Here is a 57671-nt window from a genome sequence, read left to right as displayed (position 1 = left end):
CGCTCTCGGCCTCTGCTTCCAGCGGCGGCGGCAGTACTTCCGCTCCCCCTATATAATGGACATCTTTTGCATTCTGAAAAATCAGATTCTGCAGAGTAGGTACAATCCGAAACTGAAACCGTCCCGGTACTGAGACTTTAATATACATTTTATTTCACCATATCAACGCTGTGTTGTTCCCTTTCCCATTTCATTATTTTCTGAAAGCAGCGCTCCATTTAAAATGAGCTGCACATTTCCCTGCCCCATCAGACCACTTTCTTTTAGTCCGATGACGGGTTTTTCTACTTCCAGTTTCTTCCCGGGTAAATAAATATACATTTTATCAATAGTCAGTACTTTTAATAATCCATGTTCCATTCCCAGTGTACGGTAAGGGATATATCGTATCTTGACATCCTCATTTGGAAAATCCGGCCCGAAAACGCAAAAATCTGCAATGCTGACCGGTTTGGCTGTAAAAGGATCTTTTAACAGATTTCCAGTATCACAGAATGCTTTCAGCAATACTTGTCTTTTTCCATAAATCAGCTTTGCCTCACACAGGTTCTGACTGTAATTTCTGCGGCACTTTATGTAACAGATTATGACAGCTGCCGCTGCAGCCAGAATCACATACCAGATATTCTGACGGGAACGGATAGGAACATACTGCATAAAGCAGGTCTGAACGCCTCCAATAAACAATATTACCCCGCAGACAGTCAGGTAGCCTTTTAGAAACTCTTTCCATCTTCCGGGTTTCATCAAAATAAAAAGCAGCAGAGGATTTATCACTGCCATAACCGTAATCCGATACAGAAAATAATCTGACATCAGCAGAAAACATGCCGTCTCTGCGCTGGCTCCCAAAAGGGCCGCCAGTATGCATCTAAAAGCTCTGACCTGCTTTCCCATTACCAGGACGGCCGTCAGAAAAGCTATGCTGTCTATGAAAAAAGAGGTCAGCCAGAAAGCATCTATATACCATTCATATTGCACATTCCACCCCCTGCCTGTTTTTTTAATTCTTACACAAAACAAATCGGGCTGACAAATTCTTTCCTTGTACATTATAAAAAAAGAACCGTGATTTTTTTGTCAAAATCTCGGTTCTTTTCAACTTTTTTTCTTTGAATTTATAGTCTTTCCAGGCAATATCAAGAAGAAACAGCACGAATTATGTCAAATTGTGCTGCTGCTATCTTTTTTCCGTCTTTTGCTATCTTTTAGAATTTTTCAGAAAATCCGGAATCTTAATATCCTTCTGAGGCACACTGCTCACCGGAGGCTTTGGAGTCTTAATTCCAGCAGGCGCACTGCCAACGACCCCGGCCTGTCCCGATGATGTACGGTTTAAGCCAAGTCCGCCTGTCTGAGGCGCTCCTGCAATTTTCAGTCCCGGCATAATTTTGGAGGCTGCTGATGCTGCAGGACTCTCAAGACCTGTTGCAATTACCGTAATAGTAGCAGAATCCTGGCAATTTTCATCATACTTAGCTCCAAAAATAATATTTGCGTCATCTCCGGCAAGATCCTGAACATAGCTTGCGGCATCATTTGCATCCATCAGAGAAATGTCTCCGGAAATATTAATAATTACGTGAGACGCACCTGCAATATTCGTTTCCAGAAGCGGACTGGCAACAGCAATTTTAACTGCTTCAATAGCTTTATCATCTCCGGTAGCCGCTCCGATACCGATATGAGCCATGCCTTTGTCCTTCATAACAGTCTGAACATCCGCAAAATCCAGATTAATCAGTGCAGGAACATTGATCAGATCCGTAATACCCTGAACTGCCTGCTGCAATACTTCATCTGCTTTTTTCAATGCATCCGGCATTGTAGTTCTTCTGTCAACGATCTCAAGAAGCTTGTCATTTGGAATTACAATTAAGGTATCCACACTCTCCCTTAGGTTGTCGATTCCGGTTACCGCATTTACCATACGCGTTTTTGCCTCAAACTTGAAAGGCTTTGTAACAACACCAACGGTAAGGATACCCATATCCTTTGCCAGCTTTGCCACAACAGGGGCTGCTCCGGTCCCGGTTCCTCCGCCCATACCGCAGGTGACAAATACCATATCAGCGCCTTCAATGGCTGCCGCCAGCTCCTCAGAGCTTTCCTCTGCAGCTTTCTGGCCGATCTCAGGCTTTGCTCCGGCTCCAAGTCCTTTGGTAAGTTTCTCTCCAATCTGAATCAGAGTAGGCGCTTTACAGAGTACTAATGCCTGCTTGTCCGTATTAATACCTATAAATTCTACCCCTCCAATATTTTCATCTATCATTCGGTTAACAGCGTTATTTCCAGCGCCACCTACACCAATTACAATAATTTTTGCGCTGGACTCAGCTTCTGTTGACATAATTTCAAGCACGACAGTTCCTCCTTCTATCCCTCATCTGATTTTATATACAAATCATACTGCCATTTTTCGCAGCAGGATTCAATTTTGCCAATATAGTTATAATAATATAATTTTTTCAATAAATAATCAACCTATATTTTTTTAATTTGCAGTATCTTTTTTATCGCTGCTCTGATCGTCCTTTTTGCTGTCAGACGCCTTCTGTCCGGAGTCCTTTTGTGCAGAATCCTCTGCATTGGAATTTTCTTCCTTTTTACTGTTTTCTTCCGTACTGCCGGACTTTGGAACCTGCTGTACATCCTTGGGAATCTCAGTCAGTTCATTCTTCTCAAAATAAATATCTGTATTCGTTTCGCTCCAGTCTTCTAAATGCAGTGTGCCTTTCATTTTGGCAACCTCCGGCATAATCTTCTGAAGCCGAACAATCTTTTCATTTAAGTTTACGTTTCCGCCGACATTTACCTGTATATTTCCGTAACTTAACAGTACCTGATCCTCAGGTGTCACATATATAATCTCAGGTTCCAGCTCATACTTTTTTAGAAGCTGCGATACATTCAGCAGTGTTTTTAAAATAGATTCATTTTCCAGGGGGAGCTTTTTATAAAGCTGCGCCGTTTCCACAGAAATCCCGCTGATTTTTGTAGTGCCTTCGATGATATCGGAAGACAGCTCCACTACAAATCCATCTTTATCAAAATATGCATTTTTCCCAAGAGAGGGCACATACAGATACCCCAGCACACCTTTTTCATAAACATTTATTTTAACAGTATGAGGTGATTTCAGGGAAATATCCATAGAATCTACAAAAGGGAGCTCTTTGGTTTCTTTCAGTTTATATTTAAAGTATACATAAAGGGAATTCCAGGAATGTTCATCATTGAGGACCCAGTCTTCAATCTGCTGATTTGTATATAGCTCATTTCCGGTAATTTCAACCTTTTCAACGGTAAACACTTTAAACACAATCAGTGCAGCCAGAGCAGCAATGACCAGAATCGTCAGTATAATGCGCAGTATTCTTTTTCTCTTTCGCCGTCTCCTTCGTTTTTCTCTTATCATTTATCCGCTCCTATTTCATGAACCTTACTCTATCTGTTTATTTTCATCAAAACGTATCCCCCTAGAAACACTTAAGGCAACTCCCATTTCCGTAAGAAGAATGGCCACTGACGTCCCTCCGTAACTGATAAAGGGCAGCGTAATACCGGTATTTGGAATCGTATTGGTAACTACAGAAATATTCAAAAGCACCTGCAGGGAAATATGAGCCATAATTCCGATTACCAGCAAAGACCCGTACAAATCAGCGGCATTATTTGCAATTACCATAAACCGCCAGATCATTAATATAAATAACAAAATGACACAGATGGCACCAAATAATCCCAGCTCTTCACAAATAATTGTAAAAATCATATCATTCTGCGCTTCCGGAACATAGCCAAGCTTTTGCATACTGGCTCCTAAGCCTTTGCCAAACAGTCCACCTGAACCTATGGCATAAAGCCCCTGCAGCGTCTGATAAGCATCGTCCGGATACTGCTCCGGATGAAGCCAGGCGGTAATACGCACCGCACGATACGACCCCTGCATAATGGTAACCCCCACAACTCCCACCGCGGCGATGACAATCATGCCGATAAAATGAGAATACTTGGGACTTACTACAAAAACCATAATAAAGGCAATTCCCGCAACAATAATAGCTGTACTTAAGTTGTTAATGGCGATAACCAGAATAATCGGGGCTGCAAAGCAGAAAACTTTAATCACATTTTTTAATTTTGATACCTGTTTCACTGTTTTGCACAGCACAGCCGCCACAAAAATAATAATTCCAATCTTAGCAAGCTCCGAAGGCTGCAGGGAAACGCCCCCAACCCGAAGCCACCGTTTGGACCCGTTGATATCCTCGCCTACAAAAATAACCGCAAGGCATAAAAGAAGGGCAATGGCATAAAACAGCAGACTGAACCGCTGCCAGAAATGGTATTCAATTCTTGAAACAATAAACATGGCGATCAGTCCAAGTACCACAGAACCCAGCTGTTTTTTTAGATAATAAGCAGAATTGCCGAAGGTGCTCTGTGCCTCATAGGAACTGACACTGTACAACATCACCAATCCAAATCCCACCAGAAAAATAATGATGAACAATAAGCTATAATCAAAATATTTAATTTTTTCTGGTTTTCCGGTCCGACTGTTTCTGCCCATATTTCACTACTCCTTTAATGCATACACAATATCTTTAAACATCTTTCCTCTAACTTCATAGTTGGGAAACATTCCCCAGCTTGCACAGGCAGGAGACAAAAGCACCGCGTCTCCGCTGACTGCATGTTCATAACAAATCTGCACCGCTTCCTCCAGACTTTTGGCAAAGACACAATTCTTAAAACCGTGCTCTTTTGCTGTCCGGGCTATTTTCTCCTTTGTCTGTCCGATTAATACCAGCTTTTTTACTTTTCCGTCAAAACTGTCGATCCATCCGCCGTACTCTGACTGCTTATCATAACCGCCTCCGATCAGCAGCGTGGGCCGGTTCATAGCCTGAATCCCTTTGATGGCCGCATCCGGATTTGTTCCTTTGGAATCATTGTAAAATTTAACTCCTCTTTTTTCTGTTACATATTCTATTCTATGCTCCACCGCCTGAAAACTTTTCAGCACTTCACGGATTTTTTCCAGCGGCACACCAAAGCTTAAAGCCATTCCCGATGCAGCCATAACATTTTCGTAATTGTGAAGCCCCAGTATCTTAAGCTCATCTACAGGGATGACTTCCTGTACCTTAGTGCCGTCAGAGTAATAAATACTTCCACCGTTTAAATACAGCCCCCCCTTAAGAACTCTTCTGCTGCTGAAAAATAATACGTTTACTCCCGCAGTCCCTGCAAATTTTCTCAATACTTCATCTTCATAATTCAACACGCAGGTCTGTTCTTTTGTCTGATTTTTCGTAATATCCAGTTTCGCTGCTATGTAATTTTCCATGGTATGATGACGGTTTAAATGATCCGGTGTTATATTCAGCACCGCCGAAACATCAGGTCTGAACTTATCAATGGTCTCCAGCTGAAAACTGCTGATTTCAGCAACCGTTACTGTTTCTTCTGTGGTTTCATCTGCCACGCTTGTATATGGAATCCCGATATTTCCAACTACTTTTACATCTTTGCACCAGTTTTTCATAATCTCACCCAGCAGAGCTGTGGTGGTGGTCTTTCCGTTTGTACCGGTAACTGCCAGAACCCTTCCCCGGCTTAACTCATATGCCAGCTCTATTTCACCCCAGATCTTCACTCCCTGGTTTTTCAGTTCTGCCACAACCGGAAGCTCCACAGGGACACCGGGACTTAAAACAGCCAGATCCAGTTCCTTGATTATGTCTTTCGGAAGGTTTCCAAGATAAACCCTTACATCAACCGGCTTTTTCAGCTGATGGGTTACTGCTTTTACATCTGCATTTTCATTTCCGTCAAAAAGAATCACCTTTGCATGATGTTTTAAAAGAAGTTCTGCCGCCGCCGCGCCGCTTTTACCGGCTCCAAATACAAGCACATTTTTGTCTTTCAGTTCCATATATTCCGTCCACCTTTCTACATCCCGATAAATGCTACCAGACACAGAATCGCCGTAATAATAGAAAATACCGCCACAACTCTTGTCTCTGACCAGCCGCCCAGTTCAAAATGATGATGAATAGGCGCCATCCGGAAAAATCTTTTCCCTCCGGTCTTTTTAAAATAGAGCACCTGGATAATAACAGAAAAGATTTCAATCCAGTAAATCAGCCCTACAATCAGTATGAAGATCGGCATCTGCAGTACATAGGCGGTAGAAGCCACAAAACCGCCCAGCGCTAAGGAACCGGTATCCCCCATAAATACACTGGCAGGATATACATTAAACAAAAGGAAACCAAGCAGCGCGCCTACTACCGCACAGGTGATTGGCTCTACTCCTGCCGAGGTACCGATGGCAACCACAGAAAAGAACGTGGCCACCAGAATGGTGACGCTAGAAGCCAGACCATCAAGGCCGTCCGTAAAGTTTACGCCATTTACTGTTCCGATCACTGCCAGGAACATCACCGGCAGCGCCAGCCATCCCAGTTCCAGATACTTCCCTCCGGAAAAAGGAATCAGCATGGACATTGGTATATGCGTTTTCACAAGATATACGGCAAACACCGCCGTTACAATAATTTCACAGATCATTTTCTGCCAGGCAAGCAGCCCGTCAGACCGCCTGAGAACCACTTTTAGATAATCATCCAGAAATCCGATAATTCCAAATCCTACTGTAACAAAGAGAATCGGGATCAGCTTTGGATAGTCCTTAACATAAATCAACGCCGTCACAGTTATGGCAATCAAAATCATGATACCGCCCATTGTGGGGGTCCCGTTCTTCTTCTGATGGGATTCTAATTCCTTTCTCTCTGTATTTCCTACCTTCAATCTCCGCAGCACCGGAATCATCACCGGGCCTAATACAGCACTGACTGCAAATGCGATCAATACTGGAAGAATTACCTGTATTGTCATTTTTCACACCTCTTCTATAACCAGCGGACAGAGTATCCCACTGTATTGTATTTTTCACTAACTTAAGTAGTATACGTCTTTTTTTATTACTTGACAACTGCTATCATTTATTTTTTACTGCTCATTTTCCGTATCCTTTGTCTCCTCTGCCGGCTGCTCTTCGATTCCAAGGTAAGGAAGAACATCCTCAAACACTTCCTGCATAACAGGAGCCGCAATGGTCCCTCCATAATAAATCCCCTGGGGATCATAGATCACCACAAGCCCGATGACTTTCGGATCATCCGCCGGAGCAAATCCAAGGAAGGATGAGATATATTTATGTTCGCTTCTTGGCAGTGTCTGGGAAGTTGCCGTCTTTCCTCCCACTGAGAATCCTTCTACACCGCCCTTTCTTCCGGTTCCTTCTGAAACAACCTTCTCGAGAAGTGACCGCAGCGTTTTAGAGGTCTCTTCACTGACAATATCTTCTGTCTGGTCATATTGAAATGTCTCTAGAACCTGCTCATTGGAATCCTGGACCTGTACTCCAAAATGCGGGGTAATTCTTGTTCCTCCGTTAATCAGAGAAGATACCGTTGTTACCAGCTGAACCGGGGTAATCTGAAATGACTGGCCAAAAGCTACCGTTGCCAGCTCCACCTGCCCCATATTTTTCGGGTCATGCATAATTGTGGACGCTTCACCGGGCAGATCAATATTAGTCTTTTGAAGCAGTCCAAACTGTTTAAAATATTTATAAAAATTATCTACTCCAAGGCGAAGGCCCAGTTCTATAAACACCGGGTTACAGCTGTTCATAATTCCTTCTGTAAACGTCTCCGCTCCGTGTCCGGTTGTTTTATGGCATCGGATTCTTCTATCTTCCACCATTTTATAACCAGGGCAGTAAAACTGTGATTCTGTGGTCACAACACCTTCTTCTAAGGCTGCTGATGTTGTTATAATTTTAAATGTGGAACCCGGCTCATAAGTATCGTTAATACACATGTTTCTCCACATCTGGTTTAACAATTCCTGTTTCTGTTTGGAATTATTTTCCGGATCAAATGTTTCTTCTTTTTTCTCCTCCTTGTCTTCAGTGGAAGTATCCTGACTGTCTTCTTTTTCTTTGGCCTCCTGTTCCTTTTTCTTCTTCTCCTGAAATGCCTCTTCCCCCTGACTGATCACCTCATCGGTGAGTGTAAATGGTTCATTCAAATTAAATTCAGGTACATTTACCATGGCATAGATTTCCCCGTTCTGAGGATTCATCAGTATCATTCCAACGGCATCCGCCTTCTTTTCTTCCATTACTTTTTCCGCCGCCTGCTGACAATATTCCTGAATATTGTGATCTAAACTCACAACCACATCATTTCCGTCTTTTGGCTCCTGACGGCGTTCTCCTGCCGCTTCCACTTCTATGCCTCTTGCGTCTGTAAGGGTCAGTATTTTTCCATTAGTTCCTGAAAGCCACTGGTCATATTTTACCTCCAGACCTACAATGCCCTGATTATCACTTCCGGTAAAGCCAAGTACCCTGGACGCAAGCTCATCATAAGGATAATACCGCTTATAATCCGCATCCACTTTAACGCCTGCCATTCCGTATTCCAGTATTTTATCACCGGTTTCTTTATCTACATTTGTTTTGATGCGCTCAATGGAACTGACTTTCTCCACTCGTTTGCGCACATCTTTTTCTTCCAGTCCAAGTTCTTTTACAAGCATATCAATGACTGCTTCCTCATCTTCGATCTGATTATGTATTACTGAAATCGTGCAGACAGATTTATTGGAGGCTAATACCGTTCCGTTTCTGTCTAGTATTTTTCCTCTGGCCGCTTTGATGCTTCGTTCTCTTTCATGGAGATTTTCCGCCTTTTCCCCGTAAAATTCAGATTTAAAAATCATTAAATAAACTAATTTTCCGGATACGGCACAAAGTCCAAGAACAATTAAAAGCAGAAACACCAGCATTTTTTTTCGTTGATATTTTCGAAGTCTCTGCATACAGCAAAACCTCATAAAAGCAGTTATTATAATCTATTACGCTTTTTATGAGGTTATGTTGTTATTCTTCAAAAATATCACCTGTGTAGTTTTCCTGCTCCGCTGCAGTCTCTTTTGACTTGCCGGAATTTGTATTTTTGGAATCAGAATTTTTTTCTATATTACCGGTGATATCCAGATTTGCATTGGTACCTTTTTTCTCTTCATCCGGATAAATATTCATATAAGGAAGTACTTCTTCTAGAATTTCTCTTGCAATATGCTGAGCATAAGTACTGTGGGGCTGATCTGCTACATTTGGCTGATCTACAACTACATACGCTACCAGCTCCGGATCTTTAGCAGGAACATGTCCAATAAAAGAAACAAGGTAATTGCGGTCCTTTCGGGGCAGTTTCTGAGCCGTACCGGTTTTGCCGCCCATGGAATATCCGTCTACTTTGGCAGTTTTTGCAGTCCCTTCTGCCACCGTAGACTCAAGATAGCTGTTAATGGTCTCGCTGGTTCCTTTAGATACCGTTTCCTTTAACAGGGTAGGTTCCATGGTCTTTACTGTATTTCCATTTTCATCTGTAATTTTGCTGACTACATGAGGCTGATAATAGGATCCTCCATTTACAAGGGAACTGTATGCGCTGATCATCTGGATCATGGTCACATTAAAGTTCTGGCCAAAAGCATTGGTTGCAAGAGAAGTGTCATTCATCTTGTCCAGGGTATAAATCAGCTCGCTGGTGCGGGCCTCTCCAGGCAGATCTATATTTGTTTTCAAACCGAAATTAAACACCTGCTGATACTTACAGAAATTATTCGCTCCAATTTTATAGGACATCTGCATCAGGGCGTCATTGCAGGAATCCATCAGCGCTTTCTTGATGGTTTCCGTGCCGTGACCGCTTCTGTTTACACAGCGGATATTGTGTCCGCCGATCTTTTCCCCGCCGTCACAAACAAAGGTTTCATTTCCGGTGAGGGAGCCTGTTTCCAGACCCGACGCAATGGTAAATGGTTTTGCAGTGGAACCCGGTTCATAAGTATAGGTGGTGCAGAAATTATTCCAGATGGTATTTAATGCGTCTAATGTTTCTTCTTCTGACATGGCATCAATTTCTTTCTGGGAATAATAGGGAGTCAGATCCCACGCATTGTTGCAGTCAAAATTGGGATAATTGGCCATGGCAAGCACTTCTCCGTTATTGGGATTCATTAAAATCACGCCAATATGGAGAGCTCCATTTCCTTTTACATGATTATCTTTGTAGGCATCATTAAATTCTTTTATCTTTTCTTCTACAATAGACTGAATATTCACATCAATGGTGGAAACTACATTCTGACCACTTACAGCCTCTTTTACGGTCTGCTCAAAGTTGGAATCAGAATTAAGATACCCGTATTTTCTTCCGTCTGTTCCATTTAATGTTTCATTATAATAGTCTTCAATGCCGCCGATCCCCACATTACCGGAAGTGGTAAATCCAAGAATTGTGCTGGCCAGACTGTTATATGGATAGTTTCTGATATACTCCTTTTCAAACCAGACACCTTTGATATTGGCTCCCTTTTTCTCATCTTCCTGAAGCTCTTCAAAGGGCTGGACTTTATCATAAGAAAGTTTCTTTGCAAGCACAATGTACTGCTTCTTGGGATTATCCTTTATTTTCTGCCGAAGATCTGTCTCATCTAGTTCAAAATATTTTACCAGGGCCGAAACCGTGGGTTCTAAGTACTCCTCTTTGGCAGTAAGGACACTGCAGTCTAAAATCACATTGTAAACCTCTGTGCTGGCAGCCAGGATTGTTCCCTTGCGGTCCACAATATCCCCTCTGCGGAAGGGAATTGTCTGACTGCTGTATTCCTGCTGTCCTAAAACAATTTTTTCGTATTTTTCACCGCTTCTAAGCTCAATAGCCGCCAGCCGGCCGATTAATACAAATACAAGTGCGAGGATGAGCAGAAATACAATAAACAGTTTCTTCCTCATCCCCATTGAAATCTTTTTTTTCTTTTTTATCTGACTCATATTTCACCTGTCAATCTGTTTTTGTCCCCTTCTTCAGGGTCCCGATACGCAATTCTTTTCAGCTTTCGCCGGTCCGCTCCTACTTGCCCGGAATACTTCCATACTGATTCATATAATCAGAGCTATCCACTGAATAATATTTAATCTGTCCGGATGCAGGATAAGACATTCCCAGATCACTCTGCGCTTTATCTTTCACCTGGTCCAGATTCATGGTAGTATCCAGACGTTTTTCGGCGGCGTCATTATCTGTTTTTAATTCTGAAATCTGAGTTTCCAGAGACGAAACCTGTTTCATATTGATTGTCATACTTGCCTGCATATGAATATACATTCCGCACACCATGGCACAGACAATGGTAGCCGCTGTTAAGAAGATAACATATCCCTTATTCATCAGCAAGGCATTCTGACGATTTCTTTTTGCAGAGCGCTGCTTCTCTCTAAGCCTTAATTCCTCTTCCCTTGTTCTTACCGGCACGCGTTTGGGCGCTGTTTCCAGCTTTCTTACGGTATTCCCCTGAATATATGTATAACGATCTGATACTCTTTTGTTTGATGTTCTTCTATTATAGTCGCCCATTATTTTCCACTTTTTCCTTTCATTTACTACCTGCGCTCAAATACTCTAAGCTTCGCGCTTTTGGAACGCTTGTTTGCCGCAAGCTCCGCCTGGGAAGGCAGAATCGGCTTTCTTGTGATTACTCTGCCCTTTGAAATATTTCCACAGATACAAACCGGGAAATTACTTGGACAAGTACACGGGTTTTCATTTCGTTTAAAATTTGTCTTTACGATTCTGTCTTCTAGAGACTGAAACGTAATGACGCAAAGTCTTCCGCCAGGATTTAAAAGATCAATCATGGCATCCAGCGAATGTTCCAAAACCTCAAGCTCCCGATTTAGTTCAATCCGAAGTGCCTGATAGGTTCGTTTGGCCGGGTGTCCCCCTGTGGCCCTTATTTTTGCCGGAATAGCATTTCTGATAATTTCATTTAATTCTCCGGTGGTTTCTATTGGTTTCTTCTGCCTTGCCGCGGCAATATGCTTAGCAATATTTTTGGCAAATTTATCTTCACCGTAATCCCGGATGACTCTAAACAGCTCCATCTCACTGTATGTTTCCAGAATATCCTTGGCCGTCATCTGCTGCCTTTGATCCATCCGCATATCTAGCGGCGCCTGTTCATCTTTGTAGGTAAATCCTCTAGACGGCGTATCCAGCTGAAAAGAAGACACACCAAGGTCCAGCATAATCCCGTCTGCTTTATCAATTCCAAGACTCTGAAGCTGTGATACCATATCCTGATAATTGCTCCGGACAATGGTTACCCGGTCTTTAAAAGGAGCCAGTCTTTGAGAAGCTGCCGCGATGGCATCCGCATCCTGGTCAAGACCAATGAGGCGTCCCGGCCCATGAAGCCGGCTGCAGATTTCAAAACTGTGGCCTCCCCCTCCCAGGGTTCCATCCACATAGATGCCTTCCGGTTTCGTTATAAGGTTGTCCACTGTCTCTTTCAGCAGCACTGAAATATGTTTAAATTCCATAGATCTCTCCATTTCTAAATTCCAAGACCAAGTTCCGCCATATGTTCAGCAACTTCATCCATATCATCATATTCACTCTCATCCTGCCAGCGCTCTTTGCTCCAGATCTCAATTCTGTTAAAAACACCTGCCAGGACAGCTTCTTTTTGTAAATCTGCAAACTCTCTTAGTACTGTAGGGATTAAAATTCTCCCTTGCTTGTCCACTTCACAGGCAGCGGCGCCTGAGAAGAAGAAACGGGAGAATTTTCTTGCATCTTTGGTAGTCAGCGGTATATTACGGAACTTCTCTTCGATGTTCTTCCATTCTTCCATTGGGTATACGAACAGACAGCCATCCAGTCCTTTCGTTACAACGAACTCTTCGCCCAGTGATTCACGAAACTTTGCCGGTACGATCAATCGTCCCTTTGCATCTACTGTATGGTTGTATTCTCCCATGAACATCGAAAATCACCTTCTTCCCGTATCTTTTTGTGTGTCATCTTCAGTTATCCACAAAGTTATAAACTTATCCACCACTTTATGACACTTGACACCACTTTCCGCCACTCATAGATACATTCTATAGTATTTCTCATGGAAAAGCAATAGACTACACAGAAAAACCGGTATGAAAAATTCTTAATTTTTCCATACCGGTTTATACTTTAAAATAACGAAAAAGGCCGGAATTACGGGGTTTTTCAACCTCCGTAAGTTCCGGCCCAGATACTGTTTCCATATATTTCCATCTTTTTTCTGCCAAAGTGGTGCACAGGTGGGGGATTATTGTCCACCCAGTACAACCTGATAATACTTTTCAATTAGTTCATCTAATTTTTTGCTCTGCTCATAGTATGCCTCAAAATCTTTTCCTTCCAAAATGGCCCCGTTCAAAATGCGTCTTTCGTGTTCAATCATTTCCTCTAACTGTGAAATTCTACTCATTTTCTGCCTCTCTTCATTTGATTTTCTCCGGCAAACCAATCCCATTAAAGGTGATTACTGCCTATCATAAACTGGCAGTTACAATACAATATTTTCATGTTGTTCAGCCAGCCTGGTGATACTCATAACCCCTGAAACTTAGTTTTTTGATATTGGATCCCATGACATAAGCAAATACTCTTCACCCTTCTTTTTGAGATTTTCAGCTATTTACAGTAACAGTCGTATTATTGTACAGGCAGTTTTATCTTCTTATAGCAATCAAAACCCTATTTCTATGTAAACACATTCAATAATCCCTCACTAAAAAACAGTCCCCTGTTTGTTGCTTCTGTACAACTGATATTTTACTCTGTTATACGACAAAAAGCAAACAATTCAGAGGACTTTTCATCGACACATTTCGACAAGTTTAACTATTTACAGCAAAAACTTGTACACTCTGTCTCCTGGCAGGTACAGGCCTGGCTTCCGGAAATTCCAATATGGCCTGCCTGACATTTGCAGTTATCATTGTATCTGCATTTTTCTGCTTCGCAGTCTACGTCAATCGTGGGAGATGGATGAGCTGTTGAGTTGCTTGCGCCGCCATCTTTTTTGTCACGAAAGCTTTCACAGCATGTTTCGCTGATATGAGACGCATTGCGTCCTCCTACCATAATATCCCCTTTACTGCAGTAATTCTCTTTGTTATACATACAGCTTGATACTGTACAATCTAATTGTGTCATAATACAGACTCCTTTCTGAACATTTTAACAAAGTTAGTATAAGTAATTTCCTGCAATCTATTCAGATATTTTATACAACATTTTTTTACATTTTTTGACGCAGAACACCCGCCTGGATACTGATGACTTGTATCCGGGCGGGTGCTGCCTGCCGTTAGAAATCCTAAGATTCCTGATTTTCAATTTTTCGAATTTCTTTTGTCCGTATTTCTTTACAGATAGCATCTGTAAAATCTTCCAAAGCTTTCGTTCCTTCGTCTCCTGCATATCTGCTTCTCACAGAAACGGTTCCCTCTTCTTCCTCTTTCTGGCCAACCACCAGCATATAAGGAACCTTGGAAAGTCTTGCTTCACGGATTTTAAATCCAATCTTTTCAGAGCGGTTGTCCACGGTAACATCCACATCATTTCTTGCCAGTTCTTTTCTTACCTGTTCTGCGTAATCTGCATATTTTTCAGAAATCGGCAGAACGCGCACCTGCTCCGGACAAAGCCAGGTTGGGAATAAACCTGCATATTTTTCAATGAGCCATGCCAGCGTACGCTCATAGCAGCCGATGGAGGTTCTGTGAATAATATAAGGTCTGATCTTATCTCCGTTCTGGTCAATATAATACATGTCAAAATTCTCAGCAATTGCACAGTCAAGCTGAATGGTAATCATAGTATCTTCTTTTCCATATACATTTTTCGCCTGAATGTCAATCTTCGGACCGTAAAACGCCGCTTCTCCGTCGGCTTCCACAAATTCAACGCCGTTCTCCACAAGAATTTCACGGATCTTGCCCTGGGTGGACTCCCAGTAGTGCTCATCACCCAGATACTTTTCTTTATTATTCGGATCCCATTTGGACAGGCGGTACGTAACATCCTCCTGCAGGCCCAGTGTCCTCAGGCAGTAATTTGCCAAATCCAGACATCCCTTTAATTCCTCTTCTGCCTGATCTGGACGGACAACCAGATGTCCTTCCGAAATGGTAAACTGTCTTACTCTGGTAAGACCATGCATCTCTCCGGATTCCTCTTTTCTAAATAAGGTAGAAGTCTCTCCCATACGGTAAGGAAGATCCCGGTAAGATCTCTGGGCATTTTTATACACATAATACTGGAACGGGCAGGTCATAGGGCGAAGAGCAAAAACCTCTTTATCCTTCTGTTCATCTCCCAGAACAAACATGCCCTCTTTGTAATGATCCCAGTGTCCGGATATTTTATACATATCACTTTTAGCCATAAGAGGCGTTTTCGTGCGGACATATCCCCACTCTTTATCCTCCAGATCTTCAATCCATCTCTGAAGCTTCATCACCATCTTTACTCCCTTTGGAAGGAGGAGGGGCAGTCCCTGTCCCACTACATCAACAGTAGCAAACAGCTCCATCTCGCGCCCCAGCTTATTGTGATCCCGTTTCTTAATATCCTCCAGGTGTTCCAGATAAGCAGCAAGCTCGTCCTTTTTTGAAAAGGCAGTTGCATAAATCCGCTGCAGCTGCTCTCTACGCTCATCGCCTCTCCAGTATGCCATAGAAGAAGACAGCAATTTAAATGCCTTAATCCCTTTTGTATTCATCAGATGGGGACCTGCACAAAGATCTGTGAATTCTCCCTGCTCATAAAAGGAAATCTCTGAGCCTTCCGGAAGGTCTTCGATCAGCTCCACTTTAAATGGCTCCTGGCGGTCCTTCATATACTGAATTGCTTCTTTTCTTGGAAGCGTGAACTTATTCAGAGGTGTTCCTTCTTTGATGATTTTTTTCATCTCTTTTTCAATAGCATCCAGATCCTCTCTGGAAAAAGGTTCACACTGAAAATCATAATAAAAACCATTTTCAATAGCTGGTCCAATAGCGATCTTTGCCTCCGGATACAGACGCTTTACTGCCTCAGCCATTACATGAGACGCCGTATGACGGATGACAGCCAGTCCTTCTTTATCGTTTGCAGTTAAAATATTTAAACTGCAGTCCCTGTCAATAACAGTCCGAAGATCTTTCACTTCTCCATCTACTTCGCCAGCACAAGCCGCCCGGGCAAGCCCTTCACTGATATCAGCAGCAATTTCATAAATGGTTTTTGCGCTGTCATATTCCTTTACAGATCCATCTTTTAATGTAATTTTCATAACATCTGCATCTCCTTTTTATCTGCCGCAGCAATGTTTATATTTTTTACCGCTTCCGCATGGACACGGATCATTGCGACCGATTTTCTTTTCTTTACGGATTGTTCCCGCATTTTTCTGCTCTTTATACAGAGCTTTTAATTTATCTTCTGTAAAAATCTCTTTCCACTGAGGAAGCTCATACAGCCAGTCAGCCTTGGCATCCACCATATTTTTATAAAGTTTTTCTTTATCAAAAGCAAGGCTTACCATGGTATCCTCTTCCATGGTCTCTATGGGATTGGGCGTAATCAGACTGTCATTGATTCCATCCAGAAAACCAACCATAGCCATCAGTTCCAGATCATATTTTTCTGCCAGCTCTTTCACAGTTCCTTCCACAGCCTCATCCGGATGCTCCAGCAGTTTTTCATAAACGCTTTTCTCCAGTGCAAAATATCTCGTCCAGAAATTCTGAAGCTCCCCGCGATCCGCCTGTTCATTGTAGGCAATTGCCTGCCACTGTTCTAATAATGCCATCTTTATACCACCTTTGATTTTTTCTTATTGTTTTGCGCTATTTACGCATATTGTTATTTAGTATAACTCACTTTAATTTTTTTTTCAATCTTTGAATAAATTCTTTCACAGGGGCAATAATAACATCAGACCGGTGATAAACCCCCATCTTATCACCGGGATACCGGATGAAATTTCCGGTACCAAAGACAAGTTTTAACTTATCCTCCCCTTATAAAACCACCGGGCCCAAAACCCGGTGGTTTTATTGACTTTTTCCACAAAATGTTTTTTAATAGAACTATCTAATTGGAAAGGAGAGGAATTTTTCCTACTATATATAATATGAAAAAAATAAAACAGCTTCTTGCCCTTTTAGGGGTTCTCCTGCTGGCAGGACTTTATATATCCACGTTAATCTTTGCACTGATAGGCAGCAGTCAATCCATGGAGCTTTTAAAAGTTTCGCTGATTTTTACCATTATCGTACCGGTTCTTTTATGGGTCTATTCATACATCTATAAATTAATGAAACATAAAGACTCCCATTAAAAATTATGATTACCGCTTTCTTCTTCTGAGCCAGATGACGATCCCCGTAACAAGAAGTACAACCGGAAGCACAATGACCAGAAGCAGCGCGCAGGTAACTGCTGTCAGCTGATTTACCGTCAAAGCTCCCAGGGTATACGATTTCACCGGCACGGATACTGCATTGGAATCTTCTGACTGAAATGTGCTGGTAATATTGGTAAACATCTTCCTGTTATTTCCGGAAACCATGGTATCAATATCACTGGTGAAGGTATAGATGGATGACATTACCGTTACTTCCGCTTTTGTTTCATTATTTACAACATTTGCGGCTATGGTATACTGTCCGGTTTTATCGCCCTCTTCTTTTTCATAGGTTGTCATCTCCTGTATGTTTTCTTTTATATACGCAGAATCTGAGGTTGTCAGAAGCTTCGTCCACGTAAGCTCATCTTCTTTTTTCCCAAGATTCGTTAAAGCCTGCCCGTCAGGAACAAATACATAGTTGTCAAGAGATGCCGTGGCATCAGCAGTCTGAATATCCGGCAGCAGATAAAAAGGATACTGATAATAATTTTTGCTGCTTCCTTCCATGACAACCCCCGTTTCCACACGAATATCAAAATCGGACAAAATAGCATTAAAATTTTCCATACTGCTGTCAGCGGCATAATTTGTGGTAATCAAAGCCTTCCCGCCGCCTGACAGGTAGTCTCTTACTTTCTTTGCATCATCTTTGGAAAAATCTGACGTAGGTCCATTGATAATAATTCCGGCCGTCTCTTTTGGAATTTCATCTGTCTTTAACAGATTCACCTCTTTTACTTCCAGATTCATTTTTTCCACTGCATCCAGATATTCTGTTTCTAAATCCGCCTCCCCATGCCCCTGTATCACATAAACCTGAGGCAGATTCTCACTGGTTACATAGCTTAGTGCACTTGTAATCTGGCCTTCTCCATCATATCCCGTTGTCTGTGAACTGTAAGTAGAAGAATCAAAGGATGTCTCATATATTTTAGAATAATCAACGACTTTTGATTTCTCACCTTTTACTACGATCAAACTGTTAGACGCAGGTTCTGTATCTGTATAGGTACTGTAAAACTGCGGCGAGGAAGCCGGATCAATATATTTTACTTTGATATGTTTTGACTGAGACTGATACATCTTAAGGGTTTTATCCAGCGTCTCATCCTTTTCAGAGCTGCTGACCAGCACATAGATTGTAATGTCATCTTCAATGCCGCTGATATATTCTTTGGTTTCTTTTGTCAGTGAATAAAGATCATTATAGGTCACATCCAGACTGGTAAACTGTTCCGGAAGCTTTGAAACCCCAAGGTTCAGTCCTGCTGCAGCCGCAAGTCCCAGTACAATCAGTCCGGTACTAAACACCCCGGCTTTCACTTTCTTCACCGCCGCATGGAAACGGGATTTTTGCAGCACCTGACAGGTAAGAAACAAAAACAATCCGCAGCCGCTTAAATAATATACAATTCCCGCAAGATCAAAGGTTCCTGTCAAAAACTGATTCATATAATCAGAAATAGACAACGTACCAAGAACTTTCGTCAGCAGATTTCCGTTAGAAGAAATCAGCGTGCAGATACTGTTCATCATATACCCAAGAAACAAAAAGGCAAAGGTTAAGATCGCGGAAATCACCTGATTTTCCGTCAGAGAGGAAACAAATAATCCCACAGCGATGGATAAAATACCAAACAGCCAGGTCCCAAGAATCGCAGTATAAGACTCTGCCATAGGAACGGTTCCAAATAATGATAAAAACGGCGGGCAAAGACAAATAACACCCATAACAATAGAGAACACTGCCGTCATAGATAAAAACTTTCCAAACACTACCTTCCATATAGATATGGGTGCTGTAAATATCAACTGATCTGTTTTCAGCTTCCGGTCCTCTGATAAAATCCGCATGGTCAAAATTGGAACAAGGATCAGGAAAATAAAAGTAATGCTGGACAGCGGGTAGGATAAATAAGCATATCCGTAACTTAAATTATATACAAAAAAATAAAGATTAAACAAAAACAAAAAGGCCGCAATAAAAATCCAGCCTGTAACAGATGTGAAAAATGCTTTCAATTCCCTTTTAAAAACTGCCTTCATTATTTTTGTTCCTCCTTCTCCCCGGTTACTTCCAGAAATACCTCTTCTAGAGAATGGCTCACCGGCTGCATCTGTAAAATAGGGGTATCATTCTGCACACAGGCATAAAACAAGTCTTCCCGGAAATCTTCCCCGCTTTTTGCCGCCATCTTCACATTCACCGTTCCCTCCTGCCGCCCGGCCGTCACATGACAGGATGCCACGCCTTTTAAATCCTGCAGAAATGATACCTCCTCTTCTGACGCTTTCAAAATCAATTCAAAAACGGCATCACCTGAAAGCTTCTGTTTCAGATTCTCAACTGTATCATCTGCTGCCAGCCTTCCTTTGGAAATAATAAATACATAATCACACACTTCGCTGATTTCCGACAGGATATGGGAACTCAAAATAACGGTATGTTTCTGGGACAATGACTTTATCAGGTCCCGGATTTCAATAATCTGTTTCGGATCCAGCCCTGCTGTTGGTTCATCCAGTATAATAATTTCCGGGAAGCCAAGAATTGCCTGAGCCAGCCCCACTCTCTGGCGATACCCTTTAGACAGATTCCGGATCATTCTGTTTTTTACATCTGTAATCTTTGTCAGCTCCATGGCCTGCTTCATATCCGCATATCGCGTATGTTTGTTGAGCTGCTTTAATTCCGCCGCAAATTTCAGATATTCTTCCACCGTCATATCCATATAAAGAGGCGGAACCTCCGGCAGGTACCCAATACATTTTTTAGCAGCCGCCGGCTCTTTTCTGATATCATGTCCATTAATTATTATTTCTCCTGATGTAGCACCAATATAACCGGTAATCATATTCATTGTAGTAGATTTTCCGGCCCCGTTAGGCCCCAAAAAGCCGTAAACTTTTCCTGCTTTTAGTACCATGCTCAAATCGTTTACGGCCGTATTGTTCCCATATTTTTTTACAAGATGCTGTATCTCTATCACGCAAATACCTCCTGACACACTTTTATTACAACGGTTTCACATATCTGTGTTTTCAGCTGTGTATATAAAATCATATGCCCCAAATGTGAAACTAGTCTGATAAAAATGTGAAAGAAATCTGTTCAAAATGTGTCCGATCTGTGTCCTTAAAATTTTCAGCACATTCTCCGCCTGCGGCGGGTCGCTTCTGCGACATGACTCCACTCCGCCGCAGTGCGATAATCAGCGGAGCGTTTTTTGCTCTATAGGAATCGGTACTTTTCTGCTTCATCACAACATAGTATTCCTGTAGCGTAAAAAAGAATCTCGCTTGCGAGATTCTCCGCCTGCGGCGGGTCGCTTCTGCGATATGACTCCACTCCGCCGCAGTGCGATAATCAGCGGAGCGTTTTTTGCTCTATAGGAATCGGTACTTTTCTGCTTCATCACAACATAGTATCCCTATAGAGCAAAAAATCCCTTCCGGGCAGCAGGTTTTTATTTCTTTACCTGCCTCCCCGGAAGGGATGATATCACACCGCTTTTAAATGCGTATTCTCTTATTTTCTGTAGATAATGTCATTTCTTCCCGGTCCGTTAGAAATCATCGTAATGGGATATCCAATCTGTTCTTCCACAAATTCAATATACTTTCTGCAGTTCTCCGGAAGCTCTTCATAGGTTTTGATTCCCCGGATATCACTTTTCCAGCCAGGCAGTGTCTTTAATACCGGTTTTGCCTTTTCAAGCTTTGGTGTTACCGGGAAATCAGTTGTAACCTCACCGTCAATTTCATACCCCACACAAACCGGAATTTCATCCAGATAGCCCAGAACATCCAGTACTGTAAAGGCCACGTCAGTAGCACCCTGAAGCCGGCAGCCATACTTGCTTGCCACACAGTCAAACCATCCCATCCGTCTGGGGCGTCCTGTGGTAGCTCCATATTCTCCGCCGTCGCCGCCCCGGCGTCTTAATTCATCTGCCTCTTCCCCGAAAATCTCGCTGACAAAGGCGCCTGCACCTACTGCACTTGAATATGCTTTGCAGACTACAATAATTTTTTTAATCTCATAAGGAGGAATTCCCGCTCCGATGGCCCCATAAGCAGCCAGTGTGGATGAGGAAGTAACCATTGGGTAAATTCCGTGATCCGGATCTTTTAATGTTCCAAGCTGTCCTTCCAGCAGAATTTCTTTTCCTTCACCAATAGCCTGTGCAAGGTATGCCGATACATCGCAGACATACGGTGCAATCATTTCCCGGTATTTGTGCAGCGTCTCTAACAGCTCTTCCGGTTTCAGCAGCGGCTTATGATATAAATGCTCCAGAAGTACATTTTTTGTTTCACAGATGCTGACAACTTTTTCCTTTAAAAACTCTTCGTCAAAAAGTTCGCTGACCTGAATGCCGATCTTTGCATATTTATCCGAATAAAACGGAGCAATTCCGGATTTTGTAGAACCGAAAGATTTTCCTCCCAGACGCTCCTCTTCATACTGGTCAAATAAAATGTGATACGGCATCACCATCTGTGCTCTGTCTGATACAAGTATCTTTGGAGCCGGTACCCCTTTTGCTGTAATATCACAAATCTCCTGGAACAGAACCGGAATATTAAGGGCCACCCCGTTGCCGATAATGCTTGTAGTGTGTTCATAAAAACAACCGGAAGGCAGTGTATGAAGTGCAAATTTACCATAATCATTTACAATTGTATGTCCCGCATTGGCTCCGCCCTGAAACCGGACGATAATATCCGCTTCCTTTGCAAGCATATCCGTAATTTTACCTTTTCCTTCATCTCCCCAGTTGGCTCCGACTACTGCTTTTACCATGATAAGAATCCTCCTTAAAAAAGGACAGGCCGCAAAACCTGTCCAAACATCGCCTGTTTTACTTTCTGATTATACACAATAACCTCTCATAAGTAAAATCAATATTAATTATATTAAGCATAAGTATTAATTATATCAGCACCCTAAAATACTTAAAAGCCGGCTGGCGCAGGCGGATACCGGAATCCGGTCATCCGTGACTACATACATGGCCCTTTCCGGTATTTCTTTCTCCAGCTTCAGCTCAAATAACGTCCCTTCTAAAAGTTCCCGGCGGGCAAAATCCTCCACTACCGAAGCCATGCCAAGGCCCCGGCGGGCAAACTGAACCAGCATATCACTGGTAGCCAGCTCAAACTCCGGATGCAGCTGTATCTGCTGGTCCTTTAAAAACATCTCCACATATTTTCTGGAGGAAGTTTCCCCCTCCAAACAGATAAGCGGAAGTTCCTCTAACTCTTTTAAGCTTACCCTCCGGTCCCGATATGCGCTGTATTTTTCCCCCGCCACAAAAATATCTCTTACCGTTCTGACCTTTTTCAGCTTCAGATGGGACTTGTGAAACACGGGAGCTGTAACCACGCCAAAATCAATTCTGCCCTCCCAAAGACACCGCAGGGTCTCAGGCGTGGGCGCATTGGTTACCTGAACTTTTATCCCGGGATACTTCTCATGAAATGTTTCCAGATAATCCAGCAGATAAAACTGCAGCGTCATATCGCTGGCACCGATTCTGATCTCTCCCGACTCCAGGTCCAGCTGTTCCCGAAGCTTTCTCTCTCCCTGGCAGAAGTATTCATATCCTCTGGCCACGTACGGATAAAGAACCGCGCCCTCCGCGCTCAGGCGCACCCCTTTGGCTGTCCGCACAAACAGCGCCGTTCCAAGCATATCCTCCAGATTCCGGATGGACTGGCTGACTGCCGGCTGAGATAAGGACAGTTCTTCTGCCGCCAAAGTAATACTCTGGCATTTGCCTACATAATAAAATACCTTATAGTATTCCAGATTCAGATTCATATCCTACGATTCGCTTTCTTTCTCATCTTTATAAGGAAATGGTATTTTATCTCCCAGATACTGATAAGTCATTGTAGCACAGGCAATGATCCGTTCTGTTTCGTCTGTAATCGTCACCTGAATCACAGCCAGCCTGCGTCCTATTTTTATGGGCCTGGCCTCTCCTGCCAGTTTTTTGCATCCGATAGCCGGATTTAAGTAATTAATCGTACCATTTACTGTTGTACAAAAGGATCCTGCCGTTGTGGCCGCAACGCCTCCCACTGAATCCGCCAGGGAAAACAGCACGCCCCCATGGATGGAGCCGATTGGATTTCCATGCATTTCTGTCAGCGCAATCTCACCCTTGGCATATCCCTTCTTTACATCTGTTACTACAAATCCAATTTGATTAATAAATCCATTCTGCATATTTCTGTCTTTTTTTATCTGTTCAAAATCAATCATATATTCATTCCTTTCCGCCGCAGTGCGGGCCACAGCAAAGCGTTTTTTGCTCTATAGAAATCGGCACTTTTCAGCTTTATCACAATACGGTATTTCCTGCAGAGTAAAAAAGAAAGCTGATCAAACTCCATGGAATCAATCAGCTTTCCGGTAAATTTTACTAGGATTCTACAATTTTTGAAGCAGTCACTGCCAGGGAGCCCGGTCCAATATGGCAGGCAACACTCAAAGACAATGGATTTAATACAATATCATGATTTGGAAAAGCCGCCTGAACCTCTTTTTTAAATTCTTCTGCTGCCTCCAGATCTTTTGTATAGGCCATGGAAATATGCACATGGCTGCCGTCCGCGCCTCCAAACCGCTTCTCACAGTCATCTTTGATCTGTTTGATCATAATGCTTTTCGCCTGTTTTACAGTTCTGGCCTTGGCAAAGGCATCCAGCTTTTCTCCCTGAATCTGAAGAACCGGCTTTAGCTTCAGCAGCGTCCCAAGAGCTGCTGCAGCCGGTGTAATACGGCCGCCCTTTTTCAGATAATACAGGGTATCCAGCATAATATAAATACTGGATTCCATTTTACATTCCATTAATATATCATAAATCTCTTTTGCCGTTTTCCCTGCCTTAGCCAGCATCTTAGCATCCAGCACAGACTGGCGCTGAGTAACGGAAATCCGCTGATTGTCAACAACCTGCACTTTGCCGTCATAATCTGCGGCCAGCATGGCTGCTGTAGAGCAGGTGCTAGAAAGACCGCTTGACATGGGAATATGGACAATTTCGTCATATTCTTTTAAAAGGCTATCCCAAAGTTCAGTAAAAGTCGCCAGCGTGGGAGTGGAAGTTTTTATCTCCGCGCCTTCTGTCAGCCTTTCATAAAACTGTTCCTGACTCAGGTCAATATCCTCAAGAAACATTTCTCCATTAATATAAAACGGCATCGGAACAACATAGATCCCAAGTTCTTTTCCTTCCGCCTGTGTAATTCCACTGTTACTGTCAGTTATTACCGCAATTTTACTCATATATTCTCTCCTGTCTATGCTAAAACTACATATATGAGTTTATTCTATCATAGTTTGAATACTGAGACAAGTTCCTGTCCCGGAAACCTGCCCCGGCATTCAAAATTTATTTCAGTCCAAAAACTGATGTTTATGACAGTTCAAAAGCCCCTGTATACAGCTGATAATATTTACCTTTCTGTTCAATCAGTTCATCATGACTTCCCCGTTCTATGATTTCTCCCTGCTCCAGTACCATAATGGCTTCTGAATTGCGGACAGTAGAAAGCCGGTGGGCAATCACAAATACGGTTCTGCCTTTCATAAGCTGATCCATACCGTCCTGAATAATCCCTTCTGTTCTTGTATCAATGCTGGATGTGGCTTCATCTAGAATCAGAACCGGCGGATTGGCAATGGCCGCTCTGGCAATAGCCAGCAGCTGACGCTGCCCCTGGGATAGGTTAGAGCCGTCCCCGGAAATGATCGTATCGTATCCATCCGGAAGATGACGGATAAAGAAATCCGCATTGGCAAGTTTCGCCGCAGCCACTACATCCTCATGGGTGGCATCTAAACGTCCGTATCGGATGTTATCCTCGATGCTCCCTGTAAACAGATGGGTATCCTGAAGTACAATCCCAAGAGAACGGCGCAGATCATATTTTCTGATCTTTTTAATATCAATTCCGTCATACAGAATCTGTCCGTTCTGGATATCATAAAAACGGTTAATCAGATTTGTAATTGTAGTCTTACCCGCTCCGGTAGGTCCTACAAAGGCAATCTTTTGTCCTGGCTTTGCAAACAGCGACATATGCTTTAATATCATTTTATCTTCATTATATCCAAAGTTTACATCTTTAAAACGGACGTCCCCTTTCAGCTGGGTATAAATGGTTTTTCCATCCTGAACTTCCCTCCACGCCCACTGGCCGGTTCTGCCCTCTGACTCTGTAATAGTTCCGTCATCCGAAACATTGGCCCGCACAAGTGTCACTGTTCCCTGATCCTCTTCCGGCTCTTCGTCCATGAGGTTAAAAATACGCTGCGCACCTGCAAGAGCCATTACAATGTAGCTGACCTGCTGGGATACCTGAGAAATGGGCTGAGTAAAGCTTCTTGTAAAGGTAAGGAAGGAAGCTAATACCCCAAGGGTAATGGGGGCAACGCCTGTAATGGATAATGCCGCGCCGATCACCGCTACTACAAGGTATGTCAGATTCCCGATCTGAAACAGCATAGGCATCAGAATATTTGCAAATGTATTGGCCCTGATCACATGATCGCACAGTTTATCATTCAGGCGGTCAAACCCTTCTTTACTCTCTTTTTCATGATTGAACACCTTGATTACTTTCTGGCCTTCCATCATTTCTTCAATATAGCCGTTGACAGCGCCTAAAGACATCTGCTGCTCTACAAAGTATCTTGCGCTTTTGCCTCCGATATTTTTTGTAATCCACAGCATCAAAATCAGCATCAAAACTACGATGATAGTCATTGGAACACTGAGCATCAGCATAGATATAAATACGGAAACCATTGTAATTACAGAAGACAAAATCTGAGGAATTGCCTGGCTGATCATCTGCCGTAACGTATCCGTATCATTTGTATAACGGCTCATAAGATCTCCGTGAGCGTTGGTGTCGAAATAACGGATGGGCAGAGACTGCATATGCTTAAACATCTCGTCTCTGATCGTCTTTAACGTTCCCTGGGCTATATTAATCATCAGACGGCTGTACAGATATGAGAAAAAGATAACTACTACATATGCCGCCGCCATAGTCAGTATAATTGTAACAAGCTCTGACATCACCGGATGGTCCTGGCCGATAAACGGTACAATATAATCGTCAATCAAATACCGCATTTCCATAATACCAATAACCTGCCCTACCGCAGCCAGAAGAATACTGATAACAACAATCACAAACTGGAACTTGTAAATTCCCGTTACATATTTCATCAAACGGCCAAGGGTTTTCATCATGCTTTTTCTTGCTTCTTTTTTCATTCCTGATGTATTCTGTCCGTTATTCATCTCCGATTCCTCCTTTCTGCTGGGATTCATATACTTCCTGGTATACGTGGCTGGTCCTTAATAATTCTTCATGAGTTCCTATATCGCAGATACATCCATCCTGCATTACAAGAATTTTATCTGCATGTTCCACAGAAGAAATTCTCTGAGCAATAATCAGCTTTGTAGTATCGGGAATCTCCTCTGCAAAAGCTTTTCTTATCAGTGCATCTGTTTTCGTATCTACCGCGCTGGTAGAATCATCCAGAATCAGAATTTTCGGTTTTTTCAGCAGCGCTCTTGCTATGCAGAGACGCTGTTTCTGGCCGCCGGAAACATTTGTTCCGCCCTGATCTAGAACAGTCTCATATTTTTTAGGGAATTTTGATACAAATTCATCTGCCTGAGCCAGCTGCGCCGCATGCTCAATCTCTTCCTGCGAGGCCTCTTTATTGCCCCAGCGAAGATTACTGCTGATGGTGCCTGAAAACAGGACATTTTTCTGCAGTACCATAGAAACAGAGTCACGCAGTGTTTTTAAGTCATAGGTTCTGACATCTTTTCCGCCGATCAGCAGTTTCCCGCCGGTCACGTCATAAAGTCTCGGTATCAGCTGTACCAGCGTTGTTTTTGCAGATCCGGTTCCGCCGATAATTCCCACAGTTTCCCCGGATTTTATATTGAGATTAATATCCTTTAAAATCTCTTTATTTTCCCCGTCGCTGTATGCGAAAGATACATGGTCAAACACAATGGACCCATCCGGAATATCAAAATCCGGCTGTGCCTGGTTTGTCAGAGAACTCTTCTCATCCAGCACTTCTGCAATACGTTCTCCTGATGCTTTGGCCATAACACACATAACAAGTACCATGGAAGCCATCATCAGGCTGGATAAAATCTGAATAGAATAAGTAATCAGACTCATCAGCGCACCTGTCGTCAATGTCTCTGACACGATCATATTTGCACCTGTATAACAAAAATACATAATGCAGATAAATACCATGGCAAACATGCACGGAGTTGTAAGAATCAATCTCTTTTCCGCACTCTTTGACAGATCCAGAATCCTTTTGGAGGTTTTTTCAAATTTTCCTATTTCGTGGGATTCTCTTATATATGCTTTTACCGTACGGATTCCTGTTAAGTTCTCCTGAACAACGGAATTTAAGTGATCGTACTTTTTAAATAATTTTACAAAGTAACCGTGGGCGGATTTAATAATCACAAACAGTAAAAATGCCAGCACCGGTACTAAAATCACAAAAATCAATGACAGCTTTGCACTGAGCATAAAGGCCATGACCAGTGAAAATACAATCATAATCGGGGAACGCACCAGCAGACGGATAATCATCATATACGCCATCTGTACGTTGGTTATATCTGTTGTCAGCCTTGTAACAAGACTGGCAGTTGAAAATTTGTCAATATTCTGGAAGGAAAATTCCTGAATATTGTAAAATATATCTTTTCTGAGATTTTTGGCCAGCCCTCCGGAAGCAACTGCCGCATATCGCCCGGAAAGAAGACCGCATACAAGTCCTGCCGCTGCCATAATCAGCATTCCCGCACCGATCTGGATTACATATCCAAGATCATTGCTTGAGAAACCTTCATCAATCATTTTTGCCATCATGAAGGTCACCAGAACTTCCATCAAAACCTCGCCCACCATAAATACTGCTGCCAGAACTGATGCCAGCTTGTATTCACGGATACTTTTCGCTAACGTTTTAATCATAAATATTCTTTAACTCCTTTTCCTGTTCAATTCTCATTTTTGTTATGTTTCTGCACAGTTTGCCGAGAATTTCATCAAAGATCTGTTCCTCTTCCTTTGCTATCCCGTCAAATAGCTTCTCTTCCAGAATCTCCCATTTCTCGCCCGCCTGAATCAGCGCTCTTTGTGCTTTTTTGGTTACCACAATCCGGTTGCAGCGTTTATCTGTATCCTCTGATATTCTGCAGATAAGTCCGTTTTGCTCCAGACGTTTTAAAATACCGCTGACAGTTGGATTGCTTAACTGAAAATCCTTTTCAATCATCACCTGCTTCACATTTTCATTCTGATGCTCCACCAAATAGGATAGGACTTCGAACTGACGCCCTGTCATACCGCTGCCTTCCATATCTTTGTTGCGGTGGTCATTCATCATACAGTCAAATATCTTTAAATTACGGCAGATTAAAGACCGCAGACTGTATTCTTTTGTTTCCTCCACATAAATTTCTCCTTCCCAAGAACAATGAATAGCACGCTATGAAAATTCATAGCGTGCTATTCATTATATCTGTTATAAATTTAATGTCAAGATCATTTACTAATGTTTTACTTGTTTTTCATCTTTCTGATATTGTCTTTTTAATTCTGATCCTCGTCCTTTTGATCACTGTTCTTCCCCCAGACAGTCGATACTACCATAAAAGCAGCCATTACCAGAATAATGATCAGCATCCAGGCCTGTGTTAATGTCATCTACTTATCCTCCTTCCAGATATCATCTGATGAGCCAAATTTATTGAACTTGCCAATGGCAAAACCGATTCCGGTAATTGCAAATACAATAACTACTACCTGAACGATTGAAACAATGCACATATGCATAGAGATCCCTCCTATCTATCGAAACAATCTATTTCTTCTTTACAAATAAACCTTTTTTCCCTTTGCAGACTGCCGTTGTAATAACACCAAATACTACAGAGAAAATGGTTGCAATGTATGTAACGTGGAAGTTTGGCAGCTGCAGATAATCCTGTAAACCAAAGGTTGACCAGATACACACTGCAATCCAGGTAACAATAAAGGTTATAATAGAAGCTTTCATGGAACGTTTCCACCACAGTCCGATGATACCCATAATAAATACCGGAACACCAAATGCAAAACTCCAGTTAACCATGTTAACAACCGCCGGCTGCATATTACAGATTAAGATAGAAACAATACCAATAATCACAATGATAATACGTGTCAGTTTTGTCTTCTGCTCCTCTGTTACTTTTGGATTTTTCAGAGGATAGATATCATGTGAGATAATGGTTGCAGGTGCCAGAGCCATTACTGCAAAGGAGGAAAGGTCTACACCCAAGAATCCTGCCAGCAAGAGTCCCAGAACCGGTTTTGGAAGGAGATCAGCCATCATGGCCGGTGTCATCATCATATCTCCTGCATTTCGGTATGCAATAATGGAAAATGCAGCTAATCCGATTAAAGCCGGAAGGATACAGAAACATCCATTGATAGGTCCTGCAAACCAGATAGATTTCTTTACTTCTTTGTTATTTTTAGCAGTTACAACAGGCTGATATCCAGTCTGAGCCATACCGTGGAACAAAGATGCTCCCAGTGCTGACGGAATTGCAAAACCGACAATCAGAGCAGGATTTCCAAACAGATCTGTCATCCAGCTGGTTTCCGCAGATGCTTTCATTGTAGTTTCCACGGCATCCCATCCACCCGGCAATTCAAAAATCAGACTGATAAATACTAAAATCAGAGCCAGATACATTAAAATCGCATTGATCAGATTCAGCCATGCAATCTCTTTCATGCCGGCAAGCAGCACGTATAATACAGCAACAATACCGCCAAGAATCGCGGATACTGTATAAGACCATCCTGTCATAAGATTAATGGTAACCGCAATGGCTTCCATCTCAAGACAGCACATGCCAATAATCAGAGCAATGTTCATGGCAGAAATTAATCTTCCGGATGTAGGCCCGAAAATCTTACCTAAAAATTCTCCGGATGTCTTTGCCCCGGTACGGCGCATCCACGGACCGGTAATCTGTGTAATAACTACCATCATTACCACACAGGCAATACCGAACCATGCTGCAATAACACCCATAGAAGCTGCATTCTGACAGGTTCCCCAGTTGTGAGCCGAACCAAGCAGTGTCAGTGCCAGCGTAATGCCCACCAAAGATGCCGGAAGTCCCCCGCCGGCAAAAGCAAAGCCGCCGGCTCCTTCTCCTCCTTTTTTGTTCTTACGCGAAATAAACCACGATACCAGTGCGATTGAAACCACTTCATAGATGACAATCGCGATCAAAATACCTAAATTCATCTCTTTCTCCCTTCTTTTAATTATTAATAATTAATAAATTTTGTAAATTAATGATAAAATAAATGCAAACTTTTCATAACTATATTGTAGCAATACCTATAACAGAAACCAAATATCAAAAATGAATACCCATATACATTTTCTGTATAGGTCTTTCTGCTGTACCCCATACCATTTTTCAATAGCGCCATACCGGTTTTGAATTTGCATTGTCATTACAGCTCTTTTATAATAAAAGCAGATAAAAACACCGCAGACTTTTCATTGCAGTTTTCCAAACCAGACCACAGCGTTTTATCTGCCGGTTTTATTTTGAAAACTGTACCTTCAAATCATATTATTTTTATAAGGAGAATGATAATGAAAGAAATGACACCAAAAGAACGCGCTCTGGCCTTTTTCCGTCACGAGCCTACTGACGCACTTCCTACTGATGATGGTATTTTCGTATTATTTAATCCGGAGACTTACGCGGAACGCCCCCCTCACACAACAGGAGGGACTGACTGGTTCGGAGTACAGTGGAAATATGAAGCAAGTGTAGATGCCATTGCACCGGATCATACTCAGGATCCGATTCTAGAAGATATCTGCGACTGGCGGGAGGTTGTCAAATTCCCAGATCTGGACGCCTGGGACTGGAGCCGTGTAGAAGAAATTGATCATATCAGTGAAATTGACCGTGAAAATAAAGTTTTTGAAATGATGTTCGTAAACGGACCATTTGAAAGACTGCATATGCTCATGGGATTTGAGAATGCACTGTGTGCGCTTCTTACTGACCCGGAAGAGGTAGAGGCATTTCTGAATGCATTTATGGAATGGAAACTCAGACTGATGGAAAAAGTTATTGAAATTTATAAACCGGATGTCCTGATGTTCCATGATGACTGGGGAACACAGAACAATATGTTCTTTTCCCCGGATATCTGGAGAGAACTGATTAAACCTCAGATCAAAAAAGCAGTTGACCGCTGCCACGAACTGGGCGTGCTTTTTGATATGCACTCCTGCGGTAAAATGGAAGAAATTGTTCCGGAATTTGTGGAGCTTGGAATTGACGCATGGCAGGGAATGGAAATCAATGACATTCCAAAATTAAAAAAACTCACCGGCATGAACCTGGGATACCATGTAACACCGGACTATCAGAAATATCAGACAGATGCTCTTGCAGGGCTTGTAACTGAAGAGGATGTCCGCAAAGCAGTGCGGGAAGTATTTTATAAAACGGCAGAAGGCTACTGCTACTTCCCTATGTTCCTCCCATTCGGCGGATGGACTACAGATGTTATGATTGATGAAATCGCAAAATGCGGAAAAACAGTTTATCAAGATAAGTAATCAGGCTTTCTCATTGACACATTCCATATTGTTCAGTTTCTCAAGGAAAAAGCGATGCTTTGTAAAATAAAAAACCCACCTGACAGCAGGTGAGGTTTTTTATTTTCTTAAATATTACATCTTACATGTTTTGAATTACCCCCGGTGAAACAACCCTCTTTTTACATAGGGTTCTGTTTTGGACTCTATGTAAGTATAGCCTGTCTTTTGAATCAGGTCTTTTAATTTCTGTACATCCAGCTCGTCCTCTGAAATAATTTCCGTCTGATTTTTGCTGTGAGATGAAGTTACTTTCTTGACTTTAAATTCATTTCTTACGGCGTCATTCATATGAGCTTCACACATTCCGCACTGCATTCCATCAATTTTAACTGTCGTTTTAACCATATCTGTCAGTCCTTTCCTATAGTTAGTTTTCTCTAACCTTTTTACAGAATTTTACTCCGAAAGCCTGTTTCTGTCAATCAAATCTCGCTCTGTTTTACTAACGTTATGGTCTGTCCTTTTCCAGACCGGCACCGTGAATATCTTCCTCTTCCGTTCCCAGTATCTCATTCATTTTTTTTATGAAAACAGACAGCAGCGGATTATAATTATTCTGGTTCCATGCAATTACAAGCGACGGATCCCAGTTACTGTCGATTTCAAAAAACTTCACATCAGGGTTCAGCTTTAAATAGGTTCGTGAATCCAGAATAGATACACCCATGCCCACTGCGATCCAGAGAATCTGCTCTGCTAAGGATTTTGCATAATGTACCTGCGGAACAAACCCGTGTTCTTTGCAGAGAGCCAGAATCAGAGGCGCCGACTCCGGATTATCCTCTTCCGAAATCAAAACAAAAGTTTCGTCCTTCACATCATCCAATGTTACCTGATCCTTTTTTGCCAGGGGATGAAAACGGCTCATAACAATATGGTCCTTGGAATGGGAAACATACTGATACATAATACCTTCTTTGCGCTCAATCTCAAACTTCAGTGTATAGATCAAATCCAGCCGGCCGCTGTAAAGTTCTGACACCAGATAGTTAAAAGAACCCTCCTGAAACCACAGATCTACATTGGGATAATTCTCCTGAAAATACTGATAAATCATAGGCATAAAATCAGAAACATTGGTCTGGTCCAGTATTCCTATTTTTAGTGTGCCGTCTAATCCCTTTTGAATCTTTTCCGCCTTATTTACCATCTCAATATAATTTTCATACAGATCAAGCATCCCCACATAAAGCGAACTGCCTGCCGGAGTCAGACGTATGCCGTTATTGGTTCTCAAAAACAACTGAATATTTAATTCTTCTTCCATATTTTTAATATGTCTGCTGAGTGCCGGCTGAGAAATAAATAACTGTTCTGCCGCCTTTGTATAACTGGCACATTTTACTACTGTTATAAAATACTTGATTTGTACAATTGTCATTTTCTTTTCCCCCGGTATTATAATGGAATTATTATAACACAAACTCCAAAACACTTATATACCAGAAACTGCCTTTTCCCTCTCCACCTGCAGTTTTATTAAATCTTCTCCTCTTACAATAGAACCAATCGTATTACTTTTTCAATCTCCCTCCAAACTACATCCTTTAGTCAAAATTAAAGCCACCCATTAAGGCGGCTCTAATTTATAAGCAGATGATATCCGCATCAGATACTTTCAATACCTAAAATCTCGGTGGCTGGATTGGATAAGTATCAATAGGTACTTCCTCTGTATCAAATACCATTGTTCCATTCTCATTTTTACACACGATCCACTTTAACCAATTGTCATTATCCATCTGCGGATAATCTTCTCTTAAAAACCAGCCTCTGGATTCCTTACGCATCAGCGCTCCGCGAAACTGCATTTCTGCGCAAAGTACCATTGCTTCTGCTTCATGACAAGACAACATATCATGTAGATCTTCTGCTTTTAATTCTGAAACAAGAGGCTTTAATTGTTCTATTTTTCTAAGTGCTGATTCTAAACGATGCCCACTCATATATACACTGTTCTCTACCGGACAGATCACATCCTGCACCTGTGAGATAAGTTCCTTCGCAGTAATCCCCTTTTCTCTGAAAAGAGGTGCAAAAGCATTCTCTTTCAAGGTCTTAACTTGTGCTGTATCCACAGGCTGTTGACTTGTCTGTTTTACAGCTAAAGCCGCATTTCTTCCTGCAATGATTGCAGCAAATACAGCGTTCAGGATTCCAGACCCTCTGTTTCGTCCCGGAGGTGCCGGCACTGCTCCTGGTGCTGCAGATCCACCATAGCTTAAATCCCCGATCGCATACATTCCATCAATTGTGGTACGCATTTCTTCATCCACTTTAACAGGGGACTGCTCCCCAACAAATCCGGGTACAACCTCCCAGTCTTTATCTACTGTAGATGCTTTCTCAAAGTCAATCTCCCAGAAACGCAAACCATAAGGTCTTTCCCATGCATGAAGCATCATTTCTTCATTACTTGTCATAGGGTTCTCATCAATATGAAGATAGATTGGACCTCTGCCTGCAGATACCTGATTGTACCATTCCGCAACTGCACTAGAAGAGATATCTGCCTCAGGAAAACGCCGGAAATTTTTCGTAATATTTTCTCCATATGCATCATACATTACATTTTCACCGAAAACACATTCTCTGTTACTATTTACTCGGAAAAGCTGAGAAAAATTCCCAAATTCCGGATTCCTCATCTGCGCTCCAGCACGATATGCCGCTGCAATACCATCTCCTCTTCCATTACTCCACATTGATGCAACACGATAATTCTGACTTCCGGTAGCCATGATAACAAGCTTACTATTAAACTCATAAAATGTACCATCCAGAATATTGTAGCCTGCCGCTCCTGCAATCTTTCCGTTAGTCACCAGCAAATCAGATATTGTTGTCTTATCCATAAATTTTACACCCAGCTTTGCCGCTACTTTTCGAACTTGTAATGTAATATCAAGGTCTACTCCTACCATGTAAGTCATTGGTCCGGTTGGAATGCGGTTCTTTGGAACCTTGACGCCCCATTCCTCCAGTTTATCTAACATCTCATTATTCATAGCAACATACTTCAGCATCATATTCTGATTACCAAGATAGCATCCTACCATATTCGCATGATATGCAACAAAATCCATTGGGGTTGTTTTCTCAAGATCAAAGTACTGTAATACGCCGCCGCCTTTGTTGGCTTTTCCTGCATATCCTGCTGTCTGTTTCTCAACAATCAAAACTTCTGCCTCCGGATTATTCTCTTTGATTGTTACTGCAGCACTCAGCCCGCCGATTCCACCGCCTGCAATCAGAATGTCTGTCTCTATTTTCTTCTGCACAATCTTTGTCTGCTTCATTCTTACACCCCCTTATAATACTTACTGTAACGGTTGAAAGTCTGACGAAAGCTCTGACTTGCATAATCCGGTATGACCTTAATACATTCCTTAGGACATTTCACTTCACAATAATTACAATGTTCACAATCCTCTACATATTTGAAAATTGGTTTTTTATTTTCTTCATCCCAACGGATGACATCCACAAAACAAGCTTTATAGCAGATCTGACAGCCGATGCATCTGCTGCTGTCAAATTCAATTTTATGATTTGTCTGAATCATAGGAATCTCCCTTCATTAAAAGTTATCCTTTTCCTCCGCATATACCTGTGGAAGGATTGCTGCAAGATTTGTAAACTCTTTAATACAATGCGCCCCCAGTGACATAGGTCCCATGGGCGGAACCCGCATACCTTCCGGAAGTATTTTCACATCTCTTCCATTTTCATAAGTCCATCCCATCCAAAATCTGGAACGAAGCTCAATGCCGCCTTCTACTTCTCGTACAAAATGTGTCATAATTGTTGGAATTGTTGCAAGCGGCGGCTGCCCTTTGCCAAATCCTTTTCCAACAATTAGCGTTGAACAAGCTTTTGTGCCAATTTTTGATACATCATATCCTACATCCCCCGGATACTTAAAGTTAATTACAATATTGTCAGGCCCCATACCCGTATCCTCTGTAATCTCATGTGTCGTATCCCATAATCTTTCCCGGTAGCTTAAGCTTAAATCCAATGCCCGGACTTTATTTTGTGTCTCTGCTTTATAATGGTCTTCCGGATCCCAGATCTTATAACGCAGATTATCCAGACCATGCCATGCAAACCACCAGTCTATCATTTCAGTAGTTACTCCAGGCATTTTGGTAAGATTTGCTATGTATCCTGTACCATCCGGCATGATGCAGTATCCAATCTCTGCTTTCTCCTCCATATTTTCAAATAGACCATTTCTGTCCGAAAATGCTAATGCCTGTTCTGGTGAAATCGGTGCCTTTAAAAATCGCTCATAATGTTCTGGCTCTGCCTGTGCAAGTTCCTGCAGATAGTATTTAAAATAACTTTTCTGCTGATCTTCTTCACTGACCAGAACTTTTGACTTCTGCATATTATCCATCACTTTACCCCCTTATATCTAAAACTGAAATTCATTGATATGTGCTAAAATCTCTTTTGCCTCTGCTAATGCCTCGTCAATAATTGCTGCTGAGGTTCTTTCTTTTTTCACCAGAGCTGTAATCTGACCCGCCATAACAGCACCGTCTATCATATCTCCTTCTGCCATTGCTTTCTTTAATGAGCTCTCTGCAATTGGACGAAGCTTCTTAGCAGCCTCAGCCTTCGTATTATTTGCTTCTACTGCAATCATCTCATCAGCAAGTTTATTCTTAATCTGACGGCAAGGCTCATCGGTACAGTATCCGGTAATGACAGTCGACATATCTCCTGCCTCAATAACTGCCTTCTTGACGTTGGGATGCACTGTCGTTTCCACTGCTGCCATAAATGCAGTTCCCATCTCAAATCCTTCTGCGCCAAGTGCAATCGCTGCTGCCATACCTCTTCCATCTGCTAATCCGCCGCTGGCAATAACCGGAATTTTCATAAGGTCCGCTGCCTGTGGTACGAGCACTGTCGTTGCTTCAAATGTAACATGCCCGCCGCCTTCCCAGCCTTTCACAATCATCACATCTGCTCCTGCTTTTTCTGCAATCACAGCATCTTCAATAAAAGAAGCTTTGACAACGACCTTACACCCCACACTATGCCACAAATCAAAATACTTTTTACATAATTTCATATCCAGACCGGCAATGGTATCTGCATAAACCACTGGTGGTTTTTCATCTAAGATAATTGTTGTAATATGTTCCAGATTATCTGGAATCATAATCGTATTCATACCGAATGGTTTGTCTGTCAGTTTTCTTGTCTGTACAATTTGATCCCGAATAAATGGTTCTGGCGCGAATCCTACTCCGAGAATTCCAAGTCCCCCTGCATTGGATACTGCCGCTACCAACGGTGCAGTCGAAATCCACGCCATTGGTCCCTGAATTACAGGTTTTTCAATGTTTAATACTTCACATACTCTGTTCATTTGCTCTTGTCCTCCTACTACTTTTTACTGTCCTGCTTCCTATTCATTTCTTTTTGTGTAACAGCATTGCTCTAATTCAAATTTTTCAGTCTTTATGATGTTTACTTATCTCAATAAATTTATTGTAGTTTGAACCTTATTTTTTTTCATTATGTGTAAAAACAAATATTACTTTTGATTTTTTCTCTTACTTTGTTATTTTTAACAATACATATGTTTTGATTCCTATTCCATTTTCCTGTATAATAAATACAGGTTCTTTCGTATATTATGAATAAATTTATGAGACAAAAGGAAAATTTCATGAAGATTACATTAACAATGCTTTTAACAGAATTACAAAAAGAACATAAAGATATTGCTATTACAAACAACTGTACAGATCACCTAGACTCCTTCGAAGGAATTCGACTGCTTCCCTACCAGAAGGAACTGACTGATATTTCCTACCTGTATTTTTCCCAGGAAGGACATCCTATTATTTCAGAAGAAGTGCCGGTTCACCTGGCACTTATCTATGTATGCAGGACCATACTTCCGCCAGAGGGTTTTCCAGTTATTACGATTCAGACAGATTCAGAACCTGCGATTATCTTCAACTCTTTACAGTCCATTTATATCCGTTATAAGAATTGGGATCGTGATATGAACAACTGTTTAATTGAGCAAAAAGAGCTCCAGGATATGATGAATATCAGTGAAGCCCTTCTTAATTTACCCGCCATTATCTATGATAACAGTCTGAAAGTACTTGCATACAGCCAGAATATCAATCTGGAAGATCCCGTCTTTTCCAGCGCCACGACACTGGGCTCTCTGCCTTCCCAGACTCTGGCTACTTTTGAACGTCTGAACATGATTGAACGAATCAAAAATCAAAAATATATCATTGAATCTAACTCGGAACTGACACATGCCAGTATAATTCACAAAATTGAAAAGAATCAAAGCTGCTGCGGCTATTGCGTATTCCTGCTTCCTTCTATGGAGCATCTTACGTTCTATCAGCATCTCATGGAGAATTTTCTGGAAAATGTTTCGATCCTCTTGATTAGAAAACAGGAATCTTATCTCAATCATTCCTATATATACGAATCTCTGCTCAATGACCTGATGAATGAAACTGATTTAGACCTTACTTCATTAAAAGACCGGCTCTCTTATGTTGGTCTTCCTTTTGAATCGCAATTTTTCCTTCTGCAGCTAAAACTTGATGCCGCCTCGCAGCTGTCTAAAGATTTCTTTATTCGCTCTATACAGGATTATCTGGAAAATGCCTATGTATTCCGTTACCACAATCATATTCTGATTTTATTATATAACTCCTCTATACAAGAACATTCTTATCCAGAATCTTTTCCCCTTCTCTATCAACAATTTTCTGCAGATTTGAAGTTACATCATATAATATGTGCAGTCAGTCTGCCTTTCCGTCAGATTCTTGAACTCTCTTCTGCCCAGAAACAGACAGATGCCACCTTGAATCTTGTCTCACAATTTACTAAAAATACAAATCCTTTACTGTTGACTCCCCCAGGGGCCAATCCGCCATTTTATTTTTACAAAAACTACAGACTCTATGATTCCTGCAGACACCAGCTGGGAGCACTTTCCCGCTTATCCATCATAGACTCCCGCATTCTCCACATAAAGGAGCACGACAAGCAAAAACACACAAATTATCTAAAAATCCTAAGCAGCTATCTAGAACACAACCTCCAGAAAAATTCCTGCGCCGGACACCTTCACATGCATCGCAATAATGTTGTGTATCATCTAAACCGCATGGAGAATCTATTCTCGATTCATTTTGAAGATCTGTCAGATATCCTTCAACTATACCTCGGTCTGATTTGTCTGGATGTTGAGACCCTGCAGGCGGCAGATTCCTTTTCTTGACATGCCTTTTAATAACTGCTATATATAAAACAAGGGTAAAAGTGCTATTTTCTGTAGCCTTTTACCCTTCATTATCATAGAAGAAATTTTATTTACAAACTTCTCTTCACAGTCTCGTATAACCGAAAAGCTGCTTATTTTTTCAATTCTATCATTCTTCCATATTTATTTACTTCATCAATGTAAATTCCAAATTTGGATTCGTCTGTAGGAATATAATATGGAACGTATCTGCCCTTATTTACATACCGGTCCATTCTTGCTTTAATTTCAGCCCGAATCTCTTCTTCCGTAGAACCAGGAGCTTCCATTTTCTGGTTGTCCAGACCTCCTACTACTGTAATTTTATCACCAAAATTATCCAAAATATAGTCTACATCATTTTTCACCATTACCGGCTCTATACAGTCAACTCCAATTTCCACAAGATCAGGAATGATCTGCTGGATATATCCGCAGGAATGATGCATATAAATCATGCCAAGTTCATGAATCCGGTCTGCATATTTTTTCTCATTTGGCTTGATAAACTCTCTCCAGATATCCGGTGAAAAGAACATATTATCATTTGTTCCCCAATCATCGTGCATGTGAATCATATCCGGATGCAGATATTTATATGCCAGATCAATACATTTTAACTTATATTCACACATAGCGTCAAAAAATTTATGCACCTCATCCGGATATTCATAAAACGCACAGAGTGCATTTTCCATACCGATCATCTGATTCATACGTTCAAACTGACCGGACAGAAGGAGACAGCTGACCACATCTGTTTCAGGATTTACATGCATACCATGACACATTCCCTTAAAAATATCTTCAATAGGCATAAAATCCAATGGCGGAAATTTAACTTTCTCTTTCCATTCATCCATATCATCAAACAGTTTAAAATCTTTTGCTACCATATTTCCGTCGATCATAGGATTCGGGCCCTGATTGGTCCACAGAACTCCCCAGGCATCAGGACCGGTACCATAAGGATCAAACTTATCTCCTAATTCGATAAAACGTTCTCCTGGAAACACTACATCCTTCATGGTTGAATAAATTTCCGGAATAAAATCTGCCTTCTCTCCACGGAACAATGCCAGTAAAGCTTCTTTGTTTGTCTGCATCACATATTCTCCTTTTCTTATACTAGTCTTTGATTCGTTAACCCTTCATTGGATAATAACTTTTCAGTTACCTGATTCCTTTACTGAAAGTGTATCAAAAAAACGCTTATTTGAAAAACAGTTAAAAGAGAATAATTTGTAACTTCAGGTTGTAAAAATTTGCTCTGCTGCCACAACTTACGCGATGCTTATCTCGCGTTCAAAGAACGCTCGATACCGTGTAACCATGGTATACTGCCACGACTTACGCGACGCTTATCTCGCGTTCAAAGAACGCTCGATGCCGCATGACTACGTCATACGAAAACAAAAGAAAGGGAAATCCCCCTCATGAGAGTGAACTCTCTGATGGGGATTTCCCTTTCTTTTATTTTGTGCGTCGCTGGTTTTTTACCGATTACATCATGCCCATGCCTGGTGCTCCGCCTGCCGGCATTGGAGGTACTGGTTCTTTGATGTCTGCTACTACTGATTCTGTTGTTAATAAGGTAGATGCTACACTTGTTGCATTCTGTAATGCACTTCTTGTAACTTTTACCGGATCCAGGATACCCTGTTCTACCATGTCTACATATACTTCTTTTGCTGCGTCAAATCCAACGCCCGGTTCTGATTCACGCACTTTGTTGATAATCACTGCGCCTTCTAATCCTGCATTGGCTGTAATATAGTAAAGAGGTGATTCTAGTGCTTTTAAAATAACGTTAGCGCCTGTTTTTTCGTCGCCTTCTAATGTTTCTGCAAGTTTTGCTACTGCTTTCTGTGCATGGATATATGCAGAACCGCCGCCTGCGATGATTCCTTCTTCTACTGCTGCTCTTGTTGCTGCAAGTGCATCTTCCATACGGAGTTTGCTTTCTTTCATTTCTGCTTCTGTTGCTGCTCCCACACGGATAACTGCTACACCGCCTGCCAGTTTTGCAAGTCTTTCCTGTAATTTTTCACGGTCAAAATCAGATGTTGTCTCTTCAATCTGTCCTCTGATCTGAGCTATTCTTGCAGAGATGGAGTCTTTAGAACCTTCACCGTCTACGATAACAGTTGTTTCTTTCTGAACTTTTACGGATTTTGCACGTCCTAACATTTCAATAGTAGCTTCTTTTAATTCAAGACCTACTTCTTCGGAGATTACCTGACCGCCTGTTAAGATAGCGATATCCTGAAGCATTTCTTTTCTTCTGTCACCATAACCCGGAGCTTTTACGCCGACTACACTGAATGTTCCACGCAATTTGTTTACGATTAAGGTAGTAAGCGCTTCGCCTTCAATATCTTCTGCAATGATTAACAGTTTTTTGCCGGACTGTACAATCTGCTCTAATAATGGAAGAATCTCCTGAATGCTGCTGATTTTTTTATCTGTAATCAGAATATACGGATCATCTAATACTGCTTCCATTTTATCCATATCAGTTGCCATATATGCTGAAATATATCCGCGGTCAAACTGCATACCTTCTACAAGGTCAAGCTCTGTCTGCATTGTTTTGGATTCTTCAATTGTAATAACACCGTCATTGGAAACTTTTTCCATTGCATCTGCAACCATGTTTCCTACTTCTTCATCCCCTGCAGAAATTGCAGCTACTTTTGCAATGTGATTTTTTCCGTTTACTTTCTGGCTCATATCAGCGATTGCTGTAACAGCTGCTTCTGTGGCTTTTTTCATTCCTCTTCTCATTACGATTGGGTTTGCCCCTGCTGCCAGGTTTTTCATTCCTTCTTTAATCATAGCCTGTGCGAGAACAGTAGCTGTTGTTGTACCGTCGCCTGCTACATCATTTGTCTTTGTAGCTGCTTCTTTTACAAGCTGAGCTCCCATATTTTCAAAAGCGTCTTCCAGCTCGATTTCTTTTGCAATTGTAACACCATCATTTGTAATTAACGGAGCTCCAAAGGATTTATCCAGTACAACATTTCTTCCTTTTGGTCCCAATGTAACTCTGACTGTGTCTGCTAATTTATCAACGCCTGCTTCTAAAGCCGCTCTGGCTTCTGATCCATATTTTAATTCTTTTGCCATTTTATAGCCTCCTAATGAAATTTCAAAATATTATATTTGTATAAATTCAAACCTGGATTATTCAACGATTGCAAGGATATCGTTCTGTTTTACAATAATATACTCTTCACCATCTAATTTTACTTCATTTCCGGCATATTTGGAGTAAATTACTTTGTCGCCCTCTTTCACCTGCATTGTAACTTCTTTTCCGTCTACAACACCGCCGGGACCAACTGCCACTACTTCTGCTTCCTGGGGCTTTTCCTGTGAAGCGCTTGTAAGGATAATTCCTGATTTTGTAGTTTCCTCAGCCTCACACTGTTTTAATACAACTCTGTCACCTAAAGGTACTAATTTCATAATAATTCCTCCTTGATTCGAATTTGTCTCTCATCACTTCTGTTTATTAGCACTCACTTTTCACGAGTGCTAACCGTTGAACCTATAATAGTTTTTTTACCACTTTTGTGCAAACAGATTATATTCGGTTTTTTGGCATTTATTCTATTTATTTCTTTTATTTACTCTTTTAATCTCTTGTTTCCTCATTTTTTTATTTTTCTATGCAAAAATAACCTCCGGGCCTGTACAAACAGCAGACTCTCTTTCCAGTCTATGCAGCAATCTTTCTTTTTAGTACTAAATCAGCCCAAAATGTTCCAGGGCATGATAAATCCCGTCCTGATGAATATCATCTGTAATGTAATCTGCCGCTTCTTTTGCAGCCTCTGTACCATTTCCCATGGCAATCCCGCAGGCTGCATATTCCAGCATATCTCTGTCATTAATGCTGTCGCCAAATGCAACGGTATCATCCCGTGAAATACCAAGGGCTTCACAAACCTTCTGAATACCCTTTGCTTTGGAAAAACCCTTTGGAACAAGCTCCATCACCCATTTCCCATGACACAGCATTTGATAATCATCCTTCAAAAGATGCTCTGCCCGCTCAACATCCGCTCCCGGAATCATAACGGTAAGCTTGCTGGCCCTCCACTGATCTTCATTCCCGGTGAGAGGTTTTACAAACTCCCCAAGGGTCTCCTGAATATATCGTCCATAGGGATTGGCAGCAACTTCAGGATCCATAAACATATACGTCTCCCCCTCCATCAAAATGGGCATTCTGCATTCTTTTAAAATCCTCACGGTTTTTATCAGCGTCTCTTTTTCAATTTCATGGCAGAACAGACGCTCCCCCCGATATACAATCTGGGTGCCGCATCCACCTAGAATACCGTCAAACCCCAGGCCAAGCAGCTTCTCATCTCTGATCAAAGCTTTCGTTCTCCCACTGCATAAAAAAGACAGATGCCCCTTTTCCCGAAGTCTTAACACCGCCTCTTTTGTGCTTTCAGGTATCCGGTTTTCCCTGTCCCACAGCGTTCCGTCTATATCAAAAAATATCGCTGCCATTCTCATTCCCTCACTTTCTTTTGTTAACCATTCTTTTATCTATCTTTTTATCACACTTCTTGTCTGATAAAGTGATTTTAAAGTATTCAAACTGTTTTCCTGCTTTTTAAATATTTTTTTAACTGCTTCCATAAAAGCAGAAGGCAGATAGCTGCAGATGCCGATGAAATCAGGATCATAGCCGTATTCTCACTGCCATAATACCTGTACAGCCCCGTAAGATGCAGTACAACACTGATTGTATTCACCAGAGCATGGGCAAGGACCGCCATCAAAAGCTTTCCGGTCCGATGATATAAAAATGCAAATAAAAGTCCCAAAATACCGGCGTAAAATCCCTGAAGAGGATTCATATGCAGCAGCCCAAACACAAATGCCGATAAAAATACCCCCGGCCAGAACCCTGCAATTTTTTTCAGCCCCTGAAAAACAACACCTCTGTATAAAAATTCCTCCGCCGCAGGTCCTGTGATACAGGCCGCAAGTACAATAAAAACCGGCCGGTCTGAATACATCAGCGTCTCTGTACTCTGCCAGGAGGGAAACAGCTCCTGAAGGAACGATACCGACAGAAAATCATTCAGCACAACAGATGCGCAGACACAAATCACAATCCAGATCAGTGCCTCTCCTGTTCCCGGCGCCGCCTTTTGTTTAAAAAAAGAAAACATTCCCCGCCGGTAACATACCAGAAGCACCGCCAGACCTAAAACATTAGCCCCGGTCTGAGCAAGCATGGCATGTTCGCTGCCTGTGCCAGGGCCCAGCTGGGTAACAGCGGTATAAACTCCGGTTGTAACCAGGGCATAGCATAGTATGCTGATAAACATTCCTTTTACAATTGTAAATTTATCCTTCATCTGCATGATCTCCATTCAGATTTTTCATTTTAGAAGCAATCTGTTAGTTTTTATTTATATATCCTTCTGCCTCTTCAATGGAATCAAATACTGCTGCCGGTTCATATTCACAGAAATCCTGTCTGCTTCCAAATCCATAAGTAATTCCAATACAGGCAATTCCGGCCAGCCGGGCCCCCTGGGCATCATATTTTGTATCTCCAATCAAAACTACCCGGGAACGATCGTTCAAAGACATTCTGCGAAATGCCTCCTCTAAAACTTCCTGTTTGGTATCAATTTTTCCATCCAGGCTGGCTCCCACAATTGCATCAAAAAAATCTGTCAGCTTAAACTTTTCCAATATTTTTCTGCACATTACTTCCGGTTTGGAGGACGTTACAATCTGCCGATAGCCTTGTTTTTTTAATTTTTCCAGAACCTTCACAACTCCCGGGTACGGACGGCATAAAAACATCCCCCCGTCTTCGTAAAATTCCCTGTATTTTTCAACTGCAACTTCCGTCTGGTATCTATCCAAAGCATATCTTTGAGGTATAGAGTCCCGAAGCGGCGGTCCGATAAATGTCCTGATTATACTTTCATCTGTTTCCCGGATTCCGAAAAATGCCAGTGCATATTGAAGTCCCGCAGATATCCCCTCAAAAGTATCCATAATGGTCCCATCCAAATCCCAGAAAATATAATCATACTGTCTGCTCATTACTTTCCCTCTCCTTTTCCTGAAGCATCTGTAACACGGTTTTACCAAGAACCGGATGAACCTTTCCCGGGCACAGCTGCGCCAGAGGACGAAGCACGAAGTCCCGGTTCTGCATATCCGTATGGGGAATCATAAGATCATCACTTTCATAAATCAAATCATCCCAAAAAATAATGTCAAGATCCAGCGTTCTTGGCCCCCAGTGTATCGTCCGCTCCCTGTTGGCGGCCGCCTCAATCTCATGCAGCTTCTTTAACAGTTCTTCTGGCTCTGACAGCGTATCAAACCGGACTGCTCCATTAAAAAACTCAGGCTGGTCTGTCATACCATACGGCTGCGTTTCTATAAAAGTCGATACTCTGACATTTCTTGCAGAAGGCATCTGTCTAAGCTGCCCGATTCCAAACTCCAGATTTTTTCTGCGGTCTCCCAGATTAGATCCGATGGACAGACAAACATCGTGCCATGTTCTATGAATTTCTACGGAAACTGTCTCGATGGGAAGCCCAATGGGCGCCCAAGGCTTTTTTATTTCCAGATCAATAGCCTTTAGATGCTTAATATTCAGCAGCAGCGCTTCTGCCAGATGTTCAGCCGCCGATTCAATAAGCTTAAAGGTGTGATTCCGCATAAAATCTGTCATATAGTGGCAGATATCTCCATAGTGAATGGAGTCTGCCAGTTCATCACTCATCCCGGCTTTTCTGACATCGGTATACAATACTGCATTCAGTAAAAACTTTTGTCCCAGTGTATTTTCCTCCTGAAAGACGCCATGCTTCCCGAAAACTTCCAGATTTTGAATTTTAATTTTATCCATAATTATCCTCTCAATATTGCTTCTGTCATTTTAACAGCATGAAGATTTTCTTTTACATCATGAACCCGCACAAAGGCACAGCCTTTTAAAACTCCTAACACTGTAGCAGCCAAAGTCCCGGCCAGCCGGTCACCGGCGGGCACATCCAGAGTCAGACCAATCACAGACTTTCTGGAAACGCCAAGAAGAACGGGAAATCCAAGCCCTTTTAATTCTTCTAGATGATTCAAAGCAGTCAGATTCTGCTCATAGGTTTTACCAAATCCGATTCCGGGGTCCAAAATGATTTTCTCCTTTGAAATCCCTGCTTTTTGGGCTTTTGCCAGAGATTCTTTCATATCATCCAAAAGCTCTGGCATAAACCTTTTGTACCGGGCAGTTTCTCTGTTGTGCATCAGACAGCAGACAGCCTTTGATTCCGCAATTACATCCGCCATCTGGCTGTCATATTTCAGTCCCCAGATGTCATTGATTAAATCCGCCCCGGCAGCAAGTCCTTCTCTGGCAACGGCACTTTTATAAGTATCCAAAGAGATCGGTATGTCAAATCTTTTCCGGACAGCCTCGATTACAGGAACTGCCCGGTCTATTTCTTCCTGCTCAGAAATTTTCTGATATCCGGGCCTTGTAGACTCGCCGCCTATATCAATTATATCAGCTCCTTCTTCTATCATCTGCTGCACATGCGCCAGCGCCCGGTCAAGACTGTTAAACTTCCCTCCATCTGAAAAGGAATCCGGTGTAACATTTAAGATTCCCATGATATAGGTATGATGATCTGTATCAAATTCTTTATTTCCAATAAGCATATCTTTTTGCCCTCCTAAAATACCAGACAAATACTTTACTGATTTACAGCTGTTTTAACAATGAATGGTTTTGTTTCTCTCTTCTACTTGCCATTTACAGCTATCTGACGCCTCACACAAAAAACAGTTTCTGCTGTCATGATCGGCCTTTTTAATATAAATATCCGCCCAAAAACATTCTTGTTCTAAATCTGCCCCGTCTTTGTGATGCTCCGAAATCATTTTAAGAATCTTCAATTCCCGCTCTTTCGGAAAACCAATATCTGACAAAATACGCCGGGCAATCTCCTGGCCCACTACAGAATGATGAACACCGCTTTCATACTGTCCTGCCCGCCCAATATCATGCAGCAGGGCCCCTGTATAAATATCATCTTTTTTTTCTTCCAGAATCTTTTCCGGAAAAATCTGTCCCCGCCTGTGACAATCCTCCAGAAAATAAATCCATGCCATACGTGCCACATCCAGACTGTGTTCCAGCTCATGATGACAGTAGATCCTTTCCTTTTCCAGCCTGCGGATTTTTTTTTGCAGTGCTGTAAATTCAGGATGCTTTATAATTCGTTCTGCATATTTCATAATATCCTCGCCGCTTACTGCCCTGTCAGACCATAAGCATCTTTCACCTCTTTTAAATAAGACAGGGAACCAAAAGCAAGAATCATATCCCCGCTGTCCACCGTTTGAAGGGCAGCCTCCAGGGCATCCTTTACATGCTCTTTCACTACCGCCTCCACCTGCATTTCCAATAATATTTTTTCCAGACGAAAGGCAGCAAGCCCTCTTTGGTTTTCCGGCTTTATAAGAAAAACTTTATCATGGGGCCCAAACATAATGTCTGAAATCGCTTTATATTCCTTATCTTTTAATACTCCCATAATATAGACTATTCTCTTCTCTGTAAAGCAGGTTTCCAGTGTTTCTTTTAGTTTTTCTGCGGCATCTGTATTATGAGCGCCGTCAATATAAACATCTGGTCTGCTTCCAATCTTTTCTAGTCTTCCCGGCCAGAGACAGTCTTTTAGCCCTTTTACAATCTGCGCCTCATTCACCGGAAAATATTCTTTCAGCAAGTCCAAAGTTTCCAGCACGCAGGCCGCATTCTGAACCTGAAAGCCTCCGGCCAGAGGCAGTTTTATATCTTCATGTTCTTTATAAGAAAAAGAGGCCATTCCATTTTTAAATTTCAGCCCCCGGATCCATTTTTCTTCTGCAAAAATGCATTGGCTGTTCTTCTGCCGGGCCCTGCATCTGATCACATCGGCTGCCTCCTCCTGCTGCCAGGAACTAACTGTAGGACAGCCCTGTTTGATAATTCCTGCTTTCACAGATGCAATTTTCTCTAATGTATTTCCAAGAAACTGCATGTGGTCCATTCCTATAGATGAAAACACGCTGACGAAAGGCTTTGTTATCAGATTAGTAGCATCCGTCTCCCCTCCCAGTCCGGTCTCAATAATGGCAAGATCTATTTTCTCCTCCCACATCCAGAGCCAGGCCGCAGCGGTCTCCACCTCAAACCTGGTAGGATGAGGACAGCCTTTTCCTATGAGACGCCGGCAGGCATTTCTGACTGTTGTAAAAATTTCTGCCAGACGCTCTCTGCTGATGGGAGTATTGTTATATAAAAACTCTTCCTCATAAGAAAAAACATCCGGCGTGCAGAAACGTCCAACCTGATATCCTGCCTGCTGGTAAACAGAAGACAGCATGGCACAAACAGAACCTTTTCCGTTAGTACCCGCCACATGAATCACCGGAAGCTGTTCCTGCACATTTCCCAGTTCACTCATAAGATTCTGAATACTCATAAGTCCCAGAATGCTTCCGTATTTTTTTATCTCTTCTAAAAATTCCATTGATTCCTGATAATTCATATACTGCCTCATTTTCTTTATAAATCAAAGATTCAAGTCTCGCTCTCGCGGAACGCACGCTCCTATTGCATAAAAGAAAAAGGCGATATACATACCGCCTTTTCCCCTTTTGGTAATGTCTGCGTCAGCAAACACGCCCGTTTCATAAACTTTAAAGAAGTCCGCCAATCTGAAGGAACAATGGAGCGAATACTAAAGCAACGATTGTCATCAGTTTGATTAAAATGTTGATAGATGGGCCTGAGGTATCTTTAAATGGATCACCTACTGTATCACCTACAACTGCTGCTTTATGAGGTTCGCTTCCTTTTCCGCCATGATGTCCGCCTTCAATGTATTTCTTTGCGTTATCCCATGCACCACCTGCGTTTGCCATAAAGATCGCCATCATAACACCTGTTACAAGAGCTCCTGCTAACAGTCCGCCTAATGCTGCTGCACCTAAAACAACACCTACAATAATCGGAACAACAATTGCAATAATACCAGGAAGAAGCATCTCCCTTAATGCTGCCTGTGTAGAAATTCCTACGCAGGATTTGTAATCCGGTTTGCTTGTACCTTCCAGAATACCTTTGTCTGCTTTAAACTGTCTGCGCACCTCTTCAATCATCTTGTAAGCAGCTTTGGATACCGCTTCCATTGTGATTGCAGAGAACAGGAACGGAAGCATTGCTCCGATAAACAAACCGATAATAACGGTTGGCTCTAAAAGACTGATTGCTTTTAATTCTACCGCCTCTGAATAAGATACAAACAAAGAAAGAGCTGTCAGAGCTGCGGAACCAATAGCAAATCCTTTTCCGATAGCCGCTGTTGTATTACCTACAGAATCCAGTGAATCTGTAATTTCACGAACGCTGTCATCTAATCCGGACATCTCAGCGATACCACCTGCATTATCAGCGATTGGACCATAAGCATCTACTGCTACAGTACTTCCTGTTGTTGCAAGCATACCTACTGCTGCAAGAGCGATACCATAAATTCCTGCAAATTTATAAGATGCAAAAATACCTACCGCAATCAGAATAATCGGGAAAGTAGCTGAATGCATACCTACTGCAAGACCGCTGATAATATTGGTTGCAGGACCTGTCTCAGACTGTTCTGCAATTTTATGTACAGGACCAAATTTGTCAGATGTATAATGCTCTGTAATAGAACCGATCAGGATACCAACGATCAGACCGGCGATAATAGCTCCACATGGCATGAAAGAACCAAGAATTGGTTTACTTAAAACAACTGCCATAACAACGGTAATAATATTTGCAATATTGCTGCCAAGCTTCAGTGATTTATGAGGATCAGACCCCTCTTTACCACGAACAAAGAACACACCGATAATAGAAGCAATAATACCTACTGCTGAGAGAAGCAGCGGATACAGTGCACCTGCCATTGGATTTGGAGCTGTCTTATATGCAAGCAGTCCCAGTGTAATTGCAGATACAATAGAGCCAACATAGGATTCGAACAGATCGGCACCCATACCGGCAACGTCACCTACGTTATCACCTACATTATCAGCAATAACTGCAGGGTTACGGGGATCATCTTCCGGAATACCTGCTTCTACCTTACCTACCAGGTCAGCACCAACATCAGCAGCCTTTGTATAAATACCGCCGCCAACACGTGCAAACAAAGCAATGGAAGAAGCTCCAAGACTGAATCCGAATAAAATAGAATCATTTTTGGTTATTAAATAAATGATACTTGCTCCAAACAGACCCAGACCTACAACGCACAGACCCATAACCGCACCGCCTCTAAAAGCGATTGGAAGAGCTGCAGTCATACCTTTTTCTCTTGCGGCATTTGCAGTTCTTACGTTTGCTCTTGTAGCAACGTTCATACCGCAATAACCTGCAACGGTAGAGAAAACAGCACCGATGATAAAGCAGATTGCTGTATCCCATCCGATACCAAATCCTACTACAACAAATACTACAACAATAAAGATAATCAAAATCTTATACTCGGCCATTAAAAACGCCTGAGCACCTTCATGGATCGCTGCTGCAATTTCTTTCATTTTGTCTGTACCTTCAGACTGTTTTTTAACATTTGCAGCTAATCCTGCGGCAACAAGTAAAGCAATGATGCCGACAATTGGAATTAACCAAATCATTTTCTTATTTCTCCCTTCTTACGACTATGCAGCAAATATTATGTCTCACAAAACATTTACTGCCACACTTTCAAACGTAAATGAAACCGACGCATGTCGGTTTCATTTATGTCTGTGTGGTATAATATCATAAAACCCCACATTATGTCAATCATTGATATTTTCTTAACTAAAGCCATGCAGATAAAATATCACACAGAGTCTTTGAGGGAAAAATTTATTTTCCAGAAAAAACTCCAGTTCACACGTCATCTGAAGACATGCAGCTTTGTGCTTGCACAAGGAGCTGTATGACCATCAGATGACGGATACAGCGCTGTTTTATGAGCAAAGTCTGCTGCGAAGCAGCAGGATTGCACCGCAGGTGCCTTTGGGAATAGCGCGGGTGGACTGTGGGGTATTTTAGCTATACGGCGCAAGCCGTGAGCGAAAAAACGCTTCGTTTTTGAGCTCGGCCGGCTAATGCCTACTTCCTTACCCCTTTGGTGTCTCTCCCCGCCACGTGCAGCCGGTTTAAATATATTTCTTTTTCTTTGACAGTGACAGTTTTTATATCATCCTCACCCAGAACATAAAATGCCGCCAGCCCGTCTCCCTGAGATAACTTCATTCCACGGACTCCCACTGCCGCTTTCTTCTTCTGTGGTATTTCTGGAACTGCAATTCTTAAAAACATATTTTTCTCAGACTGCATCACAAGAGTATCCTGTTCGGATACAGGTGTAATTCCAAGCAAGGTATCCTCCGGATTCAATTTTGTAGCCGCCGTGGTCCGTTTTGACACGTCAAATTCGCAGCCGTCCACCTGTTTTAGCATAGAAGCTTTCGTTACAAACAACAGCTTTTTATCCTTAAGGGCTAAAAGACTGCTGATAAATACAATCTCTTCTTCACTGCTGGAATAATTGCTGAGATTGTCTATGGGAATCCCCTTATCCCGGAACTTTCCAAAGGGAAGATCTAAAACTTTCAGCAGATGCATCTGTCCTGTGTTGGTAAAAATACAAATTTTGTCTGTATTTAAGCAGGTAAGCACTGTTTTATTCTCACTGTCCGCAGCCTCTTTGTTCCGCTCATAAACAGACACATCAATGGTTTTTGCATATCCAAACCGGTCCATAAGAAATACTACCGGCATCTCTTCCACTTTCTTTTCTTCGTATACTGCCTCTTTGGCATTTTCAATAACAGTCTTTCGAGGCATGGCATACTCTTTCTTAAAAGCCTTTAATTCCTTGATAATTACTCTTGCCATGGAGGCTCTGCTGCCCAGAACATCCTCATAAAACGCAATATTTTTCAGCGTTTCTTCATGCTCTTTCATTAAAGCCTCTATTTCCAGGCCAATCAGTTTATACAAACGCATTTCTAAAATAGCAGCAGCCTGACGCTCTGTAAAACGAAGCTGGGAAGCCATTTTTTCTGAAAGCTTTGTTTTAAATTTGATTCCGGCTGTATCCCCGGTAATCAGACAGTTTTTGGCCTGTTTAATATTTTTGCTGCCCCGGAGAATTTCAATGATCAAATCAATCACATCGCAGGCTTTTATCAGACCTTCCTGGATTTCTTTTTTATCCAGCGCCTTTGCCAGCAGTGTTTTGTATTTCCTTGTGGCAAGCTCATACTGAAAGTTCACATTGTGGCGGATGATTTCCACCAGTCCCATAGTCTCCGGTCTTCCTTTGGCAACGGCCAGCATATTCACCCCAAAGGTATCTTCCAGACGTGTTTTTTTGTAAAGCATATTGCACAGATTCTGAGCATCCGCACCTTTTTTCAGCTCAATCACAATGCGGATTCCATCTTTAGAGGACTGGTTGGAAATATCCACAATATCTGTTGTCTTTTTGCTTTCCACAAGACCATAGACATCATTTAGGAATTTGCCGATATTAGCCCCCACCATTGGATACGGAATCTCAGTAATTACAAGACGTTCCTTTCCGCCTTTCATCTTCTCGATTTCTACTTTCCCACGGATTTTTATTTTTCCGTTTCCGCACTGGTAAATCGCAGCAAGATCATCCTTATTTACTACAATTCCACCTGTGGGAAAGTCCGGTCCTTGTATGATCTTAAGCATCTCTTCTGTAGTAATATCCGGATTTTTCATATAAGCAATGACACCGTCAATTACTTCACCAAAATTGTGAGGGGGAATACTGGTGGCCATACCAACGGCAATCCCTTCGGCTCCGTTAATCAGAATATTGGGCACCTTCACCGGAAGTACTGCCGGCTCCTGCTCTGTGGCGTCAAAGTTGGGAATAAAGTCCACCACATCTTTATCTAAATCTGACAGATACGCTTCCTGCGTAATTTTCTGCAGCCGCGCCTCTGTATAACGCATAGCCGCCGCTCCGTCCCCTTCGATGGAACCAAAATTACCGTGGCCGTCCACCAGCGCCATCCCGTTTTTAAACTCCTGGGCCAGCACCACCAGCGCCCCGTAAATAGAGCTGTCGCCGTGAGGATGATATTTACCCATAGTATCGCCAACGATTCTGGCGCATTTTCGATACGGCCGGTCATACCGGATTCCCAGCTCATGCATATCGTACAGCGTCCGGCGCTGTACCGGCTTTAATCCGTCCCGTACATCCGGAAGCGCCCGGGCCACAATTACACTCATGGCATAGTCAATATAAGATTTCTGCATTAATTCCGCATAATCCGTTCGGATAATCTGCTCCTGCGTTTCCATTTTCCAATCTCCTGTCTATTAAATATCAAGCTCTGCATCCCCGGCATGTTCATAAATAAACGCTTTTCTGGGAGGAACATCGGTTCCCATAAGCATTTCTGTCACATCTGAGGCCATACGGGCATCTTCAATTTCTATTCGTTTCAGCATCCTGGCAGCCGGATCTAAAGTTGTCTCCCACAGCTGCTGAGCTGACATCTCTCCTAATCCTTTGTAGCGCTGCAGTGTAAAAGAACCTTTATGGCTTTTCCGGTAACGCTCCAAAGCCGCATCATCATACAGATATTCCTCCTCACCTCTGGCGGGAAGCACCTTATACAGAGGCGGCATTGCCACATATACATGGCCTTCAAAAATAAGCTCCGGCATAAAACGGTAAAACAAGGTCAAAAGTAAGGTAGAAATATGAGCACCATCCACATCCGCATCGGCCATAATTACAATCTTATCATAGCGGAGCTTCGTAATATCAAAGTCATTTCCATATCCTTCTGAAAACCCGCATCCAAAAGCATTGATCATAGTTTTTATCTCAGCATTGGCCAGCACCTTGTCAATACTTGCTTTCTCTACATTTAAAATCTTACCCCGAATAGGAAGAATCGCCTGAAAGCTGCGGTCTCTGGCTGTCTTGGCTGAGCCTCCGGCAGAATCTCCCTCCACAATAAATATTTCGCAGACAGACGCATCTCTGCTCTCACAGTTGGCCAGCTTGCCGTTGGAATCAAAGGAGAACTTCTGTTTTACCAGCAGATTTGTTTTTGCCTTTTCCTCTGTTTTCCGAATTTTTGCCGCTTTTTCCGCACAGGCAATTACCGATTTTAAAACTTCCAGATTTTTATCAAAATACAGCTGAATTTCTTCATTTGTTACCTTTCCGGTTACCCGGGCCGCATCCTGATTATCAAGCTTTGTCTTCGTCTGGCCTTCAAACCTGGGTGCCGGATGCTTTACAGATACAACCGCCGTCATCCCGTTTCGCACATCGGCCCCGGTAAAGTTAGAATCCTTTTCCTTTAAAATTCCAAGCTCTCTGGCATACTGATTTATCACTGTTGTAACCGTTGTTTTAAAACCTGTAATGTGAGTTCCGCCCTCTGCATTGTAAATATTATTACAAAACCCCAGAATATTTTCGTGAAACTCATTGGTATACTGAAAAGCAGCCTCCACAGCAATCCCATCAGCCTCTCCCTTCAGATAAACCACCTCATGTATCACCTCAGACTTTTTATTCAAATCCTTTACAAAACCGATAATCCCCTCTTCTTCATGATATTCCACATGCTCCGGCGTCTCCCGGCGCAGATCATCATAAATAATAGTCAGATCAGGATTCAAATATGCTGTCTCATGAAGTCTGCTTTTTACTTCCTCCCCTTTAAAATCTGTCCGCTCAAAGATTTCCGGATCCGGAAGAAAATTAATTTTTGTACCGGTCTTTCTGGTTTTAGAAAGCACCGGCAAAAGCCCGTCTTCTAATGCAACCACCGGAATGCCTCTTTCATAACGGTCGTGATGTACGGCTCCGTCCCTGCTGATCTGCACATCCATATAAACAGATAATGCATTTACAACAGAAGAACCCACACCATGCAGTCCGCCGCTTGTCTTATAAGCCGAATCATCAAATTTACCTCCTGCATGAAGTGTGGTAAATACCAGACGGGCTGCGGACATCCCCTTCTCATGCATTCCTACCGGAATTCCCCGGCCGTTATCTTCCACGGTACAGGAACCGTCTTTTTCAAGTGTTACATGGATTCTGTCACAGGCCCCGGCAAGATGCTCGTCCACTGCATTATCTACAATTTCATAAATCAAATGATTTAAACCTTTTCTGGACACACTTCCTATATACATACCCGGGCGCTTGCGCACTGCTTCTAATCCTTCCAGCACGGAAATACTGCCGGCATCATATGTTGTCTTTACTGCCATTTGTTTCCCCTTTGATCAAATTTTATCCAAACATTTGTTCTCTGTTTTTTCTCTTTTGCTAGTTTACCAGAAAAAAACCTTTTTGTAAAATCCTAATTTTCCCCGGAATTGGCAGACACATTCATCTTATTAAAAGGTCTTTGAAAGGTCTGTTTTCCCAAAAAACTGATCCGGTTTTCTTAATATAAAAAAGAACGGACTGCCTGTCAGCTATGATCTGACTTAAGCTGTCATCCGTTCTTTTTTATATCAACACCAAGTCTCGCGAGAGCGAGACTTGAATCACTGTTTTATTTTTTTATAAGTCCCACTGCCTGGCTGTACTGCTTTTCATAGCGGTCTTTTACCAGTTCTTTTGGATAGCGTATTACTCCGTTATTTTCCCAGGGATCGTTAAATATATAATGCTCTTCGTCGTATCCCACAAGCAGCATACAGTGTTCATTAGATCTCCAGGTAAATTTTTTCCCGGAACCAAAAAGCCGCCAGTCCGGCCCGGTTATCATATCCCGTAAATTGATGGTAGCCCAGAAAACCACAGGCATATCATGGTTGATATAAGTTTCCATTAGTTTCTCAATACTGCTTCCGGTCTCGTCAATCACATGATATTCATCACCGATTATTTTTTCAAGAGCCTTACAGATCACCGGAGCATAGCAGCCCATAGAATCGGAATCATAAGGATTTCCGGCAAATTTCTCATAAGGATCCGGTCCCCAGACTTCTCCGTCTATTTCTTTGAAATCTTCCTTTTCCAGATACTCATCCACAAACTCCTGAATAGATATCTGCCGCCCCAGATACCGAAGCAGCATCACTGCGGTAACGCTCTCGCATCCGGTTGGCGCTTCGCAGGTCTGGTCCAGATATGGTACATTAATCAGCTTCATTGACAACTGCACCTTTCCGCTTCTCTTTTGCATTAATAAACAACAGCACTGCCAGCAGTATCACAATAGAAACAGGCAGGGATATCAGCCAGGACTGTGTCAGTCCGGAAATAATATATCCCACCACACAGACAGCTACAACAACGGCCGCATACTGCATCTGCGTCTGCACATGGTTAATGTGATTACTCTGCGCTCCAGTGGATGACATAATCGTTGTATCCGAAATTGGTGAAACATGATCTCCACACACACAGCCTGCCATAATAGCAGCCACACAAATAACCATTGTGGTAGGAGCATTGTAACACATAGGCACTGCAATTGGAATCATAATACCCATGGTTCCCCAGCTTGTACCTGTGGAAAATCCCAGGAAAATGCTGATGGCAAACATTGCCAGGGGCATAAAGGCATTAAATGCAGCCCCCTGTCCAAAGATTCCGGTTACAAAGGCTGCCACATCCAGCTGATCTACTAATCCCTTAAGCGTCCACGCAAGTGTCAGTACCAGCAGCGCCGGAACCATAAGCTTAAAGCCTTCCACGAGACTGCCCATAAAGTCCTGAAACTTTACAATTTTACGGGGCACATACATAAAAAGCATTACAACAAGGGTTACAAAGGTTGCAAATACTAAAGACAAAGATGCGTTGCAGTTGGCAAATGCATCCACTACATTAGCGCCCCCATTTAAATAACCAGTATAAATCATTCCGAAAACTGCCGTACCGATTAATACAAAAATCGGTACTAAAAGATCTGTTACCCGTCCTTTATCACTTCCCTGCAGTTCACTTTCCGACATCTCTTTAAACTCATCCCCGGTGGTAAATAAATCACCATTTGCCGCATTGATTTCATGCTGTTTCATTTTCCCGAAATCCAGCAGCATGGCGCTGGTAAAGAACACCATTACTAATGTCAGAATTGCATAT

50 protein-coding genes (2 of these 50 only partly in view) are annotated in these 57671 nt (G+C 42.2%); 2 read left to right on the top strand and 48 right to left on the bottom strand.

Going from position 1 to position 57671, the window contains the following annotated elements; all coding sequences use genetic code 11:
• The 27 genes from sigE to OCV88_RS00975 all read right to left on the bottom strand — a co-directional run.
• Positions 1-148, bottom strand: partial view of an RNA polymerase sporulation sigma factor SigE gene (gene sigE / locus OCV88_RS01110; RefSeq protein WP_158423810.1) — the 5' portion only. The gene continues 593 nt to the left of window position 1, outside the view; 148 of the gene's 741 nt are visible here — the first part of the coding sequence; the start codon lies at positions 146-148; its stop codon lies beyond the left edge, outside the window.
• Positions 149-162: 14 nt separating this feature from the next.
• Complete coding sequence (locus OCV88_RS01105; RefSeq protein ID WP_262590581.1) at positions 163-981, bottom strand: sigma-E processing peptidase SpoIIGA; 819 nt, start codon at positions 979-981, stop codon at positions 163-165.
• A 220-nt stretch (positions 982-1201) separates the two neighbouring features.
• Complete coding sequence (ftsZ, locus tag OCV88_RS01100; protein WP_158423808.1) at positions 1202-2362, bottom strand: cell division protein FtsZ; 1161 nt, start codon at positions 2360-2362, stop codon at positions 1202-1204.
• A gap of 132 nt (positions 2363-2494) precedes the next feature.
• Positions 2495-3418, bottom strand: a complete 924-nt coding sequence (locus OCV88_RS01095) for a cell division protein FtsQ/DivIB (protein WP_158423807.1) — start codon at positions 3416-3418, stop codon at positions 2495-2497.
• 24 nt (positions 3419-3442) lie between these two features.
• Positions 3443-4576 carry an FtsW/RodA/SpoVE family cell cycle protein gene (locus tag OCV88_RS01090; RefSeq protein ID WP_158423806.1) on the bottom strand — a complete coding sequence of 378 codons (1134 nt, stop codon included), beginning with the start codon at positions 4574-4576 and terminating at the stop codon, positions 3443-3445.
• Positions 4577-4582: 6 nt separating this feature from the next.
• A complete protein-coding gene (gene murD, locus OCV88_RS01085; protein WP_158423805.1) occupies positions 4583-5944 on the bottom strand; it encodes a UDP-N-acetylmuramoyl-L-alanine--D-glutamate ligase in 1362 nt (453 codons plus the stop codon).
• A gap of 17 nt (positions 5945-5961) precedes the next feature.
• A complete protein-coding gene (mraY, locus tag OCV88_RS01080) occupies positions 5962-6912 on the bottom strand; it encodes a phospho-N-acetylmuramoyl-pentapeptide-transferase (RefSeq protein WP_158423804.1) in 951 nt (316 codons plus the stop codon).
• A 114-nt stretch (positions 6913-7026) separates the two neighbouring features.
• On the bottom strand, positions 7027-8907 hold the full coding sequence (locus OCV88_RS01075; protein WP_158423803.1) for a peptidoglycan D,D-transpeptidase FtsI family protein: 1881 nt from the start codon (positions 8905-8907) through the stop codon (positions 7027-7029).
• A 61-nt stretch (positions 8908-8968) separates the two neighbouring features.
• Entirely contained in the window at positions 8969-10930 is a 1962-nt protein-coding gene (locus OCV88_RS01070; RefSeq protein WP_158423802.1) for a peptidoglycan D,D-transpeptidase FtsI family protein, read from the bottom strand.
• A gap of 79 nt (positions 10931-11009) precedes the next feature.
• On the bottom strand, positions 11010-11513 hold the full coding sequence (locus tag OCV88_RS01065; RefSeq protein WP_158423801.1) for an FtsB/FtsL family cell division protein: 504 nt from the start codon (positions 11511-11513) through the stop codon (positions 11010-11012).
• Positions 11514-11539: 26 nt separating this feature from the next.
• Positions 11540-12478: a 16S rRNA (cytosine(1402)-N(4))-methyltransferase RsmH gene (gene rsmH / locus OCV88_RS01060; protein ID WP_158423800.1), complete on the bottom strand. Its 939-nt coding sequence runs from the start codon at positions 12476-12478 to the stop codon at positions 11540-11542.
• A 14-nt stretch (positions 12479-12492) separates the two neighbouring features.
• Complete coding sequence (mraZ, locus tag OCV88_RS01055; RefSeq protein WP_158423799.1) at positions 12493-12924, bottom strand: division/cell wall cluster transcriptional repressor MraZ; 432 nt, start codon at positions 12922-12924, stop codon at positions 12493-12495.
• 321 nt (positions 12925-13245) lie between these two features.
• Positions 13246-13407, bottom strand: coding sequence for a Spo0E family sporulation regulatory protein-aspartic acid phosphatase (locus OCV88_RS01050; RefSeq protein ID WP_262590577.1), 162 nt, complete (start codon positions 13405-13407; stop codon positions 13246-13248).
• Positions 13408-13823: 416 nt separating this feature from the next.
• Positions 13824-14138 (bottom strand): DUF1540 domain-containing protein, encoded by a 315-nt coding sequence (locus tag OCV88_RS01045; RefSeq protein ID WP_158423797.1) that lies wholly within the window; start codon positions 14136-14138, stop codon positions 13824-13826.
• A 163-nt stretch (positions 14139-14301) separates the two neighbouring features.
• Positions 14302-16260, bottom strand: coding sequence for a threonine--tRNA ligase (thrS, locus tag OCV88_RS01040; protein ID WP_158423796.1), 1959 nt, complete (start codon positions 16258-16260; stop codon positions 14302-14304).
• An 18-nt stretch (positions 16261-16278) separates the two neighbouring features.
• Entirely contained in the window at positions 16279-16779 is a 501-nt protein-coding gene (locus OCV88_RS01035) for an SEC-C metal-binding domain-containing protein (protein WP_158423795.1), read from the bottom strand.
• Positions 16780-17319: 540 nt separating this feature from the next.
• Complete coding sequence (locus tag OCV88_RS01025) at positions 17320-19425, bottom strand: Gldg family protein (protein WP_158423793.1); 2106 nt, start codon at positions 19423-19425, stop codon at positions 17320-17322.
• Positions 19425-20369, bottom strand: coding sequence for an ABC transporter ATP-binding protein (locus tag OCV88_RS01020; protein WP_158423792.1), 945 nt, complete (start codon positions 20367-20369; stop codon positions 19425-19427). Before OCV88_RS01020 ends, OCV88_RS01025 begins: the two co-directional genes overlap by 1 nt.
• 539 nt (positions 20370-20908) lie before the next feature.
• On the bottom strand, positions 20909-22186 hold the full coding sequence (locus OCV88_RS01015; RefSeq protein ID WP_158423791.1) for an adenylosuccinate synthase: 1278 nt from the start codon (positions 22184-22186) through the stop codon (positions 20909-20911).
• Positions 22187-22321: 135 nt separating this feature from the next.
• Entirely contained in the window at positions 22322-23206 is an 885-nt protein-coding gene (locus OCV88_RS01010) for a LysR family transcriptional regulator (RefSeq protein WP_158423790.1), read from the bottom strand.
• A 3-nt stretch (positions 23207-23209) separates the two neighbouring features.
• Positions 23210-23653 (bottom strand): PaaI family thioesterase, encoded by a 444-nt coding sequence (locus OCV88_RS01005; protein ID WP_158423789.1) that lies wholly within the window; start codon positions 23651-23653, stop codon positions 23210-23212.
• Between the two features lie 160 nt (positions 23654-23813).
• Complete coding sequence (locus tag OCV88_RS01000) at positions 23814-24680, bottom strand: DegV family protein (RefSeq protein WP_158423788.1); 867 nt, start codon at positions 24678-24680, stop codon at positions 23814-23816.
• A 130-nt stretch (positions 24681-24810) separates the two neighbouring features.
• Entirely contained in the window at positions 24811-26709 is a 1899-nt protein-coding gene (locus OCV88_RS00995) for an ABC transporter ATP-binding protein (protein ID WP_262590575.1), read from the bottom strand.
• Complete coding sequence (locus OCV88_RS00990) at positions 26702-28435, bottom strand: ABC transporter ATP-binding protein (RefSeq protein ID WP_158423786.1); 1734 nt, start codon at positions 28433-28435, stop codon at positions 26702-26704. The genes OCV88_RS00995 and OCV88_RS00990 overlap by 8 nt, the downstream gene beginning before the upstream one ends.
• A complete protein-coding gene (locus OCV88_RS00985; protein WP_158423785.1) occupies positions 28428-28916 on the bottom strand; it encodes a MarR family winged helix-turn-helix transcriptional regulator in 489 nt (162 codons plus the stop codon). The genes OCV88_RS00990 and OCV88_RS00985 overlap by 8 nt, the downstream gene beginning before the upstream one ends.
• Positions 28917-29170: 254 nt before the next feature.
• Positions 29171-29299 (bottom strand): hypothetical protein, encoded by a 129-nt coding sequence (locus tag OCV88_RS00980; protein ID WP_262590572.1) that lies wholly within the window; start codon positions 29297-29299, stop codon positions 29171-29173.
• Between the two features lie 28 nt (positions 29300-29327).
• Positions 29328-30770 carry a sodium:solute symporter family protein gene (locus OCV88_RS00975; RefSeq protein WP_158423784.1) on the bottom strand — a complete coding sequence of 481 codons (1443 nt, stop codon included), beginning with the start codon at positions 30768-30770 and terminating at the stop codon, positions 29328-29330.
• A gap of 360 nt (positions 30771-31130) precedes the next feature.
• Between OCV88_RS00975 and OCV88_RS00970 the strand changes: the two genes are divergently transcribed.
• Positions 31131-32114, top strand: coding sequence for a uroporphyrinogen decarboxylase family protein (locus tag OCV88_RS00970; protein ID WP_262590571.1), 984 nt, complete (start codon positions 31131-31133; stop codon positions 32112-32114).
• Positions 32115-32249: 135 nt separating this feature from the next.
• On the opposite strand, the gene OCV88_RS00965 is transcribed toward OCV88_RS00970, so the two are convergent.
• The 6 genes from OCV88_RS00965 to OCV88_RS00940 form a co-directional block, all read right to left on the bottom strand.
• Positions 32250-32501 carry a heavy-metal-associated domain-containing protein gene (locus OCV88_RS00965; protein ID WP_158423782.1) on the bottom strand — a complete coding sequence of 84 codons (252 nt, stop codon included), beginning with the start codon at positions 32499-32501 and terminating at the stop codon, positions 32250-32252.
• A gap of 103 nt (positions 32502-32604) precedes the next feature.
• Positions 32605-33537: a LysR family transcriptional regulator gene (locus OCV88_RS00960; protein WP_158423781.1), complete on the bottom strand. Its 933-nt coding sequence runs from the start codon at positions 33535-33537 to the stop codon at positions 32605-32607.
• Between the two features lie 244 nt (positions 33538-33781).
• On the bottom strand, positions 33782-35455 hold the full coding sequence (locus tag OCV88_RS00955) for an FAD-binding protein (RefSeq protein WP_158423780.1): 1674 nt from the start codon (positions 35453-35455) through the stop codon (positions 33782-33784).
• 2 nt (positions 35456-35457) lie between these two features.
• Positions 35458-35721: a 4Fe-4S dicluster domain-containing protein gene (locus OCV88_RS00950; protein ID WP_158423779.1), complete on the bottom strand. Its 264-nt coding sequence runs from the start codon at positions 35719-35721 to the stop codon at positions 35458-35460.
• A 15-nt stretch (positions 35722-35736) separates the two neighbouring features.
• On the bottom strand, positions 35737-36558 hold the full coding sequence (locus OCV88_RS00945; protein WP_262590570.1) for a DAPG hydrolase family protein: 822 nt from the start codon (positions 36556-36558) through the stop codon (positions 35737-35739).
• An 18-nt stretch (positions 36559-36576) separates the two neighbouring features.
• On the bottom strand, positions 36577-37542 hold the full coding sequence (locus tag OCV88_RS00940; protein ID WP_158423778.1) for a nitronate monooxygenase: 966 nt from the start codon (positions 37540-37542) through the stop codon (positions 36577-36579).
• Positions 37543-37845: 303 nt separating this feature from the next.
• Here OCV88_RS00940 and OCV88_RS00935 point away from each other — a divergent pair, with 303 nt between their 5' ends.
• The gene (locus tag OCV88_RS00935) at positions 37846-39441 is read left to right on the top strand and encodes a PucR family transcriptional regulator (RefSeq protein ID WP_262590569.1); all 1596 of its coding nucleotides are present in this window, start codon (positions 37846-37848) and stop codon (positions 39439-39441) included.
• A 134-nt stretch (positions 39442-39575) separates the two neighbouring features.
• On the opposite strand, the gene OCV88_RS00930 is transcribed toward OCV88_RS00935, so the two are convergent.
• The 15 genes from OCV88_RS00930 to OCV88_RS00860 form a co-directional block, all read right to left on the bottom strand.
• A complete protein-coding gene (locus OCV88_RS00930; protein ID WP_158423776.1) occupies positions 39576-40568 on the bottom strand; it encodes a uroporphyrinogen decarboxylase family protein in 993 nt (330 codons plus the stop codon).
• Positions 40569-40965: 397 nt separating this feature from the next.
• Positions 40966-42591, bottom strand: coding sequence for a chaperonin GroEL (groL, locus tag OCV88_RS00925; protein WP_158423775.1), 1626 nt, complete (start codon positions 42589-42591; stop codon positions 40966-40968).
• A 57-nt stretch (positions 42592-42648) separates the two neighbouring features.
• Positions 42649-42933, bottom strand: coding sequence for a co-chaperone GroES (gene groES / locus OCV88_RS00920; protein ID WP_158423774.1), 285 nt, complete (start codon positions 42931-42933; stop codon positions 42649-42651).
• A 279-nt stretch (positions 42934-43212) separates the two neighbouring features.
• The gene (locus OCV88_RS00915) at positions 43213-43989 is read right to left on the bottom strand and encodes a Cof-type HAD-IIB family hydrolase (RefSeq protein WP_262590568.1); all 777 of its coding nucleotides are present in this window, start codon (positions 43987-43989) and stop codon (positions 43213-43215) included.
• 86 nt (positions 43990-44075) lie between these two features.
• Positions 44076-44849 carry a CPBP family intramembrane glutamic endopeptidase gene (locus OCV88_RS00910; RefSeq protein WP_262590567.1) on the bottom strand — a complete coding sequence of 258 codons (774 nt, stop codon included), beginning with the start codon at positions 44847-44849 and terminating at the stop codon, positions 44076-44078.
• A 43-nt stretch (positions 44850-44892) separates the two neighbouring features.
• Positions 44893-45552 carry an HAD hydrolase-like protein gene (locus OCV88_RS00905; RefSeq protein WP_158423771.1) on the bottom strand — a complete coding sequence of 220 codons (660 nt, stop codon included), beginning with the start codon at positions 45550-45552 and terminating at the stop codon, positions 44893-44895.
• Positions 45536-46372: a 2-amino-4-hydroxy-6-hydroxymethyldihydropteridine diphosphokinase gene (gene folK / locus OCV88_RS00900; RefSeq protein WP_158423770.1), complete on the bottom strand. Its 837-nt coding sequence runs from the start codon at positions 46370-46372 to the stop codon at positions 45536-45538. Before folK ends, OCV88_RS00905 begins: the two co-directional genes overlap by 17 nt.
• Before the next feature lie 2 nt (positions 46373-46374).
• Positions 46375-47181, bottom strand: coding sequence for a dihydropteroate synthase (folP, locus tag OCV88_RS00895; RefSeq protein ID WP_158423769.1), 807 nt, complete (start codon positions 47179-47181; stop codon positions 46375-46377).
• A 54-nt stretch (positions 47182-47235) separates the two neighbouring features.
• On the bottom strand, positions 47236-47760 hold the full coding sequence (locus OCV88_RS00890) for an HD domain-containing protein (RefSeq protein WP_158423768.1): 525 nt from the start codon (positions 47758-47760) through the stop codon (positions 47236-47238).
• 14 nt (positions 47761-47774) lie between these two features.
• Positions 47775-49058, bottom strand: a complete 1284-nt coding sequence (locus tag OCV88_RS00885; RefSeq protein WP_262590566.1) for a bifunctional folylpolyglutamate synthase/dihydrofolate synthase — start codon at positions 49056-49058, stop codon at positions 47775-47777.
• A gap of 151 nt (positions 49059-49209) precedes the next feature.
• A complete protein-coding gene (locus OCV88_RS00880) occupies positions 49210-51195 on the bottom strand; it encodes a sodium-translocating pyrophosphatase (RefSeq protein WP_158423766.1) in 1986 nt (661 codons plus the stop codon).
• A gap of 466 nt (positions 51196-51661) precedes the next feature.
• On the bottom strand, positions 51662-53899 hold the full coding sequence (locus OCV88_RS00875; RefSeq protein ID WP_158423765.1) for a DNA gyrase/topoisomerase IV subunit A: 2238 nt from the start codon (positions 53897-53899) through the stop codon (positions 51662-51664).
• Positions 53900-53917: 18 nt separating this feature from the next.
• The gene (locus OCV88_RS00870; RefSeq protein WP_158423764.1) at positions 53918-55840 is read right to left on the bottom strand and encodes a DNA gyrase/topoisomerase IV subunit B; all 1923 of its coding nucleotides are present in this window, start codon (positions 55838-55840) and stop codon (positions 53918-53920) included.
• Between the two features lie 290 nt (positions 55841-56130).
• Positions 56131-56733 (bottom strand): C39 family peptidase, encoded by a 603-nt coding sequence (locus OCV88_RS00865; protein WP_158423763.1) that lies wholly within the window; start codon positions 56731-56733, stop codon positions 56131-56133.
• Positions 56720-57671, bottom strand: partial view of a Na+/H+ antiporter NhaC family protein gene (locus OCV88_RS00860; protein WP_158423762.1) — the 3' portion only. The gene runs 569 nt beyond the window's last position; the window shows 952 of its 1521 coding nt (coding positions 570-1521); its start codon lies off the right edge, out of view; the stop codon is at positions 56720-56722. The genes OCV88_RS00865 and OCV88_RS00860 overlap by 14 nt, the downstream gene beginning before the upstream one ends.

The organism is Brotonthovivens ammoniilytica (assembly GCF_025566885.1).
GTDB lineage: Bacteria > Bacillota > Clostridia > Lachnospirales > Lachnospiraceae > Brotonthovivens > Brotonthovivens ammoniilytica.
This window is presented reverse-complemented; position numbering and strand designations above follow the sequence as displayed.

Coding starts and splice junctions, on each gene's coding strand:
- OCV88_RS01095 (WP_158423807.1), bottom strand. CDS start 3,418: ATGATAAGAGAAAAACGAAGGAGACGGCGAAAGAGAAAAAGAATACTG.
- OCV88_RS01090 (WP_158423806.1), bottom strand. CDS start 4,576: ATGGGCAGAAACAGTCGGACCGGAAAACCAGAAAAAATTAAATATTTT.
- murD (WP_158423805.1), bottom strand. CDS start 5,944: ATGGAACTGAAAGACAAAAATGTGCTTGTATTTGGAGCCGGTAAAAGC.
- mraY (WP_158423804.1), bottom strand. CDS start 6,912: ATGACAATACAGGTAATTCTTCCAGTATTGATCGCATTTGCAGTCAGT.
- OCV88_RS01075 (WP_158423803.1), bottom strand. CDS start 8,907: ATGCAGAGACTTCGAAAATATCAACGAAAAAAAATGCTGGTGTTTCTG.
- OCV88_RS01070 (WP_158423802.1), bottom strand. CDS start 10,930: ATGAGTCAGATAAAAAAGAAAAAAAAGATTTCAATGGGGATGAGGAAG.
- OCV88_RS01065 (WP_158423801.1), bottom strand. CDS start 11,513: ATGGGCGACTATAATAGAAGAACATCAAACAAAAGAGTATCAGATCGT.
- rsmH (WP_158423800.1), bottom strand. CDS start 12,478: ATGGAATTTAAACATATTTCAGTGCTGCTGAAAGAGACAGTGGACAAC.
- mraZ (WP_158423799.1), bottom strand. CDS start 12,924: ATGTTCATGGGAGAATACAACCATACAGTAGATGCAAAGGGACGATTG.
- OCV88_RS01050 (WP_262590577.1), bottom strand. CDS start 13,407: ATGAGTAGAATTTCACAGTTAGAGGAAATGATTGAACACGAAAGACGC.
- OCV88_RS01045 (WP_158423797.1), bottom strand. CDS start 14,138: ATGACACAATTAGATTGTACAGTATCAAGCTGTATGTATAACAAAGAG.
- thrS (WP_158423796.1), bottom strand. CDS start 16,260: ATGAAAATTACATTAAAAGATGGATCTGTAAAGGAATATGACAGCGCA.
- OCV88_RS01035 (WP_158423795.1), bottom strand. CDS start 16,779: ATGGCATTATTAGAACAGTGGCAGGCAATTGCCTACAATGAACAGGCG.
- OCV88_RS01025 (WP_158423793.1), bottom strand. CDS start 19,425: ATGAAGGCAGTTTTTAAAAGGGAATTGAAAGCATTTTTCACATCTGTT.
- OCV88_RS01015 (WP_158423791.1), bottom strand. CDS start 22,186: ATGGTAAAAGCAGTAGTCGGAGCCAACTGGGGAGATGAAGGAAAAGGT.
- OCV88_RS01010 (WP_158423790.1), bottom strand. CDS start 23,206: ATGAATCTGAATCTGGAATACTATAAGGTATTTTATTATGTAGGCAAA.
- OCV88_RS01005 (WP_158423789.1), bottom strand. CDS start 23,653: ATGATTGATTTTGAACAGATAAAAAAAGACAGAAATATGCAGAATGGA.
- OCV88_RS01000 (WP_158423788.1), bottom strand. CDS start 24,680: ATGAGTAAAATTGCGGTAATAACTGACAGTAACAGTGGAATTACACAG.
- OCV88_RS00995 (WP_262590575.1), bottom strand. CDS start 26,709: ATGAATAACGGACAGAATACATCAGGAATGAAAAAAGAAGCAAGAAAA.
- OCV88_RS00990 (WP_158423786.1), bottom strand. CDS start 28,435: ATGATTAAAACGTTAGCGAAAAGTATCCGTGAATACAAGCTGGCATCA.
- OCV88_RS00980 (WP_262590572.1), bottom strand. CDS start 29,299: ATGCATATGTGCATTGTTTCAATCGTTCAGGTAGTAGTTATTGTATTT.
- OCV88_RS00975 (WP_158423784.1), bottom strand. CDS start 30,770: ATGAATTTAGGTATTTTGATCGCGATTGTCATCTATGAAGTGGTTTCA.
- OCV88_RS00970 (WP_262590571.1), top strand. CDS start 31,131: ATGAAAGAAATGACACCAAAAGAACGCGCTCTGGCCTTTTTCCGTCAC.
- OCV88_RS00965 (WP_158423782.1), bottom strand. CDS start 32,501: ATGGTTAAAACGACAGTTAAAATTGATGGAATGCAGTGCGGAATGTGT.
- OCV88_RS00960 (WP_158423781.1), bottom strand. CDS start 33,537: ATGACAATTGTACAAATCAAGTATTTTATAACAGTAGTAAAATGTGCC.
- OCV88_RS00955 (WP_158423780.1), bottom strand. CDS start 35,455: ATGAAGCAGACAAAGATTGTGCAGAAGAAAATAGAGACAGACATTCTG.
- OCV88_RS00950 (WP_158423779.1), bottom strand. CDS start 35,721: ATGATTCAGACAAATCATAAAATTGAATTTGACAGCAGCAGATGCATC.
- OCV88_RS00945 (WP_262590570.1), bottom strand. CDS start 36,558: ATGGATAATATGCAGAAGTCAAAAGTTCTGGTCAGTGAAGAAGATCAG.
- OCV88_RS00940 (WP_158423778.1), bottom strand. CDS start 37,542: ATGAACAGAGTATGTGAAGTATTAAACATTGAAAAACCTGTAATTCAG.
- OCV88_RS00935 (WP_262590569.1), top strand. CDS start 37,846: ATGAAGATTACATTAACAATGCTTTTAACAGAATTACAAAAAGAACAT.
- OCV88_RS00930 (WP_158423776.1), bottom strand. CDS start 40,568: ATGCAGACAAACAAAGAAGCTTTACTGGCATTGTTCCGTGGAGAGAAG.
- groL (WP_158423775.1), bottom strand. CDS start 42,591: ATGGCAAAAGAATTAAAATATGGATCAGAAGCCAGAGCGGCTTTAGAA.
- groES (WP_158423774.1), bottom strand. CDS start 42,933: ATGAAATTAGTACCTTTAGGTGACAGAGTTGTATTAAAACAGTGTGAG.
- OCV88_RS00915 (WP_262590568.1), bottom strand. CDS start 43,989: ATGGCAGCGATATTTTTTGATATAGACGGAACGCTGTGGGACAGGGAA.
- OCV88_RS00910 (WP_262590567.1), bottom strand. CDS start 44,849: ATGAAGGATAAATTTACAATTGTAAAAGGAATGTTTATCAGCATACTA.
- OCV88_RS00905 (WP_158423771.1), bottom strand. CDS start 45,552: ATGAGCAGACAGTATGATTATATTTTCTGGGATTTGGATGGGACCATT.
- folK (WP_158423770.1), bottom strand. CDS start 46,372: ATGGATAAAATTAAAATTCAAAATCTGGAAGTTTTCGGGAAGCATGGC.
- folP (WP_158423769.1), bottom strand. CDS start 47,181: ATGCTTATTGGAAATAAAGAATTTGATACAGATCATCATACCTATATC.
- OCV88_RS00890 (WP_158423768.1), bottom strand. CDS start 47,760: ATGAAATATGCAGAACGAATTATAAAGCATCCTGAATTTACAGCACTG.
- OCV88_RS00885 (WP_262590566.1), bottom strand. CDS start 49,058: ATGAATTATCAGGAATCAATGGAATTTTTAGAAGAGATAAAAAAATAC.
- OCV88_RS00880 (WP_158423766.1), bottom strand. CDS start 51,195: ATGATTTGGTTAATTCCAATTGTCGGCATCATTGCTTTACTTGTTGCC.
- OCV88_RS00875 (WP_158423765.1), bottom strand. CDS start 53,899: ATGGAAACGCAGGAGCAGATTATCCGAACGGATTATGCGGAATTAATG.
- OCV88_RS00870 (WP_158423764.1), bottom strand. CDS start 55,840: ATGGCAGTAAAGACAACATATGATGCCGGCAGTATTTCCGTGCTGGAA.
- OCV88_RS00865 (WP_158423763.1), bottom strand. CDS start 56,733: ATGAAGCTGATTAATGTACCATATCTGGACCAGACCTGCGAAGCGCCA.